Source organism: Geodermatophilus sp. YIM 151500 (genome assembly GCF_025716945.1).
In the GTDB taxonomy this organism is placed as follows: domain Bacteria; phylum Actinomycetota; class Actinomycetes; order Mycobacteriales; family Geodermatophilaceae; genus YIM-151500.
Genome location: NZ_JAOVZT010000001.1, coordinates 113,878 through 171,292 on the forward strand (window position 1 = coordinate 113,878; position 57,415 = coordinate 171,292).

The following is a 57,415-nucleotide window of genomic DNA, read 5'->3' on the forward strand; positions in this document are numbered from 1 at the left end:
GACGCGGAGGTCGGCATGGGTCTGGAGCTGCGCCGTGCGATCGTGCAGGCGCCGATGGCCGGGGGACCGTCCACGCCCGAACTCGTCGCGGCGGTCTCCGAGGCCGGTGGACTCGGTTTCCTCGCTGCCGGCTACAAGAGCCCCGCGGCCGTGCGGGAGGAGATCCGAGCCGTCCGGGCGGTGACCGGGCAGCGGTTCGGGGTCAACGTGTTCGCCCCCGGACCGCCCGGGGACGCGGAGGCCGTGCGCCGCTACGCGAGCGAGCTGCGGGGCGAGGCCGAGCGGTGGGGCGTCGACCTGGGGGAACCCCGGGCCGACGACGACGCCTGGGCGGCGAAGGTCGCCCTTGTCGCGGAGGAACGGGTGCCCGTGGTGTCGTTCACCTTCGGCCTGCCCCACCCGGACATGGTCGCCGCGCTGCACGCGGTCGACGTCACGGTGCAGGTCACCGTCACCACCCCGGAGGAAGCGCTGGCCGCCCGCGACATCGGCGCGGATGCGCTGGTCGTGCAGGGCATCGAGGCCGGTGGGCACCGGGGCGGGTTCCGCGACGACGACGGGGGCGGGGAGTACGGGCTGCTGACGCTGCTGCGCCTGGTCGCCCGGGCGGTGGACCTGCCGCTGGTCGCCGCCGGCGGGATCATGGACGGCCCGTCGGTCGCCGCCGTGCTCGTCGCAGGTGCCGAGGCCGCCCAGCTCGGCACGGCGTTCCTGCGCTGCCCCGAGGCGGGAACCAGCCCGGCACACCGACGGGCGCTCACCGCGTACCAGGAGACGGCGTTGACCCGGGCGTTCAGCGGCCGGCGCGCTCGCGGCCTGGTCAACCGGTTCCTCACCGAGCACACCGCCACCGCCCCGGCGGCCTATCCGCAGGTGCACCACCTGACGACCCCGCTCCGCGCCGCCGCCCGGCAGGCCGGAGACCCCGACGGACTGAACCTGTGGGCCGGGCAGGGCCACCCGCTGGTCGAGGCCCTGCCCGCCGGGGAGTTGGTGCGCCGCCTGGCGGAGGACGCGCAGGCGGCACTGACCCGCGGTTCCGCGTGAGGGCGCCCCTCCCCCGGTCAGTTGAGCGCCAGCAGCCGGATGAACAGCCGGGCGGCGTCCCCGCCCTCCTCCTCGGCGACGGCCCGGGCCCGCGGCACGTCGAGGTCGTCGAGCAGCGCCTCGAGGACGCCGTCCCGGCCGGACGGCGACCGAGCGGGACGCGCGGCCGCGGCGTAGAGCCGGTCGAGCGCCGCTGCGGCCCCGTCGAGCAGGTCGGCGGTGAAGTCCCAGGAGCGCGCCCACGGCCGGTCGAGGGTCATCAGCCGGATCGCCGCGGGTGGACGGGTGGCGAGCAGGTCGGCGATGAGGACCAGGTTGCCCGTCGACTTGGCCATCTTGGCGCCGCCCAGGCCCACCGTGCCCACGTGCATGTCCCGCCGCGCGAACGGGACGACGCCGGTCGCCGCCTCCACCATCGCCGACTGGTAGGCGTGGTGCGGGAAGGTCAGGTCGAGCCCGCCGACGAGCACGTCGACGCTCGCCCCGAGCGCGGCCACCGCCATCGCCGCGCACTCCGCGTGCCAGCCCGGCCGGCCCCAGCCCCACGGGCTGGGCCAGGCCGGGTCCAGCTCGCCCGACGGCAGCCAGACCGGCACGTCGAACGGGTCCTCGCGCCGCGGATCGCCGGGGTCGTCGCCGTACCGGTCGGACAGCTCCCGGGCCTCGGCGCGGGTCAGCCCGACCCGGCCCGGCACGTCCCCGCCCCGGAAGTAGACCGTGCCGTCGCGCTCGTAGGCCGCTCCGGCGCGCAGCAGGGCGGCCGCGAGCTGCCGGACGTGCGGCACGTGGTGGCGCGCCCGCGGGGCGAGGGCGGGCCGGTGCACCCGCAGTGCCTGCATGTCCTGCTCGAACAGGTACTCCTGCGACAGCGCGAACTCGTCGTAGTGCCGGCCGCGGGCGATCGCCGCGCGCGTCAGCACGTCGTCGACGTCGGTCACGTTCCGGCACGTCAGCACGTCGACGCCGACGGTGCCGAGCACCGTGGCGAGGACGTCGGCCCAGACGAAGGTGGCCGCGTGCCCGAGGTGGGTGACGTCGTAGGGCGTGATGCCGCAGATGTAGACCCGCGCGGTGCCCAGGACGGGCAGCGGCCGCCCGCCCAGGCGCAGCCCCGCCGCGGGGACGGCGCCGTCGCGGGGGTCGGCCACCCGCCCCGCGGTGCCCACGACGCCGGAGGAGGCCAGCGGGTGCACGACCATGCCGGCATCCTGCTCCGGGCGGAGCCGCTGCGGCACTCGCCGGGGCAGCGTCATTCCGACGCCGTCGCCGGATCGCCTCCCCGCTGCCCCGAGCTCGACGGGCCGACCCAGACGGTCTTGGCGTTCATGAACTCGTGCATGCCCAGGTCGGTGAGCTCCCGGCCGTAGCCGCTCTGCTTGATCCCGCCGAAGGGCAGCTCCGGGTAGGAGGTGACCATGCCGTTGATGAACGCCATCCCGGCGTGCACGTCGCTGATGAACCGCCGGCGCTCGTCCTCGTCCTCGCTCCACAGGTTGGCGCCGAGCGCGTAGGGGTGGCTGTTGGCGATCTCGAGGGCCTCGTCGAGACCGCCGACGGTGAACAGCGCGGCGACCGGCCCGAAGACCTCCTCCGAGTACACGTCCATCTCCGGCGTGATGCCGGTGAGCAGGGTCGGCTCGTAGAACCAGCCGGGCCCGTCGACCCGCCGTCCGCCGGTGACCACGGTGGCGCCCTTCCGCACGGCGTCGTCGACGTAGCGCTCGACGTCCTCCCGCCCGGCCTCGGTGGCCAGCGGGCCGATCTTCGTGTCGTCGGCCATCGGGTCGCCGACCTTCTGCGCGGCCAGCTGGTCGGCGAACAGCCGGGTGAACTCCTCGGCCACGTCGGCGTGGACGAAGAACCGCTTGGCTGCGATGCAGCTCTGCCCGTTGTTCTGGCAGCGTGCGGTCACGGCGACCTCCGCCGCCTTCTCCAGGTCGGCCGACGGCATGACGATGAACGGGTCGCTGCCACCGAGCTCGAGCACCGTCTTCTTCAGCGCGTCGCCGGCCACCGAGGCGACCGAGGCGCCCGCCGGCGCGCTCCCGGTCAGGGTCGCCGCGGCCACCCGGTCGTCGCGCAGCACCCGCTCGACCGTCGCGGAGCCGATGAGCAGGGTCTGGAAGACGTCGTCCGGGAAGCCGGCCTTGCGGACCAGTTCCTCGAGGTAGAGCGCGGTCTGCGGCACGTTGCTGGCGTGCTTGAGCAGCCCGACGTTGCCGGCCATGAGCGCCGGACCGGCGAAGCGCAGCGCCTGCCAGAGCGGGAAGTTCCACGGCATGACCGCGAGGACCACCCCGATCGGCTGGTACTCGACGAAGGCCTGCGTGGCCCCGACCGCCTCGGCGTCGGCGGGCCGGCGCTCGAGGAACCGCGGCCCGTGCTCGGCGTAGTACCGCAGCGCCTTGGCGCACTTGCCGATCTCGGCCTTCGACGCGGCGAGCGTCTTGCCCATCTCGGTGGTCATCAGCTCGGCGACCGTGCCGACGTCGGCGTCGAGCACGTCGGCGGCCGCGCGCAGCCAGCCGGCGCGCTGCTCGACCGTCGTCCGCCGGTAGGCCTCGAAGGCCGTCGCGGCGCGGGCGATCTTTTCCTCGAGCGCCTCGTCCGACAGGGGCTCGTACGTCTTCAGCGTCTCCCCGGTGGCCGGGTTGATCGTCGCGATGGCCATGGTCGTCCTCCCGACGGGCTCGGCGGTGTCGGAGGTGCCGTGCCCCTCGGGCGTCCGGTGAAACGAGCGGCCGGGAGGGAAGGGCGCCGGCCGCGCGAGCCCGAGGCCGCCGCGTCTACAGCAGCTCGAGGATCGTGGCGTTGGCCTGGCCGCCGCCCTCGCACATCGTCTGCAGGCCGTAGCGGACGCCGGCGTCGCGCATGTGGTGGACCAGCGTGGTCATGATGCGGGCGCCGGACCCGCCCAGCGGGTGGCCGAGGGCGATGGCCCCGCCGTTCGGGTTCAGCCGCGCGGGATCGGCGCCGAACTCGGCCAGCCAGGCCAGCGGTACCGGCGCGAAGGCCTCGTTCACCTCGACGACGCCGATGTCGTCGAGCGCGAGGCCGCTGCGCCGGAGCGCCTTGGCGGTGGCCGGGATCGGCGCGGTCAGCATGATCACCGGGTCGGCGCCGGCGAGGACGGCGGTGTGCACGCGGGCCAGCGGCGTGAGGCCGAGCTCGCGGGCCCGGTCGCTCGTCGTCATCAGCAGCGCGGCGGCGCCGTCGGAGATCTGCGAGGAGTTGCCCGCGGTGATCACCCCGCCCTCGGGCTTGAAGACCGTCTTGAGCCCGGCGAGCACCTCGGGCGTGGTGCCGGGCCGGATGCCCTCGTCGTGCGCGACCGCCGTGCCGTCGGTCAGCGGGACCGGCGCGACCTGGGCGTCGAAGCGCCCCTCCTTCTGCGCGGCGGCGGCCTTCTCGTGCGAACCGACGGAGAAGTCGTCGCAGGCCTCCCGGGAGAAGCCCCACCGCTCGGCGATCATCTCGGCGCCGACGCCCTGGTTCGGGAAGACCCCGCCGTAGCGGTCGGCGAAGGCCGGCGGGAAGGGGTTGGCCTCGCCGACCGAGGAGCCCAGCGGCACCCGGCTCATCGACTCCACGCCGCCGGCGACGACGACGTCGTACTGGCCGGCCACCAGCCCGGCCGCCGCGAAGTGCACCGACTGCTGCGAGGACCCGCACTGCCGGTCGACCGTCACGCCGGTCACCGTCTCCGGCCAGCCCGCGGCGAGCACGGCGGTGCGCCCGATGTCGAACGTCTGCTCCCCCACCTGGCCGACGCAGCCCCAGATGACGTCGTCGACCTGCGCCGGGTCCAGCCCGGCCCGCTCGACCAGCGACCCCAGCACGTGCGCCGACAGCTCGGCCGGGTGCACCCCGGACAGCCCGCCGCCGCGCTTGCCCACCGGCGTGCGCACCGCCTCGACGATCACCGCGTCCCGCATGACCGGCTCCCTCCGCTCGCGTGCCCCCACCCTACGGACCCGCGGCCGGCGATCCGCGGAGCGGCGCTCACAACCCGAGGTCGCGCCCGACGACCTCCTTCATGATCTCCGTGGTGCCGCCGTAGATGCGGGTGACCCGGGCATCCGCCCACGCCCGGGCGATCGGGTACTCCGTCATGTAGCCGTAGCCGCCGTGCAGCTGCAGGCAGGTGTCGACGACCCGGCCCTGCAACTCGCTGGACCACCACTTGGCCTTCGCCGCGTCGACCGCGGTCAGCTCCCCGGCGGCCAGCGCGCGGACGCAGTCGTCGACGTAGTGCTGGGCGACGTCGACCTCGGTGGCGATCTCGGCCAGCCGGAAGCGGGTGTTCTGGAAGGAGCCGACCGGCCGGCCGAACGCGGTCCGGGTCCGCACGTGCTCGAGGGTGAGCGCCAGGGCCCGCCCCGCCCCGGCGACCGCCGCCACCGCGATGCCCAGCCGCTCCTGGGGCAGCCGGTCGACCAGGTGGGCGAAGCCGCGGCCCTCCTCGCCGAGCAGGTTGCCGACCGGCACCCGGACGTCGGCGAAGGACAGCTCGGCCGTGTCCTGGGCGTGCTGCCCGAGCTTGGCCAGGTTCCGACCCCGCGTGAACCCGGGCATGCCGCGCTCGAGGACCAGCAGGCTCATGCCCTCGTGCCGCCGCGCCGGGTCGGTCGTCACCGCCGTGATCACCAGGTCGGCGTTGATGCCGTTGGTGATGAAGGTCTTGGCGCCGTTCACCACGTAGCAGTCGCCGTCCCGGACGGCGGTCGTCGTGATCGCCGCGAGGTCGGACCCGGCACCCGGCTCGGTCATCGCGATCGCCGGCACGAGCTCGCCGGACACGACGCCCGGAAGCCACCGGGCGCGCTGCTCGGCGGTGGCCAGGTCCAGGAGGTACGGCAGGCAGACGTCGTTGACCAGGCACAGCCCGTTGCCGGCGCCGACGACGCCGGCCCGCACCACCTCCTCGGTGAGGACGGCGTTGAAGCGGAAGTCGGGCGTCCCGCCGCCCCCGAACTCCTCGGGCGCCGCCATGCCGAGCAGCCCCTGCGCACCCGCGGCGGCGAACAGCCCGCGCGGCACGATGCCCGCGCGCTCCCACTCGGCGTCGTGCGGCAGCACCTCCTTGGCCACGAAGGTGCGCACCGTCTCGCGGAAGGCCTCGTGGTCGGCCCCGTACAGGGTTCTGCGCATGGTGTCCTCCTCAGCCCCGCTCGCGGTCCTCGCGCAGCCACTCCTCCAGCACCGCCCGGACCTCGCCGCCGCGCGGTCCCGGCGGTTCCGGCGGCCCGGCGGGCGTGCGGGAGAACCGGGGCGCGGGCGCGGCCTGCACGTCGCCGTCGACGGCCAGCAGCGTCCCCCGCGCCGCCAGGTGCGGGTGCCCGGCGACCTCGTCCGGTTCGAGCACCGGCGTCACGCACGCGTCGACGCCGTCGAAGACCGCCGCCCACTCGTCACGCGGCCGGGCGGCGAACGTCGTCGTGAAGGCCTCCCGCAGCCGGGGCCAGCCGGCGCGGTCCTGCTGCTCGGGCAGCTCCGCGGAGGACAGCCCGAGCCCGTCGAGCAGCGCCGCGTAGAACTGCGGTTCCAGGGCGCCCACGGCCACGTACCGGCCGTCCGCGCAGGGGTAGACGTCGTAGAACGGCGCTCCGCCGTCGAGCAGGTTGGTGCCGCGCTCGGCCGACCACGCGCCCTGGGCGCGCAGCGACCACATCGGCTGCGACAGCAGGCTCACCCCGTCGACCATGGCCGCGTCGACGACCTGGCCGCGGCCGGAGCGCTCCCGCTCGACCAGGGCGGCGAGGATGCCGACCAGCACCAGCATCGACCCGCCGCCGTAGTCGGCGACCAGGTTGGCCGGGAAGGTCGGCGGGCCGCCGGCGCGGCCGAGCGCGTGCAGGGTGCCGGTCAGCCCCAGGTAGTTGAGGTCGTGCCCTGCCCGCGTCGCCCAGGGCCCGGTCTGCCCCCAGCCGGTCATCCGCGCGTAGACCAGCCGCGGCTGCCGGGCCAGGCAGGCGTCCGGTCCCAGGCCGAGCCGCTCGGCCACCCCGGGGCGGAAGACCTCCAGCAGCACGTCGGCGCTCGCGACCAGGTCGAGCACCGAGGCGAGGCCGCCGGGCTCCTTGACGTCGGCGGCCACCGAGCGGCGCCCGCGCAGCACGAGGTCGCGGTCGGCCGCCCCGACCTGCAGCCCGCCGGCGGGGCGCTCCACGCGGACGACGTCGGCGCCCAGGTCGGCCAGCACCATGGCGGCGTGCGGACCGGGGCCGATGCCGCCGAGCTCGACCACGCGCAGGCCGGCCAGCGGGCCGGCGGGGCGACGGGGGGCGGGCCGGACGTCCGGACGGCCGGGCACCGCCGGTGCCGTCGACGCCGGTGCCGCTTCGGGCTGACGAGCGTGTGACATGACCGTGACCTTTCCGCGTGGGGCCTCGGCGCCGCACACCGGCCCTGCCAGGGTGGAGACCCGCCGCCACCCGGCGGACACGGACGGGCGCGACGACGGGAGGCACCACCGATGCGCAGGCCGACCCGGGACGCGCCCCCCGCCGTCGTCGTCCCGCTGACCGCCGCGCGGCGTCGCCCGGGCCCGGACCGGCGCCGCCGCCCCCCGGTCCCGCCGCCCGCCGCGGAGGAGGCGGCGGTGCCGAGAGCCGGCGACCGGCCGTTGCTCACCGCGGTGGTCGACACCCGCGGCGGCGGCGTCCGGGCCACGGGCCACCTCACGGTGCAGGGCGCCGACCTGCTGCGCGGCACCGTGGAGACGCTGCGCCGCCTCGGCCACCGGCGGATCGTCCTCGACCTCGCCGGAGTGGGCGGCACCGACCCCGACGGCGTGGCCGCGCTCGACGCGCTGCGTTCCGCACCCGCCGGCGCCGTCGGCGACCTGGTGGTGCGCTCCGCACCGGACCGCCCCGGGCATCCGTGCCCCCGGTGACCGGGGCCCACCGGCACGGGCTGCTGCGCAGCGGGGACGCCGCCACCCGATCGGTGCGGCACCGACGCCGCAGCAGTGGTACGGGAGGTGAGGCATGGGCACACTTCTCGACGTGCCCCAGTCGGTCCTGATCATCGAGGACGACGTCCGCATCCGGCGGATCGTCGCGATGGCGCTGCGCAGCGAGGGCCTCGACGTGCAGGAGGCCGGGTCCGGCGAGGAGGGGCTGGAGCGGCTGGGCGAGCGCCGGTTCGACGTCATCCTGCTCGACCTCATGCTGCCCGGCGTCGACGGCTTCGAGGTGTGCCGGCGGATCCGCCGCACGTCCGACACACCGGTGATCATGGTGACCGCCCGCGCCGACAGCCACGACGTCGTGGCCGGGCTGGAGGCGGGCGCCGACGACTACGTCACCAAGCCCTTCGTCGCCAAGGAGCTCTCGGCCCGGATCCGCGCGCTCGTGCGCCGGTCCCGGGGCACCGGCCTGCGGCAGCGGATCACCGTCGGCGACATCGAGATCGCACCCGAGGAGGGCACCGTGACCCGCGGCGGCGAAGCCGTGGAGCTCACCCGCACGGAGTTCAAGCTGCTGACCGAGCTCGCCCTCGAGTCCGGCCGGGTGCTCAGCCGGGAGGAGCTGCTCGAGCGGGTGTGGGGTTACGACTACTTCGGCGACTCCCGGCTGGTCGACGTCCACGTGCGGCGGCTGCGGAAGAAGGTGGAGGCCGACCCCAGCAACCCCACCGTGGTGACCACCGTCCGGGGGATGGGGTACCGGATACCGGCGTGAGCGGGATCGCGCAGGGGCACGGTGCCCCCGACGGGACCGACGGGCCGGGAGCGGGTCCCGCGCGCGGGGACCGCGAGGAGGCGCCGTGAGCAGCACCGTCCGGCCGCCGGGGGCGCCGCCGGCGGCGGTGTCCGCCCCGGTGGCCCCGCCGCCGGGCGGCGGCGCGCCCGTGCCGGCCCGGGCGGCCCGGGCGGCCGCCCGGCCCGCGCGGGGCGCCCACCGGGTCCGCCGGCGGTTGCGCGGTCTGCGGCCGCACACGCTCCGCGGACGGGCCACGTTCGCCTTCACGGCGGTCATGCTCGCGCTGACCACCGTGCTGGTCACCGGGGTCTGGGTGACGGTGTCCCAGTACCTGCTGGTGCAGCGGGAGCGCGCCACGCTCGTGCAGACCACGGCCAACGCCGCCCAGGTCGAGCGCGGCCTGGCCGGCGGTGTCGCCCCGGCCCAGCTGCTCTCCCAGCTCGCCCGCGAGACGGGGTCGACGTCGCTGCTGCTGTACGGCGGTGAGTGGAGCACCACGTCGCTGCGCATCGGGCGCGACGACCTGCCCGCGGAGCTGCGCGAGCGGGTCGTCGACGGCGGACCGGCCCGCCAGCGCATCACCGCCGACGGCAGCACGATGCTCGCCGTGGGCGTCCCGCTGCCGCAGCCGGGCACCGCGTACTTCGAGATCTACTCGCTGGAGGAGCTCGACAGCACCTACCGGGTGCTGGGCATCGTGCTCACCGCCGCGGCGCTGACGGTGGTCCCGGTCTCGGTGCTGGCCGGCTGGTGGGTGACCCGGCCGGCGCTGCGTCCCCTCGACCGGCTGGCGGGAGCGGCGGCCGCGATCGCCGACGGGGCGCTGGCGACCCGCATCGACCCGCGGGGGGACCCGTCGCTGGAGCCGCTGGCCACCTCGTTCAACCGCACCGCCGACACCCTGGAGGAGCGGCTGCGCAGCGATGCGCGCTTCGCCGCCGACGTCAGCCACGAGCTGCGCACCCCGCTGACCACCATGGTCAACGCGGCCGCCCTCGTCGACGGCTACCGGGACGCGCTGCCGCCCGACGGCCGGGAGAGCCTCGACCTGCTGCGGTCGGAGGTGGAGGCGTTCGAGCGGCTGGTCGCCGACCTGCTGGAGATCTCCCGGGCCGACGCCGGCAGCACCGACGTCGCCCTCGAGGAGGTGTGCCTGGCCGACCTCGTGCGCGCCAGCCTCGCCCGTCGCAACCTGGCGGCGACCAGCCCCGCCGACCTCGACGTCGCTCCGGCGGCCGAGGACCTGCGGGTGCGGATCGACAAGCGACGCCTGGAACGCGTCATCGCCAACCTGATGGACAACGCCGACAAGCACGGCGACGGGCTGGTCCGGGTGTCGGTCGACCGGCTCCGGGAGCACGCCCGCGTGGTGGTGGACGACGCCGGCCCGGGCATCCCCGTCCAGGAGCGGAGCCGGGTCTTCGAGCGGTTCGCCCGCGGCAGCGGCAGCATCCGGGTCAGCTCCGAGGGCAGCGGGCTGGGGCTGTCGCTGGTGCAGCGGCACCTGCAGCTGATGCACGGCGAGGTCGCCGTCGAGGACAGCCCGCAGGGCGGCGCGCGGTTCGTCGTCCGGCTGCTCGTCGTGGAGGCCGACTGATGCGCCGGGCCGGGGGCCGGCGGGTCCTGCTCGCGCTGCTGCTGGCGGCGGCCGGCTGCGGCGTGGACCCCGAGCAGGCCCCGGAGGAGATCCAGGTCAGCGCCGTGCCCGACGCCCGGCCGGCACCCGACGGCGCGGCCGGGGGTTCCGAGGTGACGCTGTTCTTCGTCCGCGGGTCGCGGCTGGAGCCGGTCCAGCGGCCGGCCGACCGGGTCGACCGCGAGACCGCGCTCGAGCTGCTGGCCGACGGCCCGACGCCCGCCGAGGTGGCCGCGGGGCTGCGCACGGCGCTGCTCCCCCAGCCCCTCGTGCCCCAGCCGCCCGCCACCGGCGCGGACGCGGTCACGGTGGTGGTCAGCCGGGAGTTCACCGGGGTCGCGGGCGGCGACCAGATGCGCGCGGTCGCCCAGGTCGTCTTCACGGTCACCGAGCTGTCCGGGCCGGAGCAGGTGCGCTTCGCCACCGCCGACGGGCCCGTGGAGGTGCCCACCGACCAGGGGCTCACCGTCGTCCCCGTCGACCGGGACGACTACGCGTCGGTCGCGCCCGTGCCCGCGGCGGCTGCCGCCCCGGTCCCGGGCGACGCCGCCGACGCCGGCCCCCCGCCGCCGGCCGCCCCGCCGGCTGCGCCGGGGTCGACCGGCGGACGCCGGCCCGCGCGGGTGCACAGCCGGCCCGGCAGCCCGGCGTGACCGGCCGGCCCGGCACCCCGCCGGTCCTGTGGCTCCGGATCCGCAGCGCCCTCTGGCCCATCCCGCTGCTCGCGGTGGCCACGGCGGTGGGCCTGGGCATCCTCCTGCCCGAGCTCGACGGCGTCCTCGTCGGCCCCGACGGCCATCCGCTCGACTTCGTCTTCGGCGGCGGCCCGTCCGCCGCGCGCGACCTGCTGGCCGCGATCGCCGGCTCCCTCATCTCGGTCACCGGCCTGGTCTTCTCGCTGACCGTGGTCAGCCTCCAGCTGGCCAGCAGCCAGTACTCGCCCCGGCTGCTGCAGACCTTCGTCAGCGATCCCGTCGTCCAGGCGACGCTGGCGACGCTGGTGGCGACCTTCGTCTACGCCCTCACGGTGCTCCGCACCGTGCGGACCGAGAGCGCCACCGAGGGCGAGAGCGCCTTCGTCCCGCGCCTGGCGATCACCGTCGCGTACGCGCTGTCGCTGGCCAGCGTCTCGGCGCTCGTGTACTTCCTCGGCCACCTGGCGCGGTCGCTGCGGGTGGAGGACATGCTGCGCGACGTCCACGACGAGGCCCGCGAGGTCCTCGCCCGCGAGCGGCCCGGGGACGACGGTCCCCGGCCCGGCCCGTCGGCGTCCGCGTTGCCGGAGGGTCCCCCGACCGTCGTCTGCAGCACCGGCAGCGGCTTCCTCACCGACGTCGACGAGCCGGACCTCGTCGGCGCGGCCGCCCGGGCCGGTGCCGTCGTGCAGCTGACCGCGCGCATCGGTGACTCGGTGACCGTGGGCGTGCCCGTGGCGCACGTGTGGTGGCCGGGCACCACGGACGGCGCCGCGGGGGGCACCGCCGACGACACCACGGACCACGCCGCCGGCGACGGCGCGCGGGAGCAGGTCGTGCGGGCGGTGCAGCGGGCGGCGCGGCTGGGCTTCGAGCGGTCGACCGACCGCGACGTGGCGTACAGCCTGCGCAAGGTCGTCGACATCGCCGTCCGCGCCCTCTCCCCCGGCATCAACGACCCGACGACCGCGGTGCACGCGCTGTCGCACCTGTCGGCCATGCTCGGCGACCTGCTGGCGGACCCGCTGCGCCCCGTGGAGCGGTACGACGACGACGGCGTGCTGCGCCTGGTCGTCCCCCGCTGGGACGCCGGTGCACTGCTCGATCTGGCGCTGGAGGAACCGCTGCAGTTCGCCCCCGGCCAGCCGGCCGTCCTGCGGCGGCTGGCCGCGCTGCTCCGCGAGCTGGCCTGGCGGGCGCCGCGCGGGTCGGTGGACACCCGGCTGCTGGCGCTCCTCGACCGGGTGTGCGAGACCGCCCGCGACTCGACCGCCCTCCCCCTCGGTGAGCTGGACGGGTGGCGGCACCGCCTGACCGAGGCGCTGGCCGGCCGGTGGGCGCCCGAACCACCGGCGCGGAGGTGAGCCTCCTCGCACACCCCGGACCACCCCGGGAGCGGCGGGGCCGAGGTCACGCCCGCCCCGGGCGGAGGGTCGCCGGGACACGTCCGCGGCCGGTAGCTACTGGCGAGTAGCGGATGTGGCATCGTCCGCGGAGTACGACACCGAGTCGGCGGCGCGTCCCTCCGGACGACGCCGCCGGGGGAAGAGGTCCGATGCGGTTGCAGCTGTCACCGGAGACGGCGGCCTTCCGGGAGGAGATGCGCACCTTCTTCACGACGCAGGTGCCGCAGGAGATCCGCGACACGGTCGCGGCCCGGCGCCACCTCACCCGGGACCAGTACGTCGAGACCCAGCGCGTCCTCAACGCCGCCGGCCTCGCCGTGCCGCACTGGCCGCGGGAGTGGGGCGGCCGTGGCTGGACGCCGCTGCAGCGGCACATCTGGCACGAGGAGATGCAGCTGGCCTGCGTGCCGCCGCCGCTGGCGTTCAACGTCAGCATGGTGGGCCCGGTGATCGCGGCGTTCGGGTCGCAGGAGCAGAAGGAGCGGTTCCTCCCGCCCACGGCCAACCTCGACATCTGGTGGTGCCAGGGCTTCTCCGAGCCCGACGCCGGCTCCGACCTCGCCTCGCTGCGCACCAGCGCCGTCCGCGACGGCGGCGACTGGGTGGTCAACGGGCAGAAGACCTGGACGACGCTGGGGCAGTACGCCGACTGGATCTTCTGCCTGGTCCGCACCGACCCGACGGCCGAGAAGAAGCAGCGCGGCATCTCCTTCCTGCTCGTCCCGATGGACGCCCCCGGCGTCACGCTGAGGCCGATCGAGCTCATCGACGGCGGGCACGAGGTCAACGAGGTCTTCTTCGAGGACGTCCGGGTGCCCGCCGAGAACCTGGTCGGCGAGGAGAACCGGGGCTGGGACTACGCCAAGTTCCTGCTGGGCAACGAGCGGGTCGGGGTGGCACCGGTCGGCTACACCAAGCGGCTGCTGGCCCAGGCCAAGCGGCACGCCGCCGAGGTCGAGGTCGATGGGGAGCCGCTGGCGCGGGACCCGCTGCTGGCCGCCCGCATCGCCGAGCTGGAGAACGAGCTGCTCGCGCTGGAGCTGACCGCGCTGCGGGTGGTGGCGCACTCCGCCGACGGCAAGCCGCACCCCGCGTCGTCGGTGCTCAAGCTGCGCGGCACCGAGCTGCAGCAGGCGGCGACCGAGCTGGTCGTCGACATCGCGGGGCCGCTGGCGGTGGCCTCCGGTGCCGGCGAGGGCTCCGAGGTGCCCGAGTGGGCGCGGGTGGCCACCCCGTCGTACCTCAACTACCGCAAGGCCTCCATCTACGGGGGCTCCAACGAGGTGCAGCGCACCATCATCGCCGGTTCGATCCTGGGGTTGTGAGGAACGCGTGGACTTCGACTACGACGACGAACAGGCCGCGCTGCGCGAGGCCGTGAGCGGCCTGCTCGGCCGGGCCTACACCGGCGAGCACCGGCGCACGGTCACCGCGGCCGAGCCCGGCTTCGACGAGAAGACCTGGGCGCGGCTGGCCGAGATGGGCGTCCTGGGCCTGCCCTTCGCCGAGGACGACGGCGGGATGGGCGCCGGCCCGGTCGAGGTGGCCATCGTGGCCGAGGAGATCGGCCGGGTCCTCGCGCCCGAGCCGTTCGTCGAGGTCGTCGTGCTGGCCGGTGGCCTGGTCGCGGCCGTGGGAACCCCGGCGCAGCGCGGCGAGGTGCTGGCGGCGATCGCCGAGGGCGGCTGCGTGGCCGCCGTCGCGCACGCCGAGCCGGGAACCCGGTGGTCGCCGTCGGCCCGCGACGTGCGGGCCACGCGCGACGGTGACGGGTGGCGGCTCGCCGGCGTCAAGGAGCCGGTCGTGCAGGGGGCGCGCGCCGACCTGCTGGTCGTCAGCGCGGTGCTGCCCGGCGGTGGCACGGGTCTGTTCCTCGTCCGCCCGGACGCCGAGGGGCCGGCCCGCACCGGCTACCGCACCCACGACGGGGGCCGGGCGGCACGGATCGAGCTCACCGGCACGCCGGCCGAGCTGCTGGGCGACGACGCGGACGCCGACCGGACGGCCGCGGTGGAACGGGCGCAGGCCGAGGCCCGGATCGCCTACGGCCACGAGGCGGTCGGGGCGATGGACACCGCGCTGCGGACCACGGCGCAGTACCTGAGGACGCGCAAGCAGTTCGGCGTCCCGCTGGCCCGGTTCCAGTCGCTGACCTTCCGGACCGCCGACATGTACGTGTCGCTGGAGCTGGCCCGCAGCACCGCCTTGTGGGCGACGCTGGTGCAGGACGCCGGGGGCGACGTCGTCCGGGCCGCCGACCGCGCCCGGCTGCAGACGAGCCGGGCGGGCCGGCACATCGGTCACGAGGCGATCCAGCTGCACGGCGGCATCGGCATGACCGCCGAGTACACGATCGGTCACTACACGAGCCGGCTGACGGCCATCGACCACCTGCTGGGCGACGGCGACTTCGCGCTCGCGCGACTGGCGGCCGTCACCGGCGGCTACGAGACCGTCGACCCCCTGGGCGCCCCCTACACCGGCGGGTAGCGAGGCACGACGGCCCACCTGCAGGGTCCCGCCGCGAGCGTGCGAGTGGCGGGGGGCAGGTGGGTCCTTTCTCAGTCGCCGAGGATGGCCCGGCGGAGCTCCTCGGCCTCGGCGCGCACCTGGTAGAGCACCGGCGGGAGATCCTCGTCCCGCAGCCGGCCGCAGGAGAGCGGTCCGATGGGCAGGGGCTCGTAGCCGGGCTGGGTGAGCCGGGCGGCGGCCTCGAAGCACACCCGCAGCAGGCCCCCCTCCACCGAGGCCGGGTCGTCCATGCGCTGCATGGGCGCGACCATGCTGTGCGGGAAGCCCCAGGTCTCCAGGGCCACCGCGGTGAGCCGGACGGCGGAGATGCCGTACCGGCGCACCTCGGCGGCGCGCCGTCCGGCCGCGGTCGGCTGGGCCGCGACCAGCTCGCCGTAACCCTCGGGGTCGTCGTGGTGCAGCAGGGCGGCGCCGAGCTGGGCGAGCAGCCCGAGGCACAGCGCGTCCGCCGGGCGCTCGCCGAACCGGGTGGCCAGGGTGGAGGCGGTCAGCGCCAGGGTGGTGGTGACCGTCCAGAAGTCCTCGGGCAGCCGCGACTCGTCGTCGAGGTCGGTCAGCGCCACCGTGGCCATCGTGCGCACCGTCGTGAAGCCGACGACGGTCACCGCGAACTGCAGCGAGGTCACCCGCCCGCGCATGCCGAAGTAGGCGGAGTTCGCCAGCTTCATGACCCGCCCGGCCAGCGCGACGTCGGAGGCCAGGATCCGCGAGAGCTCCCGGGCGCTGGCGTCGTCGGAGTTGGCGGCCGACACGACCTGCGCGGCGACGGGCTTCTGCGCGGCCATCGTGTCGATGCTGGCCAGGACCCGCTCGATGTCGAACGACGGGGCGCTGGTCACGGGCACGGGAGGTCCTCCGGCGGTGTCGACGGGTGCGGGGAAGGGCGGAGCGGTCATCCCGCCACCAGCCGGTCGGCGAAGAAGATCCCGGCGTCCCCGCCGCCCATCGGGCGGGCGAGGGCGAAGCCCTGCAGGAAGTCCACGCCCAGCCGGTCCAGCTCGGCGGCCTGGGCGTCGGTCTCCACGCCCTCGGCGACGGTGCACAGGTCCAGGCTGCGGGCCAGCGCGATGACCGCGGTGGCGATCTCGGCGTGCCCGTCGGCCAGCTCCGCGACGAACGAGCGGTCGACCTTGAGGCAGTCGACCGGCAGGTGTCGCAGGTAGGCCAGCGACGAGTAGCCGGTGCCGAAGTCGTCGATGGCCAGCTCCGCGCCGAGCGCGCGCAGCTCGTCGAGCACCCGGCGGGCCAGCAGCGGGTCCTTCATGAGCGCCGACTCGGTGATCTCGACCTGCAGCCGGGCGGGAGCGAGCGCGTGCCGGTGCAGCGTCGCGGCGACCGCCTCGGGCAGCTGCTCGTCCAGCTGGAGGGCCGAGACGTTGACGTTGACGCGGGCGGGCGCGGCCGCACCCAGCAGCCGGTCCCACTCGGCCAGCTGGCGGCAGCTCTCGTCGAGCACGAGCGCCCCCAGTCCGCCGATGAGGCCGCTCTCCTCGGCCAGCGCCACGAAGGTCGCCGGGCTGACCGGGCCCCGCTGGGGGTGGGTCCAGCGGGCCAGCGACTCGACCGCCACCGGGCGGCCGCCGCGCACGGCGAAGATGGGCTGGTAGGAGAAGCCGATGTCGCGCCGGTCGATGGCGTCGCGCAGGTCCGCGACCAGGCGCAGCTTGTCGCGCGCCTCGGCCCGCCCCTGCTGGTCCAGCACGGTGATCCGGGCCTTGCCGCCGGCCTTCGCCTGGTACATGGCGATGTCGCAGTCGCGGACGAGCTCCTCCGCGGCCACGTGGTCGGCGGTCTGCACGGTGACCCCGACGCTGGCGTGCGGCCGGATGTCCACCCCGCCGAGCCGCACCGGCCGGGCGAGGTCGCCGACGATCCGCTCGGCCAGCGCGACCGCGTCCGGCTCGGTCACGTCCTCGCAGATCACGACGAACTCGTCGCCGCCGAACCGGGCGACCAGGTCACCGGGGCGCACGGTCGCGCGCAGCCGCGCCGCCACCTCGGTCAGCAGCTCGTCGCCGGCGGCGTGGCCGAGCGAGTCGTTGACGACCTTGAAGTTGTCGAGGTCGAGGAACAGGCAGGCGAGGCCGCTGGCGCCGGGGACGAAGCGGGCGGCGACGTGGTCGGCGAGCCGGGTGCGGTTGGGCAGCCCGGTCAGCGGGTCGTGGGTGGCCTGGTGGGCCAGCCGCTCCTCGAAGGCGAGCCGTTCGGTGACGTCCTCGATGGTTCCGACGAATCCCGCGCCGATGCCGGGGGTGAACACGTGCGCGAAGCGGATGACCGTCGTCCGGACGGTGCCGTCGTCCCGCACGAGCCGGGTGCGGGTCTCGGCGTCGTCCCCCTCGAGCGCGTCGGCGACCCGCTCGATCAGCTCGTCGAGGTCGTCGGGGTGGACGCAGGCCATCCAGCCGGTGCCGAGCAGTTGCTCGGCCTGCAGCCCGACCAGGCCGCAGAACGCGTCGTTGACGTGGGAGAGCCGCATCCCCTGCTCGGAGAGCAGCGTCGGGACCGGCGACCGCTCGGTGAGCGTGGTGAAGCGGCGCTCGTGCGCGTCGGCGGTCGCGCGCAGCGCCCGCTCCGAGGCGTTCGCCTCGGCCGGGGTCACGCGCAGGGTCCACATCCGCCCGGACGGCGACGGGCTGGCGACGACGGCGGACTCGACCAGCGCGCCGCTGGCGGTGCGGACCGGCAGGCTCATCCGCGCCGACCGCGCACGACGGAGCAGCAGGGTGAGCTCACCGCCGCGCAGCGTCGGGAACAGCTGCCGCACCGGCAGCCGGCGCAGGTCCTCGAGGGCGTAGCCGAGCAGGCCTACGGCACCCTCGTTGCCCCAGCACAGCCGGGGGTCCCCGCCGGCGGTCTCGGCCACGAGGATGGCCATCGAGTCGCTCACCGAGGCGCTGTGGAAGACGGAGGAGACGATGTCGGCCGGCACGCACTCCTCGAGCGGTGCTCCGGGCGCTGCGGTCACGGTCCTCCCTCCGCGGCGGATCGGTCGGTGCCCGGGCCTTCACCCGGACGGCTGACGGGATCTTCGGTCGCGCGAGGGGTGACCTGTCCTCCGCCCGGGCGCTCCGTCATCCGAAGGGGGGATCGCCGGAGGCTCCCCGCCTCCGGCGGGAAGTGGTCCCGGTCACCGTCGCGGGGGTTCCAGGCCGCCTCCGTGCTCGATAGGCTGGTCGGACGCCGAGCCGTAGCAGCGCGGTTCGCATCCGACCTCCGCCCGGGCCCGGCGCCGTCCGCGCACCGCCCGCGGCGCTCTTCGCGAGCCTTCCCCGCCACCTCCGGAGCCGCCTCCGATGACCGCACCGGTCGCCGCCCTCCGCCCCACGGACCAGTTCCTGCACGAAGCGTTCCTGTACCGGGACGAATCCGATTTCCTGTCCGGCGTCCTCGCGTTCGTGCGGGAGGGGCTCGAGCGCGACGAGACGGTGATCGTGGTCGAGCCCCCGGTGCAGATCGACCTGCTGCGCGATGCGCTGGGCGACGACGCGGGAGCCGTCAGCTTCCACGACATGGTCGAGATCGGCCGCAACCCGGCGCGCATCATCCCCCTGTGGTCGGAGGCGGTCGCCGAGCACGCCGCCGGCGGCCGCGGGCTGCGCGGGGTCGGCGAGCCGACCTTCGTCGGCCGCCGGTCCCAGGAGCTGGTCGAGTGCCTGCTGCACGAGACCCTGCTCAACAGCACCTTCCAGCCGGGGCCGCCGTGGCAGCTGCTGTGCCCCTACGACGAACGGCTGCTCCCGGCCACCGTCCGGGACGGCGCGCTGCTGACCCACCCGCTCTGGTCGACGCCGACCGACCGCGGGTCCAGCGACACCTTCGCCGCGCCGGTGCACACCGCCGACGGCGGCATCGACGCAGCGGATCCCGGGGGCTTCGGGTCCCGCCTGCCGTTGCCGCCGCCCACCGACGCGGTCATCCGCGGCGAGTTCGGCCCGGACGACGTCGCCGCGGTGCGGCACACCGTCGGCCAGTACGCCCGGTTCTGCGGCCTGCCCGACCGGCAGGTGGAGGACCTGCAGGTGGCGGCGGAGGAGCTGGCCACCAACAGCATCCGCCACGGCGGTGGTCGCGGCTCGATCGCGATGTGGCGGGAGCCCGACGCGGCCGTCGTCGAGTTCACCGACCGCGGGCAGATGACCGACCCGCTGGGCGGACGGCGCCCACCCGGGCCCGGCGCCCCGGCCACCGGCCTCTACCTGGTCAACCGGCTCTGCGACCTGGTGCAGGTCCGCAGCAGCGCCGCGGGCACCACGGTGCGCCTCAACACCTGGCTCTGACGAAGTCTCCTACCGCGGTGGCCGGCGTGCGGTGAAACGAACCGGCCGGCCGGGGGACGACGCACCCATGACGACGACGGTCCCTCCTGAACCGTGATCGCGGCGCTGCTGGCCGTCGGCGCGAGCATCGCCTACGGGGCGAGCGACGTCACCGCCGGCGTGGCGTCCCGGCGCGTCCCGGCCATCGCGATCGCCTGGTGGAGCCACGTCGTCGGCGCCGCCGGCACGGGCGCCCTCGCGCTCGCCGCTGCCGGCCGGCCGCCCGCGGCCGGGTTGGCGCTCGGCTCGGCGGCGGGCGCGATCGCCGGCGCGGGACTGCTGGTCTACTACGGCGCGCTGGCCCGCGGGCAGGTGTCCGTGGTGGCCCCGCTGGCCGCCAGCGGCATCGCGGTACCGGTCGTGGTCGGCGCGGTCACCGGCGCGGCGCCCGGCCCGCTGGGCTGGGCGGGTCTCGCGCTCGCCGCCACCGGCGTCGTCGTGGTGGCCCGTTCGCGGAGCGCGGCCGACGAGCCGAACCCGCCGTGCCCGGGGGGCCGGCCGGGGTGCCCCGAGGAGGAGGGGGCGCGGGCGCCCAGGCTGCCGCCCGTGCTCGGCGCGCTGCTGGCCGCGGCGGCCTTCGGGGTGACGTTCGTGCTCATCGACCTGGCCGGACGGGCGGGCGGGGGCGCAGCGGCCGCGAGCCCGCTCTGGACCGCTGCCGGGCTGCAGGCGGGCGGGTTGCTCGTCCTCGTGCCCGTGCTCCTCGCCGGCCCGGTGCGCCGGGTCGCCGTCCCGCGGGCCGCGCTCCCGCCGCTCGCGCTGACCGCGGTGCTGGTCTCCGCCGGTGACGTCGCCCTCGCGCTGGCCCTGGGCACCGGCGACCTGGCCACGGTCAGCGTCCTCGGCTCGCTCGACAGCGTGGTCAGCGTGCTGCTGGCGCGCCTGGTGCTCACCGAGCGGCTGGGCCGCGTGCAGGGCGTCGGCGTGGCCGCCGCCGTGGGGGGCGCCGTGCTGCTCGCCGCCGCGTGACCCGCGGTTCGCCGCCCCGGCGTCGGGCCCGACCCCGGCGCCCTCCAGCCGGGCGGGCGTGCGGCGGCGGTGGCACCGGGTCGTCCGGTGCCACCGCCGCCGGTGGGTCGCCCGGTCGGGCCGCCGCTCACAGCACCTCGTACGAGACCGAGCCGTTCGCGTCCACGGTCGCGACGACGTCGACGCTGTCCGAGGCGTCCATGGCGTTGGTCACGGTGCAGGTGATCGGCGCGCCGACGCCGTCCACGAGCACGGAGTGGCCCGCCGTGTCGCAGGTGGTGACGACGTCGACGCCGGCCACCTCGGTCCACTCGGAGGTCAGCGCCGCCTCGACGACGGCGACGTCGACGAAGCTGTTGTCACTGGTGACGAAGACGCTGCCGTCGTCGTCGGTCTGCCTGACGGTGAACGAGACCGGCTGGCCCTCCAGCAGCCCCGAACAGGTGAACGTCGCACCCGCCGCCGCCTCGATGTCCGCCGGGCAGGAGACGTCGGTCGGCGCGACACCGGCCTGCTGCTGCGTCAGCCGCGCGATCTCGCGTTCGGCGTCGGCCGTGTCCAGCACCTTGGTGCCGAAGATCAGGACCGCCCCGACGACGAGGCCGCCGAGCACCAGGACGGCGGCGACGGTGGCGCCGATGACGGCCGCGGTGCGCCGGCGCGGCGCCGGCTGCTGTCCGGAGCCGCCTGCCTGGGGGCCGTGGGGAGGGCCGGCCGGGGGGCCGTAGGGAGGGGTGGCCGGGGAACCGTAGGGCGAGGTGGCCGGGGAACCGTAGGGCGAGGTGGCGCCGCGGGGCGGGACCGGGCCGTGGTGCGGGGCGGGCGGGCCGAAGGCCGGCGTGGGGTAGGTCTGCTGTGCCATCGTGGTCCTCCTCGTCGGGTGGGTGAGGACGACGATGGCGCCGACCGCTTCCGGCCGGCTTGGCGCTGACTAGTGGTGCGCTTGAGACCCCGGTCGCGCCGGTCCCGCGGCCACGCCCACCCTCCGACCCGGCGGGTGACGGGCGCTCCCGGCGCGGCCCGACCGGGATGGCGACGGCGGACCGCCCGTGCCCGCTGACGGTCCGTGACGACGGCACGGCTCCCGCGGACGACGCGGACGACGGCAGCTGACAGCCGGGGCGCCCCTGGCCACACTGTGGCGGGTCAGTGCCGCCGTCGCCGGGAGCAGGCGCATGCGCGACCGACCGGAGCAGGAGGGCGCGGCTCCGACCGCCGTCCTGGCCGCGGCCGAGCCCGGGGGCAGTGCTGCGCAGGTGGAGGTGCTGGCACGGCTGGGCAACGGGGACCGCGCCGCCTTCGCCGAGATCGTGGACGCCTGGTCGCCGGTGATGCTGCGGGTGGCGCTGCTGTACGTCTCGACGCAGGCGACGGCCGAGGAGGTCGTCCAGGAGACCTGGCTCGCGGTCATCCGCTCCCTCGGGCGCTTCGAGGGCCGGTCGTCGCTGAAGACGTGGGTCTTCCGCATCCTGGAGAACCGCTCGCGCACGCGCGGCCGGCAGGAGGCGCGCACGGTGCCGTGGTCGTCGGCCTTCCCGTCCGACGACGGCGAGACAGGAGCCGAGCCGACGGTCGATCCGCGGCGGTTCCGCGGCACGGACGACGCCTACCCCTGCCACTGGACGCCGGACGGCATGCCGGTCGCCTGGCAGCCGCCGCCGGAGGACGCCGTCATGGCCGCCGAGGTGCGACGGCAGCTGCGCGCGGCCCTCGACGAGCTGCCCGTGCGGCAGCGCACCGTCGTCGAGCTGCGTGACGTCCACGGCCTGACGTCGGAGGAGGTCTGCGAGCGCCTCGGCATCAGCCCGGCCAACCAGCGGATCCTGCTGCACCGCGGACGCGCCCGGCTGCGGGCCGGCCTGGACGAGGTGTACCGCGGCCGCAGCAGGGAAGGCAGCACAGGTGGTTGAGCAGCCCGACCGGGTCGAGCCCGACGTCGACGGCGCCTGGTTCGAGGTCGCCTGCCAGGAGTTCGTCGAGCTCGTGACCGACTACCTGGAGGGGGCGCTGCCGCCGCCGGTGGAGCGGGCCGTCGCCACGCACCTCGCGCTGTGCGACCCCTGCGTCCGGTACCTCGACCAGATCCGGCGGACCACGGCGGCGCTGGGCACGTTGCCGGCACCGACCCTGGCACCGGCCGTCCGGGCCGAGCTGCTCGACGTGTTCGACCGGCTCCACCCCCGGCCCGGCGACGGCCGTGCCGGCAGCCCGTGACACGCGCCCGGAACGAGGCTCGCTGCTGACCCGGCGCGGCCGAGCAGGCATGATCGCCTCCTGAGCAGCCGTCCTGCCGGGAGGAGAGCGCCGTGCCGTTCGGGTCGTCCTCATCATGGGTCGGGTCGCCGTGCTGATCGGGGTCCCCCGCGAGTCGCGGCCCCGCGAGACGCGCGTCGCCGCCACCCCCGCCACGGTGGAGCGCCTGGCGCGGCTGGGCTACGACGTGGTCGTCGAGTCCGGGGCCGGGGCGCTCAGCAGCTTCCCCGACGCGGCGTACGCCGAGGCCGGCGCGCGCGTCGGCAGCTGCGCGGAGGCGTGGGCCGCCGACGTCGTCCTGCGGGTCAACGGCCCGACGCCGGAGGAGATCGGCCTGCTGCGCGACGGCGCGACGCTGGTCGGGCTGCTCGCGCCGGCGCTCGACCCCGACCTGGTCGCGGCGCTCGCCCGGCGGCCGATCACGGCGCTGGCGATGGACGCCGTCCCCCGCATCTCCCGCGCCCAGTCGCTCGACGTGCTCAGCTCGATGGCCAACATCGCCGGCTACCGGGCGGTGGTCGAGGCGGCGCACACCTTCGGCCGCTTCTTCACCGGCCAGGTCACCGCCGCCGGCAAGGTGCCGCCGGCCAAGGTGCTGGTCGCCGGCGCCGGCGTCGCCGGGCTGGCCGCCATCGGGGCGGCGAGCAGCCTCGGCGCGATCGTGCGGGCCACCGACGTCCGGCCCGAGGTGGCCGAGCAGGTGCGCTCGCTGGGCGGGGAGTACGTCGCCGTCCCGGCGCCCGAGCAGGAGGCGGGCAGCAGCACCGGCTACGCCACCGAGATGAGCGAGGACTTCAACCGGCGGGCCGCCGAGATGTACGCCGAGCAGGTGGCGGACGTCGACATCGTCATCACCACGGCGCTGATCCCGGGCCGGCCCGCGCCGCGGCTGATCACCGAGGAGATGGTCGCGTCGATGCGGTCGGGCAGCGTGGTCGTCGACATGGCGGCCGCGCAGGGCGGCAACGTCGCCGGGTCGGTGCCCGACGAGCTCGTCGTCACCGCCAACGGGGTGTCGATCATCGGCTACACCGACCTGGCCGGGCGGCTGCCGGCGCAGGCCTCGCAGCTGTACGCCACGAACCTGGTCAACCTGCTGACGCTGCTCACCCCGGGCAAGGACGGCGAGCTGGTGCTCGACCTCGACGACGTCGTCCAGCGCTCGATGACCGTCGTCCACCGCGGCGAGGTGCTGTGGCCCCCGCCGCCGGTGGCCGTCTCGGCGGCCCCCGCCCCCGCGGTGCGGCCACCCGCCGAGCCGGCGCCGCCCCCACCACCGCCCCCGCCGGGCCGCCGCGCCGCGCTGGTCGCGGCCGCCGCGGCGGCGCTGTTCCTGGTCACGGCCTTCTCCCCCGGCGAGCTGATCGGGCACGTCACGGTGTTCGCCCTGGCGATCGTCGTCGGCTTCTACGTCATCGGGGCGGTGCACCACGCGCTGCACACCCCGCTGATGTCGGTGACGAACGCGATCAGCGGGATCATCGTGGTCGGCGCGCTGCTGCAGATCGGCACCGGGAGCACGGTGGTGACCGCGCTGGCGTTCGTCGCGGTGCTGGTGGCCAGCATCAACATCTTCGGTGGCTTCGCGGTGACCCGGCGGATGCTGGGCATGTTCGCCAAGGGCCCGGCGCACGCACCCGGGCGGGGGCGGGGCGCGTGACCGTCACCGGCGCTGCGGCCGCGGCCTACATCGTCGCCGCCCTGCTGTTCATCCTCAGCCTGGCCGGCCTGTCGCGGCACGAGAGCGCCAAGGCCGGCAACACGTACGGCATCGCCGGCATGGCGCTCGCGCTGGCCGCGACGATCGCCCTGGCCGCCGACGGCGGCATCGACCCGGCCGGCGCCGGGCTGGTCGCCGTCGCGGTGGTCGCCGGGGCCGGGATCGGGCTGTGGCGGGCGCGGCGGGTGGCCATGACCGGCATGCCCGAGCTCATCGCCATCCTGCACAGCTTCGTCGGCCTGGCCGCCGTCCTGGTCGGCTGGAACGGCTACCTGTCGGTCGAGGCCGCCGAGGGCGGTCCGCTGCTCACCGGCGCGGAGGCGGGCATCCACTCGGCGGAGGTGGCGATCGGCGTCTTCATCGGCGCGGTGACCTTCACCGGCTCGGTCGTCGCCTTCCTGAAGCTGTCGGCCCGGGTGAAGTCCGCGCCGCTGGTGCTGCCCGGGAAGAACGCGCTCAACCTGGGCGCGCTGGTGGCCTTCGCCGCGCTGACCGTGGTGTTCGTCGTCGAGCCGAACCTGCCCGTGCTGGCCGTGCTCACGGCGCTGGCCCTGGCGCTGGGCTGGCACCTGGTGGCCTCGATCGGCGGCGGCGACATGCCGGTGGTCGTCTCGATGCTCAACAGCTACTCCGGCTGGGCGGCGGCGGCCTCGGGCTTCCTCCTCGGCAACGACCTGCTGATCGTCACCGGTGCCCTGGTCGGCTCCTCCGGTGCCTACCTGAGCTACATCATGTGCCGGGCGATGAACCGGTCGTTCCTCTCGGTCATCGCCGGTGGCTTCGGCATCGAGGCCGCCTCCTCCGGCGACACCGACTACGGCGAGCACCGGGAGATCGGCGCCGACGAGGCCGCCGAGCTGCTCGCCGACGCGACCTCGGTGGTCATCACGCCCGGCTACGGCATGGCCGTGGCGCAGGCGCAGTACCCGGTCGCCGAGCTGGCCCGCCACCTGGTCGAGCGGGGCATCGAGGTGCGCTTCGGCATCCACCCGGTCGCCGGCCGGCTGCCCGGGCACATGAACGTGCTGCTGGCCGAGGCGAAGGTGCCCTACGACATCGTGCTGGAGATGGACGAGATCAACGACGACTTCCCCAAGACGTCGGTGGTGCTCGTCATCGGCGCGAACGACACGGTCAACCCGAGCGCCGTCGACGACCCGAGCAGCCCGATCGCCGGGATGCCGGTGCTGCGCGTGTGGGAGGCCGAGCACGTGATCGTCTTCAAGCGGTCGATGGCGGCCGGGTACGCCGGCGTGCAGAACCCGCTGTTCTTCCGGGAGAACAGCCGGATGCTCTTCGGCGACGCCCGGGAGCGGGTCGAGGACATCCTCAAGGCCCTGTAGCCCGGGCCGCCACCCCGGTCAGACGTCCAGCACCCGGGCCAGCGGCACGCCCGGGCGGTAGGCGAGGTACCGGTAGGACGGCGCCTCGAGCACGGTGAGGTGGGCCCGCGCCCCCGGGCGCAGCTGCCCGACGTCGTCGCGCCGCAGCGCCGCCGCGCCCCCGGCGGTCGCCGCGAGCACCGCCTCGGCGGGCGTCATGCCCATCTCCCGGACGGCGACCGCGATGCAGAACGGCATCGACGAGGTGAAGCAGCTGCCCGGGTTGCAGTCGGTCGCCAGCGCCACCGTGACCCCGGCGTCCAGCAGGCGCCGCGCGTCCGGGTACGGCGACCGCGTGGAGAACTCGACGCCCGGCAGCAGGGTCGCCACCGTCGTGCCGCCGGCCAGGGCGTCGACGTCGGCGCCGGTGAGGTGGGTGCAGTGGTCGGCGCTGGCGGCCCCCAGCTCGACGGCGAGCCGGACGCCGGGGCCGGCCGACAGCTGGTTGGCGTGCACGCGCAGGCCCAGCCCGGCCGCCCGGCCGGCCTCCAGGACCGCCCGCGACGCGTCGCCGTCGAAGGCGTGCGGCGACGCGGGCTCGCAGAAGACGTCGATCCAGCGGGCCAGCGGCGCGCAGGCGGCCAGCATCGGGCCGGTGACCAGGCGGAGGTAGTCGTCGCGGCGGCCGGCGTGCTCGGCCGGGACGACGTGGGCGCCGAGGAACGTGGTCTCGCCGGTGACCTCGCCGGCCAGCCGCAGCGCCCGTGCCTCGTCCTCGACCGTCAGGCCGTAGCCGCTCTTGACCTCCAGGCTGGTGGTGCCCTGCGCGCGGGCCTCGGCCACCAGCGCGGCGAGCCGGCCGCGCAGCTGGTCGTCGCCCGCCGCCCGCGTCGCGGCGACCGTGGACCCGATGCCGCCGCCGTCGTAGGCGGTGCCGCTCATCCGGGCCTCGAACTCGGCCGACCGGTCGCCGGCGAACACCAGGTGGGTGTGGCTGTCGACGAACCCCGGCAGCACCGCGCGTCCACCGACGTCGACCCGGCGGTCGGCGTCCGGGGCGGAGCGGGCCGGCCCGAGCCAGGCCACCCGCCCGTCGGCGACGACCAGCGCCGCGTCGGCGAGCACGCCGAGCGGCCCGTCGCCCCGGCCCGGTTCGCCGGTGACCAGCTCGCCGATACCGGTGACCAGCGTGCTCACCGGGCCGCCCACAGCGGTGCCACGGCCTCGGCGAGCAGCCTTCCGACGTCGCCGAGGCGGTGGCGGCCCTGGTCGACGACCACCCGGCCGTCGACGACCACGGTGCGCACGTCGGAGGCGGCCGCGGCGAGGACCGCCTGGTCGGGCGCGGTGCCCGCGGTGCGCGGCGACGCCAGGTCCACGGCGACGAGGTCGGCCCGCGCGCCGACCTCGGTCCGGCCGGCGTCGGGCCAGCCGAGCGCGTCGTGGCCGGTCAGCGCGGCGACGAGCTCGGCCGCGGAGAACCGGCCGCGCTCGCCGCTGCGCAGCCGCTCGTGCCCCTCGAGCAACCGCACCTCGGCGAACGGGTCGACGACGGCGTGCGAGTCGCTGCCGAGCAGCAGCGCGCACCCGGCGTCGGCCAGCTGCCGGAACGGCCCGATGCCGTCGCCGAGGTCGGCCTCGGTGCTCGGGCAGGCGCACACCGCGGTGCCCGACCCGGCCAGCGTGGCGACGTCGTCCGCGGTCAGGTGGATCGCGTGCACCGCCGTCGTGCCGGGCCCGAGCACCCCCTCCTCGGCCAGCACCGTCGTCGGCGTCGCGCCGTGCACCGACCGGCAGGTGTCGTTCTCGGCCGGCTGCTCGGACACGTGCACGTGCAGCGGACGGCCGCGGGCGGCAGCGGCGACCGTCGTGAGGTGCTCGCGCGGGACGGCGCGCACCGAGTGGACGGCGGCGCCGATCCGCAGACCGGGGCGCTCCCGCAGGCGTTCCACCCGTGCCGCCCAGCGGTCGGGGTCGCCGTCGGAGAACCGCTGCTGCACGGGGTCCAGCTCCCCGCCGCCGGGCCCGGCGCTGAGGTAGCAGGTGTCGAGCAGGGTCAGCCGGACGCCGGCCTCCGCCGCGGCCTGCACGAGGGCCTCGCCCATGGCGTTCGGGTCGGCGTAGGGCGTGCCGCCGGCGCCGTGGTGCAGGTAGTGGAACTCGCCGACGCAGGTGGTGCCGGCCAGCGCCATCTCCGCGTACACCGCGCGGGCGAGGGCGAGGTAGTCGTCCGGGGTGAGCCGGCCGGCAAGGGCGTACATCTGCCCGCGCCAGGCCCAGAAGCTCCCTCCGCCGGGGGTGCGGCCGCGCAGCGCGCGGTGGAAGGCGTGCGAGTGCCCGTTCGCCAGGCCGGGCAGCACCAGCCCGCCCAGCCGGACGTCGCCGGGCGCGGGCGCGGCACCGGCCGCCACCCCGCTGATCCGCCCGTCCGCCACGGCCACCCGCACCGACGCCGCCGCCCCGCCCGACAGCCAGGCGTGCTCGCACCAGTACGTGGTCACGCGAGGGCCTCGACCACCGCGGCGAGCGCGGTCACCCCGGCGGCGCAGTCGGCCGGTTCGGCGTGCTCCTCCGGGGAGTGCGAGATCCCGGTCGGGTTGCGGACGAACAGCATCGCGGTCGGCACGCCGGCGGCCGCGAGGATGCCCGCGTCGTGGCCGGCGCCGGTCGCGAGCACCGGCGCGGGGCGCCCGTCCTCGCCGGCGAGGAGCGCGGCGAGCCGGTCGCGCAACGCCGGGTCGAACGGGGTGGCCGGCGTCCACGACTCCTCCGCCGGGTCCGCGCCGGCCGCGGCGGCCACGGCGGCGACGACCGCGCGGACGTCGTCCTCGACCGGGCCGCGGGCGTCCAGCCAGGCGGTGACCTCCGAGGGGATCGCGTTGACCCCGTTCGGCCGCACCCGCAGCCGGCCCACGGTGGCCAGCGCCCGGTGGCGGGTGGCGGCCGCCCGCGCCTCCAGCACCGCCGCGGCCATCGGCAGCGTCGGGTCGGTGCGGTCGGCCAGCCGGGTCGTGCCGGCGTGGTCGGCGCGGCCGCGCAGGTCGAGCCGCCAGCGGCCGTGCGGCCAGATCGCCGAGGCCACCCCGACCCGGGCGCCGCCCCCGGACGCCAGGCCGCGCCCCTGCTCGACGTGCAGTTCGACGAGCGAGCCGACGCGGCGCAGCGCCGCCGGATCGGGGCCCACGGCCGCCGGATCGTGCCCGGCCCGGGCCATCGCGTCGGCCATGGAGGTGCCGGCGTCGTCGGTCAGCCCGCGGGCGCGGTCGGCGTCGAGGGCGCCGGTGAGCAGCCGCGACCCGGCGCAGGCGACCCCGAAGCGCGCCCCCTCCTCGTCGGCGAAGCACACCACGGCGACCGGCCGCGACGGCGCCCGCCCGCGGGCCCGCAGCTCGTCCAGCGCGGCGAAGGCCGACACGATGCCGAGCGGGCCGTCGAAGGCGCCGCCGTCCGGCACGGAGTCCAGGTGGCTGCCCAGCGCCAGGCCCGGCCCGTCGGCGTCCGGGTCGCCGGCCCAGGCCCACAGGTTGCCGGCCCGGTCCGGTTCCAGCGCCATGCCGCGGCGGGCCGCCTCACCGCGGAACCACTCGCGCAGTTCGCCGTCGACCGAGGTCCAGGCGAAGCGGCGGTAGCCGCCGGACGACGGGTCGCGGCCGATGCCGGCGAGGGCGGCCCACATGCCCTCGAACGCGCTCACGCCCCACCCCCCGCCCGGCGCCCACGGCCGGGGGTGCCGGTCACGGGAGCTCGCGCATCGGGACGCGCAGGCCGTGCGCGGCGGCCACCCGGGCCGCCTCGTCGTAGCCCGCGTCGGCGTGCCGCAGGACGCCGGTCGCCGGGTCGTTGCGCAGCACCCGCTCGAGCCTGGCCGCGGCGAGATCGGTGCCGTCGGCGACGGTCACCTGCCCGGCGTGCAGCGAGCGGCCGATGCCGACGCCGCCGCCGTGGTGGATCGACACCCAGGTCGCCCCGGAGGCGGTGCCGACCAGGGCGTTGAGCAGCGGCCAGTCGGCGATGGCGTCCGACCCGTCGGCCATGCCCTCGGTCTCCCGGTACGGGGAGGCCACCGAGCCGGTGTCGAGGTGGTCGCGGCCGATGACGATCGGCGCGCTGATCCCGCCGGCGGCGACCAGCTCGTTGAACCGCAGCCCGGCCCGGTCGCGCTCACCCTGGCCGAGCCAGCAGATCCGGGCGGGCAGACCCTGGAAGGCCACCCGGTCCTGCGCCGCCCGGATCCAGCGCTGCAGGTGGTCGTCGTCGGGGAAGAGCTCGAGCACGGCCCGGTCGGTGGCCGCGATGTCGGCCGGGTCGCCCGACAGCGCCACCCACCGGAACGGGCCCTTCCCCTGGCAGAACAGCGGCCGGATGTAGGCCGGCACGAACCCCGGGAAGGCGAACGCCCGCTCGTAGCCGCCCTGCCGGGCCTCGTCGCGGATGGAGTTGCCGTAGTCGAACACCTCCGCGCCGGCGTCGAGGAAGCCGACCATCGCCTCGACGTGGCGGGCCATCGACTCGCGGGCCCGGGTGGTGAACTCCTCCGGCTTGGCCTCGGCGTAGTCGCGCCAGTCCGCCACCGGCACGCCGAGCGGCAGGTAGCTCAGCGGGTCGTGCGCGGAGGTCTGGTCGGTGACGACGTCCACGTCGACGCCCCGGCGCAGCAGCTCGGGCAGCACCTCCGCGCAGTTGCCGACCAGCCCGACCGACAGCGCCCGCCGCCCCTTCTTCGCGGCCAGGCAGCGGGTCACCGCGTCGGCCAGGTCGCCGGCCACCTCGTCGAGGTACCGGTGCGCGACGCGGCGGTGCAGCCGGTCGGCGTCCACGTCGACGACCAGGCAGACGCCGCCGTTGAGGACGACGGCCAGCGGCTGGGCGCCGCCCATGCCGCCGCACCCGCCGGTCACCGTCAGCGTCCCGGCGAGCGACCCGCCGAACCGCTGCGCGGCGACCGCCGCGAAGGTCTCGTAGGTCCCCTGGAGGATCCCCTGGGTGCCGATGTAGATCCACGACCCGGCGGTCATCTGGCCGTACATGGTCAGGCCGAGCCGCTCGAGCCGGCGGAATTCCGGCCAGGTGGCCCAGTCGCCGACCAGGTTCGAGTTGGCGATGAGCACCCGCGGCGCCCACTCGTGCGTGCGCAGCACGCCGACCGGCCGGCCGGACTGCACGAGCATCGTCTCGTCGTCGGCGAGCGTGGTCAGCGTCGCGACCATGGCGTCGAAACTGGCCCAGTCGCGGGCCGCCCGGCCCGTGCCGCCGTAGACAACCAGGTCGTCGGGGCGCTCGGCCACCTCCGGATCGAGGTTGTTCTGCAGCATCCGCAGCGGCGCCTCGGTCTGCCAGCTGCGGGCGGTCCGCGTGGTGCCGCGCGGGGCGCGCACCGGCCGGGCTCCCTCCATGGCGGCTCCTCCTCGTTCGGGCGACCGGCCCGGATCGGTCCGGTCAGGTCAGGACGTGCCCCGCCAGCGCGGACTGCGCGGCGGCCACGACGGCGCCGCTGCCGACCAGGCCGACGACGGCCTCGATCTCCGGCTCCAGCCGGCGGTCCTCCCCCGGCCCGGGCACGCCCGCGGCGCGGACGGCGTCGCGCACCGCGCCGGTCGCGGGCGCCGGGGTCAGCGGCGCGCGCAGGTCCAGGGCGCGGGCCGCGGTCAGCACCTCGATCGCCAGGACGCGCGCCAGGCCGTCCACCGCCCGGCGCAGCTTGCGCGCCGCCGCCCAGCCCATCGACACGTGGTCCTCCTGCATCGCCGACGAGGGGATCGTGTCGACGCTGGCCGGCACCGCGAGCCGCTTCAGCTCGGCGACGACCGCGGCGGCCGTGTACTGCGCGATCATGTGCCCGGAGTCCACGCCGGCGTCGCCGGCCAGGAACGGCGGGAGGCCGTGGCTGCGGGCGACGTCGAGGAACCGGTCGGTGCGCCGCTCGCTCATGCCGGCGACGTCGGCGGCGGCGATCGCCAGGAAGTCGAGCACGTAGCCGAGCGGCGCGCCGTGGAAGTTGCCGTTGGACTCGACCCGCCCGTCCGGGGTCACCACCGGGTTGTCGATCGCCGCGGCCAGCTCCCGCCCGGCGACCGCGGTCGCGTGCGCCACCGTGTCGCGGGCGGCGCCGTGCACCTGCGGCGCGCAGCGCAGCGAGTAGGCGTCCTGCACGCGGGTGCACTCCGGGCCGCGGTGGCTCGCCATCACCCCGCTGCCGGCGAGGAGGGCGCGCAGGTTCGCGGCCGCATCGGCCTGGCCCGGGTGCGGCCGCAGCGCGTGCAGGTCGGCGGCGAACACCGCGTCGGTGCCCATCAGCGACTCGACGCTCATCGCCGCGGCGACGTCGGCGGTGGTGAGCAGCCGGCGCAGGTCGGCCAGCGCCAGCACGAGCATGCCGAGCATCCCGTCGGTGCCGTTGACCAGCGCCAGGCCCTCTTTCTCGGCCAGCACCACCGGTTCGATGCCGTGCGCGGCCAGGGCGTCCGCGGCGGGCAGCATCCGGCCGTCCCGGTCGCGCACCGCTCCCTCGCCGATCAGGGCGAGCGCGACGTGCGCCAGCGGCGCCAGGTCGCCGGAGCAGCCGAGCGAGCCGTACTCGCGCACCACCGGGGTCAGCCCGGCGGACAGCAGCGCGGCGTACGCCCGCGCCGTCGCCGGTCGGACGCCGGTGCGCCCGGTCGCGAGGGTCGACAGGCGCAGCAGCATCAGCGCCCGGACCACCTCGCCCTCCACCTCCGGTCCGCTGCCGGCGGCGTGCGAGCGGACCAGGCTGCGCTGCAACCGGGCGCGGCGGTCGACCGGGATGTGCCGGGTGGCCAGGGCACCGAACCCGGTCGAGATCCCGTAGTGCGGCCGGTCGTCGGCGGCCAGCGCGTCGACGACCGCCCGGCTGCGCGCGATCTCCGCCAGCGCCTCGTCGGTGAGCCGGACGCCGGCGCCGTGCCGGGCCACCCGGACGACGTCCGCGGGGTCGAGCGGACCGGTGCCCACCGCGACCTGCCCGCGCTCGTTCCGGACCACGACCGCCATGCCACACCGTCCGCGGCCCGGCCACCACGGGGCGGGCGCCGGGACTGTCCGGTATCCCGGACATCGCCCTACGCTGGAGCGGTGGCAGGCCCGCACGCGCCGGTCCCGCAGCCCGCGGGCCGGCGCGCGGGCCCGTCCCCCGGCGTGCCGGCCGCCCGGCAGGCGCTGGCGCTGCTGGCCGCGATGGCCCGGCTGCCCGGGCCGGCACCCGCGGCGGCCCTCGCCCGGGACCTGGGGCTGCCCCGGTCGACCGCGTACGCGCTGCTGGCCGAGCTGGTCGCCGCTGGCCTCGCCGTCCACCTGCCGGAGGAGCGCCGCTACGGCCTCGGCGTCGGCGCGTTCGAGCTCGGCACCGCCTACCTGCGGCAGGAGCCGCTCGCCCGGCTGGCCCGGCCGGTGCTGCGGCGGCTGGCCGACGCGGTCGGGCACACCGCGCACCTGTCGGTGCTCCACGGCCGCGAGGTGCTCTACGTGGTCGAGGAGCGCGGAGCGGGCAGGCCGCCGCTGGTCACCGACGTCGGCGTGCGGCTGCCCGCGCAGCTGACGGCGAGCGGCCGGGCGGTGCTCGCCCACCTCCCGCCGGCGCACGTGCGCGCGCTGTTCCCGGACGCGTCGGCGTTCGTCGACCGGCACGGCGCCGGGCCCGCCTCGCTGTCGGAGCTGCGCCGCGCCCTGTCCACCGTCCGGCAGGCCGGCTGGGCCACCGAGGACGGCGAGGTGACACCCGGCTTCGCCTCGGTGGCCGCGGCGGTCCGGGACCACACCGGCCGGCCGGTCGCCGGCCTGGCCGTGACCTTCCCGTCGCCGGAGGTCGACGCGCCCGGGCGCGGCCGGCTGGCCTCCGCGGCCGGCCGGGCGGCGGCGGAGCTCACCCGGCGGCTGGGCGGCCGGCCGCCCAGCGCGGACGGCGTGCCCCACCCGCAGGTGCAGCAGCTCCGGCACGACGCTCACGGCGTCCCCGCTCCCCCGTCGACCGGGTCGACCGCCACGCCGGGCCGCTCCCGCCAGAACGTCGCGTCGCGGGTGCGCCACCAGAGCATCACCACCAGGCCCACGACGAAGATCGCGACGCCGATGACCAGCGGCGGGCCGACGCCGAGCCAGGCCTGGCCGGTGTAGGAGTTCTCCGGATCGGCGAGGTCGCGCACCGACAGCACCAGCAGCCAGACCAGCAGCAGCGCGCCCACGACCGGCCCGAGACCGACCAGCAGGAAGGTGGAGACGCTCCGGGTGAGCCGCCGCCGGTGGTAGACGGCGCAGGCGATGCCGGTGAGCGCGTAGTAGGACGCGATGAGCAGCGACAGCGCGGTCAGCGAGTCGAACAGCGCGTTCTCGCTGATCAGGCTCACCAGGACGTACCACCCGATGGCGATCCCGGCGACCCACCAGGTGGAGACGTCCGGGGTCCGGAACCGCGGGTGGATGCGCCCGAAGCGACGCGGCAGCGCCGCCCGCCGCGCCATCGACAGCCCGGTCCGCGACGCCGGGATGATCGTCGTCTGCGTCGAGGCGATCGCCGACGTCGCGACGGCGAGCAGCACGATCCAGTCCCAGCCGCCCAGCACGTCGCCGGACAGGATGGCGAAGACCGCCTCCTCCTCGTCGGCGTTCTCGGCGAGGAAATCCGTGCCGGCGTACGCGACGACGGCGTAGGCGACGCCGACGTAGGTGACCAGCAGGACGACGGTCGAGACGATGGCGGCCCGGCCGGGTGCGGAGGCGGGGTCGCGGGTCTCCTCGGTGAGGTTGACCGCCGACTCCCACCCCCAGTAGGCGAACACGCCGAGCAGCAGGCCGTTGGTCAGCGCCGCCCCGCCCTCGCCGAAGGGGTCGAGCCAGCCGAGGGAGGGGGTCAGCCCGCCGAGGGGGCTGTCGCCGGAGACGCCGCGCGCGATCGCGACGACGGCGAACACGAGCAGCGCTGCTGTCTGGGCGATGACCAGGAAGTCCTGCAGCCGCGCGGACAGCTCGGTGCCGAGCACGCACAGCATCGTCATCAGCAGGACGAGCAGCACCGACAGGACGAGGACGACCGGCTTCGAGCCGGTCCAGTCGTCGAGGCCGACGAGGTCGAGGGTGAAGACGACGCCGACCTCGGCCAGCGAGCCGACGACCAGGATGCCGGTCATGGCGATGGCCCAGCCGGCCAGCCAGCCGGCCCACGGGCCCATGGCGCGGGTGACCCAGGAGAACGTGGTGCCGCAGTCCTGGTCGACCTCGTTGAGGAAGTGGAACGCCGAGGCGATGAGCAGCATCGGCACGAAGGAGGCGAGCAGCACCCCCGGCGCATGCACGCCGACCAGCGCGACGACCGCGCCGATGATCGCGGCCAGCGAGTACGCCGGCGAGGTGGCCGCCAGGCCGATGACGAGGGCGTCGAGGAAGCCGATCGCGCCGGGAAGCAGGCGCGGCTCGACGGCCTCCGACGGTGCGGACGCACCGCCACGGTCCCCGCTCATGCGACGGTCAACGTAGCGGACCGGCCGACCGGCGACGTCGGCGCCAGGGCGGCCGGTCGGCGACCGGACCCGACGTCCCGGCGTCACCCCGCGGTCGCGCACGGGCACGCCGCGCAGCCCGGTGCCACGAGACGCACCGCGACCGTGATACTGACCGGACGACGACCGACGACGGAGCGGAGTTGAGCGTGGACAAGGTGGTCCGGAGCACCACGGACGCGGTGGCCGACATCGCCGACGGGATGACCCTCGCGGTGGGCGGCTTCGGGTTGTGCGGGGTGCCGATCAAGCTCATCGACGCGCTCCTGGAGCAGGGCGCGTCGGGGTTGACGACGATCTCGAACAACTGCGGGGTCGACGACCAGGCGTTGGGCGTGCTCCTGTACGCCGGCCGCATCCGGCGCACGGTCAGCTCCTTCGTCGGCGGCAACAAGGAGCTCGCCCGGCTGTACCTGTCCGGCGAGATGGAGGTCGAACTGGTCCCGCAGGGCACGCTGGCCGAGCGGCTGCGCGCCGGCGGTGCCGGCATCCCCGCCTTCTACACCCCCACGGGTGTCGGCACGATGGTCGCCGAGGGCGGCATCCCGGTGCGCTACAACTCCGAGGGCGACGTCGTGGAGGTGAGCCGGCCCAAGGAGGTGCGGGTCTTCGACGACGTGCAGTACGTGCTCGAGACCGCGCTGACCGCCGACTTCGCGCTCGTCCGCGCGGAGGTCGGCGACCGGCACGGCAACCTGCGCTTCCACGAGTCGGCCCGCAACTTCAACCCGCTGGCCGGCATGGCCGGGCGGATCACCGTCGCCGAGGTCGAGCAGCTGGTCGAGCCGGGCGAGATCCGCCCGGAGGACGTGCACCTCCCCGGGATCTTCGTCGACCGCGTCGTGGTGGTCGGCACCGAGGGGAAGAACATCGAGCGGCGCACCACGCGCCCCCGGCAGCAGGCCGGCGCGCCGGCCGCCGCCGGCACCGATGGGGTCGTCGACCCGAACGGAGGGACCCGGTCCTGATGGCGCTCACCCGCGACCAGCTCGCCGCCCGCGTCGCCCAGGACCTGGAGGACGGGCAGTACGTCAACCTGGGCATCGGCATGCCGACGCTGGTGCCGAACTTCGTGCCCGACGACGTCCACGTGGTGCTGCACTCCGAGAACGGGATCCTCGGGGTGGGCCCCTACCCGTTCGAGGGCGAGGAGGACCCGGATCTGATCAACGCCGGCAAGGAGACGGTGACCATCCTGCCCGGGGCCAGCTTCTTCGACTCGTCGATGAGCTTCGGCATGATCCGCGGCCAGCACCTCGACCTCGCCGTCCTCGGGGCGATGCAGGTCAACCCCCGCGGCGACCTGGCCAACTGGCTCATCCCCGGCAAGATGGTCAACGGCATGGGCGGGGCGATGGACCTCGTGCACGGCGCCCGCAAGGTGATCGTGATGATGGAGCACGTCGCCCGCGACGGCTCGCACAAGATCGTCGAGGAGTGCACCCTGCCGCTGACCGGGAAGGCCTGCGTCAACCGGATCATCACCGACCTGGCCGTCGTCGACGTCACCGAGGACGGGCTGGTCCTCCGCGAGGTCGCCCCGGGCGTCAGCCCGGAGGAGGTCGTCGAGAAGACCGGTGCCCCGCTGACCGTGCCGGACGACGTCCCCGAGATGCGGCTGCCCGTCGGCGTCTGACACCGACGACCGCGCACCCCGCCACCGGGCCCGTCCGGGAGCGAGGCGGCGGGGCACACTCGGAGGTGTGCTGGTGCTGGCCTCCGCCGTCGCGGCGCTGCACTTCGCCCTGGTGCTCTTCGTGCTCACCGGGTCGTTGGTGGCGCTGCGGTGGCCGCGGCTGCTGTGCCTGCACGCGCCCGTCGCGCTGGTCGTCCTGGCCGTCAACCTGGCCGGGGAGCCGTGCCCGCTGACGGTGTGGGAGCTCGATCTGCGAGCGGCGGCCGGCGCACCCCTCTACCCGGACGGATTCATCGACCACTACTTCCTCGACCCCTTCGGCGCCGACGTGCACACGACCGCCGCCCAGATCGGCATCTACGCCGTGGCGCTCACCCCGAACCTGGTCGGCTACGCGTTGCACGCCGTCCGTGCCGTCCGCACCGCCCCTCGGAGCGGCGACCCGGAACGCAGCGCCTCCGCGTGAGCGGAGCGCCGCCTGCCCCGGCCGACGGCCGGGGTCAGCCGCCGCGGAGCTCGGCGAGGATCGGGCCGGCGACCTTGAAGGCATGGTTGGCCGCGGGAACTCCGGCGTAGACCGCCGCGTGCTGCAGCACCTCGGCGATCTCGTCGTCGGTCAGGCCGTTGTTCTTGGCGGCGCGCACGTGCAGGGCGAACTCGTCCCAGTGCCGCAGCGCGATGGTGATCGAGAGCGTCATCAGGCTGCGGTCGCGGCGGGACAGGCCCGGCCGCTGCCACAGGTCCCCCCACGCGGTGCGGGTGATGAAGTCCTGGAAGTCGGCGGTGAACGGCGTCGTACCGGCGACGGCCCGGTCGACCCACGCGTCGCCGAGCACCTCGCGGCGCGTGCGCATGCCCGCCTCGCGGCGGGCGTCGTCGGTCGTCGGCCGGTCGGTCACGCCGATCCCTCTGTGGCACCCGTGCGGCCGGGTCCTGCCGCTGTACCGGTGCGGCCGGGTCCTGCCAGGTCGAGGTGGGCGAGCAGCGCGCCGGTCACCTCCAGCGGGCGTTCCAGGTTGGCCAGGTGGGCCCCCGGGCTGACGGTGAGCAGCTCGGCGCCGGGGATCCCGTCGGCGATGGCCTTCTGGTGCTCCGGCGGCAGCGCCGGGTCCTCGGCCCCGGAGATCACCAGGGTAGGCGCGGTGATCCGGCCGAGGTCCTCGCGCAGGTCCATCGCGGCCACGACCTCGCAGCACGCCGCGTAGCCGTCGTCGTCGGCCGCCGCGATCATCCCCTCGAGCCGGGCGACGAGCTCGGGCCGACCGGCGGCGAAGGACGGGGTGAGCCAGCGGCTCACCACCGTCGGGGCCAGGGCGGCCGTGCCGCCGCTGCGCGCGGCGGCCGCGCGGTCGAGGAAGCCCTGCGCATCGGTCTTCGCCGACGTGCAGAGGACTGCGAGCCGGTCGACCCGGCCGGGATCCCGGGCGGCCAGCCGCATCGCGGTCATGCCGCCGAGCGACAGCCCGACCACGTGCGCCCGCCGGGCGCCCACCTCGTCCAGCAGCGCGAGGAGGTCGTCGGTCAGGTCGTCGAGGGTGTACGGCCCGTCCGGCGCCGGCGAGTCGCCGTGCCCCCGGGTGTCGTAGGTGATCACCCGGTACCGCTCGGCCAGCGGCGGGACCTGCGGATCCCACATGCCGCGGGTGGCCCCGAGCGAGTTGGACAGGACGACGACCGGCGCGCCGGCCGGCCCGTCGACGGTGTAGGAGACGGCGACCGCGCTCATGGCTCTCCGTGGACGACTCGGACGTGCTCGGACAGGACGGCGTCGACCTGGGCGGCTGCCTCGCCGAGGTCGGGCGCGACGGGCAGGGACGCCGGGTCGAGGCCGGTGCGCTCCGCGAGGACCGTAACCAGCGGGCGCCCGTCCGACTGCGCCGTCCGCACCGCCTCGGCCACCGCCTCGTGGGCCGGACCGCGTCCCAGCGTCCCGGCCAGCGCCTCGGTCGCGGCCGAGGCGAGCTGCGGCCCGGCCGCGGCGGTGACCGTCGCGGCCATGCGCGCGGGATCCACCCGCAGCGAGTCCAGCGACTCCGCGAGCCAGGCGGCGGCGGAACCGACCGTGCGCAGCAGCTCGGTCAGCGCCGGCCACTCGCTGTGCCACGCACCGGCGGCGCGCTCGTGCTCCTGCTCCATGGCGGTCAGCAGCGTGGCCACCAGTCCCGGGGCGCGGCGGGCGCAGGCCCGCGCGGAGATCGCCGCGACCGGGTTCTGCTTGTGCGGCATCGCCGACGAGCCGCCGCGCCCTCCGCCCACCTCGGCCACCTCGGCGACCTCGGACTGGGCGAGCAGGACGACGTCGACGGCGATGGTCGCCACGACACCGGCGACCGCGCCGAGCAGACCGGCGAGGTCGGCGATCGGCAGCCGCACCGTGTGCCAGGCGACCGGCGTGGTCTCCAGGTCCAGTTCCTCGGCCAGCGCCGCGCGCAGCGCGACCCCGGACCCGCGGCTGCCCGCGAGGGTGCCGACCGCCCCGCCGTACTGCACCGGGAGCGCGGCCCGCACCTCGGCTCCCCGCTCGCGGACGGCGTCCAGCCCCGCCGCCCAGCCGGCGGCCTTGAGACCGAACGTCGTCGGCAGCGCCTGCTGCATGAGCGTGCGCCCCATGACGACGTCGTCGCGGTGCCGCTCGGCCAGGCCGGCCGCGGTGTCCGCGGCGCCGCGGAGCAACGCGTCGAGCCGCTCGAGCGCGGTGCGCGCCACGAGCACGAGCGCGGTGTCGAGCACGTCCTGGCTGGTCGCGCCGACGTGGACGGCGACGGAGTCGCGCGGGCCCACGGCGTCCCGGAGCACCGTGACCAGCGGGGGAACCGGGTTGCCGGCGTCCGCGGCGCGGGCCACGACCGTGGCCAGGTCCAGACCGGCCGGATCGGCGCAGGCGCCGGTGACGGCGTCGGCGGCGGTGGCCGGCACCAGCCCGAGGCGGGCGGCGGCCCGGGCGAGGGCCGCCTCGACCTCCAGCATCGCGCGCAGCCACGCCTCGTCGGTGACGGCCGCGGTCACCGGGCCGCGCGCGAAGGTCCCGTCGAACAGGCCGGTCACCCGCCCGATCCTGCCCGACCCGCTCAGAGCGCGAAGAAGACGGTCTCGCCGTCCCCCTGCAGCCGGATGTCGAGCCGGTAGCCGTCATCCGTGGGCTGCGCGATCAGCGTGCCGCGCCGGTCGGCCGGGACCGAGCGCAGCACCGGGTCCTCCGCGTTGGCCTCGGCCTCGTCGGCGAAGTAGATCCGGGTCACCACCCGGTCGAGCAGACCGCGCGCGAAGACCGAGACGTCGACGTGCGGCGCCTGCAGCCCGCCCTCACCGTCGGGCACCCGGCCCGGCTTGAGCGTGCAGACCGCGTACTCCCCGCTGTCGGTGTGCGACCGGCCGAAGCCGCGGAAGCCGGGGCGCGCCCGGGCCCCCCGCGGGTCGTCGGGGTGGTCGAAGCGCCCGTCCGGGTCGGCCTGCCAGGTCTCGACCATCGCGTCCGGCACGACCTCGCCGGCGCCGTCGAGCACCCGACCCCGCAGCCAGATGGCGCCGGGCGTGCCGGGCTCGACGGCGGAGGGACCGTCGTCCCACGTGAGCCCGATCGCCAGGTACGGGCCGACGGTCGCGCTCGGCGTCGTCCGCGCGCTCACGCGACACCGTCCCGCGTGGTTCCGGCCTCGATCCGCTCCTCGGTCGCTGGCGCTCCCTGCGATGCTCCCTCGGCCGTCATCACGCGACATCCCCGTCGTCGTCGGACTCGAACGGCGTCTGGCCGCTCCCCCGCAGCACGATGTCCCACGAGAACGCCAGCGCCCAGTTGTCCTGGGTCTGCTCGTAGTCGAAGCGGCTGATCGCCAGGTGCCGGGCGCTCCCCGGGATCGCGCCGAAGATCGGGTCCTGGAAGAACAGCGGGTCGTCCGGGAAGTACATCTGGGTGACCAGGCGCTGGGTGAACGCGCGCCCGAACAGCGAGAAGTGGATGTGCGCGGGGCGCCAGGCGTTGTGGTGGTTGCCCCAGGGGTAGGCACCGGGCTTGATCGTGGTGAACCGGTAGCGGCCCTGGCCGTCGGTGATCGTCCGGCCGAGGCCGGTGAAGTTCGGATCCAGCGGCGACGGCCAGTTGTCGACGACGTGGCGGTAGCGGCCGCCGGCGTTGGCCTGCCAGATCTCCACCAGGGTGTCGGGGACCGGGCGGCCGTCGCCGTCGAGGACGCGGCCGTGCACGATGATCCGCTGCCCCTGGGGCTCGCCCTCGTGCTGGCGGGTCAGGTCGGCGTCGGCCGCGGTGACCCGCCCCTCCCCCAGCAGCGGTCCGGTCACCTCGGTCAGCCGCTGGGGCAGGTCGACCGGCGCGAGGAGCGGCGCCCGGGAGGCGGTGCTGCGGTAGTCGGGGAAGCCGACGGGGGTCAGGGCCTCGGCACCCGGGCGGGGATAGCGCGGGAGGACCAGACCGCTCGGGGTCGTCATGCCGGTCATGGCGGCGACGCTAGGGCCGGAGCACGACCTGGACCAAGACCGTCCTTCCGCTGACCGGAAGCCTCGTCGGGACGCCGGGCGTCGGGACGCCGGGCGTCGGGGGGGCAGGGCCGCACGGCGCCGCCGGGTGGGGGGTCAGCCCGCGGTGAGGTAGGCGACGACGAGGTCGCCCAGCATCCGGCGCTGCTGGTCGCGGCGCCCGGGGTCGAGCATGTCCCGGCCGAAGAGCGCGCGCCAGGTGTACCGGTTGGCGGTCCGGTAGATGCAGAAGCCGCTGATCAGCTGGTGCACGTCGAGCGCGTCGACGTCGTCCCGGAAGGTCCCGGCGGCCCGGCCCCGGGCCAGGATGGTCCCGAGGACGTCGAGCGCGGGGGTGTTCAGCGTCGACAGGCGCTCGGAACGCGCGATGTGCTCGGCCCGGTGGATGTTCTCGATGCTGACCAGCCGGATGAAGTCGGGATGGGCCTCGTGGTGGTCGAAGGTCAGCGCGCACACCGCGCGGATGGCCTCCACCGGGTCGAGGTGCTCGACGTCGAGCCGCTGCTCCAGGCCGCGGATCCGGCTGTAGGCCCGTTCCAGGACGGCGACGTAGAGCTGCTCCTTACCGCCGAAGTAGTAGTAGATCATCCGCTTGGTCGTGCTGGTCTTGGCCGCGATCTCGTCGACGCGGGCACCGGCGTACCCGCGGTCGGCGAACTCGCTGGTGGCCACGTCGAGGATCTCGGCGCGGGTGCGCTCGGCGTCGCGGTGGCGCTCCGCGATCGGACCGGCCGCCCGGGCACCCGGGCGTTCGGGGGCCGGCAGCGGTGCCGGCAGGGCGGACGACGACACGACCACGAGCCTCCTCGACGACGGTTGACCGCTCCCGAGCGTAGGGCGCCGCCGGCCGGGCCGACCGGGGTCGGCCCGGCCGGCGGGACCGGGGTGGGCGGCTCGGGCCGCCACGCGGACGCGCCCGGGGGCGGGCGCGGACGCGCTCAGGCGCCGGAGCGGATGCGCTCGTACTCCTCGCGCGGCACCTCGACCGCGTCGTCGCGACCCAGGTCGTTCATGTGCACCCGGTAGGTCTCCCGGGCCGACCAGGCCGACAGCGCGGCGATGATCCCGATGCCGAAGGTGATGCCGCCGACGATCAGCGGCACGTTCGACCCGCCCGGCGCCACGATGGCGTAGAGGGTGGGCAGGAAGGCGGTGATCATCGTGCCCAGGTTCTGCGAGACCGCGAAGGCGGTGACGCGGGTCCGGGTGGGGAACAGCTCCTGGTAGAAGGCGGGGAAGACCGCGTTGTAGCCCTGGTAGACGACGCCCCACATGAGGATGGCCAGGACGAAGGCCAGCCCGACGGAGCCCTGGCTGATGGCCCAGAGGTAGGCGAACGACAGCGCCGTCGACCCCAGCGCCCCGACGATGATGCACGGCCGGCGCCCGATGCGGTCGGACAGGTTGCCCACGAAGGGGATCAGCAGCACGGCGACCGCGTTGCCCACCACGGAGATCCATAGGTAGGTCGCGGTGCTGAAGCCGATGCCGTACTCCTCCTCGTTGGTCGCGTAGGCGGCACCGAAGACGGTGGTCGCCACCGGCACGGCGTTCATCAGCGCCATGAGGACCACGCGGAGCATGTCCCTGCCGCTCTCGCGCACCGCCTGGACGATCGGCGCCTTGGGCACCTCGCCGTGCGCGGCCTCCTCCTGGAACACCGGGGTCTCGTCGACCCGGCGCCGGATCACGTACCCGGCGACCACCACGAGGGCGGACAGCAGGAACGGGATGCGCCAGCCCCACGACTGGAACGCCGCCTCGGGCAGCGCGACCGACAGCGGCAGGAACACCGCGGCCGCGAGGATCTGCCCGGCCTGCACGCCCTGCAGCGTGAAGCTGGCGTAGTAGCCGCGCCGGCCGAAGGGGGCGTGCTCGACGATCATCGCGCTGGCGCCGGAGATCTCCCCGCCGACCGCGAAGCCCTGCACCAGGCGCAGCACCACCAGGAGCGCCGGTGCCAGCAGCCCCACCTGCTGGTAGGTGGGCAGCAACGCGACCAGGAAGGTGGAGACGCCCATCAGCAGCATGCACAGCACGAGCACGTTCTTGCGGCCGTGGGTGTCACCCCAGTGACCCAGCACGAACGCCCCGATCGGCCGGGCGACGTAGCCCACGCCGAAGGTGGCCAGCGACGCGATGATCGCCACCTGCGGGTCGCTCTCCGCGAAGAAGATCGTCGGGAACACCAGCGCGGCGGCCTGCGCGTAGATGAAGAAGTCGTAGTACTCCAGTGCGCTGCCCATCCAGCCGCTGGCCGCGGCCTTCCTGGGTGACTTGCGGAATTCTTCGGGCTCGTGCGAGCCGGAGGGCTCGACCACGGCGTCACGCATGGGTCCTCCTCGGACGGGTGGTGCCCGCTGGGCGCGGACAGCGGTGCGGAGTGCCGTCGACGGAGGGTCGGCGGCGGTTCGACGGGCGCTCGTCGCGCCGGGAAAGCGGTGTCCGGGCCGGCCGGCTGTGACCGGGGACACGACGGGACTGTAGCGGCGATCACTGCGTGGATGAACTAGTTCGTACATTACTGTGACGCACCTCACGGCGTCAACCGGTCGCGAGCGGCGATTCCCCCGCCACCCCTAGCGCGGGCACCGCACCGTGTGGTCTGCTGCACATGAACTCACCAGTTGGTACATACGACGGGAGAGGCCCATGACCTCCGGCTCGCACTCGTTCCTCGTCGGCCTGCTCGGCACCGGCATCGGCCCCTCGCTGACCCCGCCGATGCACGAGCGCGAGGCCGACGAGCTGGGCCTGCGCTACCTGTACCGGCGCCTGGACCTCGACCGGCTCGGCCTCCCGGCCGGCGCGGTCGGCGAGGTCGTGGCCGCGGCCCGGCTGGTCGGGTACGACGGGCTGAACGTCACCCACCCGTGCAAGCAGCTGGTCATCGAGCACCTGGACGAGCTGTCGCCCGACGCGCGGGCGCTGGGCGCGGTCAACACGGTCGTCTTCCGCGACGGGCGGGCGATCGGGCACAACACCGACTGGTCCGGCTTCGCCCGCGCCTTCGACCGCGAGCTGTCCGACGTCCGGCTGGACGGCGTCGTCCTGCTCGGTGCGGGCGGCGCCGGCTCCGCCGTCGGCCACGCGCTGCTGACCCTCGGCGTCCGGCGGCTCACGGTCCTCGACGTCGACGGCGCGCGCGCCGAGGCGCTGGCGGGCTCCCTCGGGGAGCGCTTCGGCACCGATCGCGTCGTCGGCCGCCCGGCGGCCGAGCTGCCCGCCCGCCTCGCGGGAGCCGACGGGCTGGTCCACGCCACCCCGACGGGCATGGCCGAGCACCCCGGTCTCCCGGTGGACGAGGCGCTGCTGCGCCCGGACCTCTGGGTGGCCGACATCGTGTACCGGCCGCTGCAGACGCAGCTGGTCCGCACCGCGCGCGGTCGGGGCTGCCGGGTCATGGACGGCGGCGGCATGGCCGTCTTCCAGGCCGTCGACGCCTTCCGCCTCTTCACCGGCGTGGATCCACGACCCGAGCGGATGCTGGCCCACTTCACGACGCTGGTGGAGGAGACGGGTCGTGGCGTCCGCGTCGGCTGACGAGGCTCCCCGCCCTCCTCGCCCGGGACGGGGTGCGGGCCGGGGCCGCCGGACGATCGCGACCGTCTGCCTCTCGGGCACCCTCGAGGACAAGCTCGCCGCGGCCGCGGGCGCGGGCTTCGACGGCATCGAGCTCTTCGAGCCGGACCTGATCGCCTCGCCCTGGTCACCGGCCGAGGTGGCGGCCCGGTGCGCCGACCTCGGCCTGTCGATCGACCTCTACCAACCCTTCCGCGACCTCGACTCGACCGATCCGGACCGCTTCCGCCGCAACCTGCGGCGGCTGGAGCGCAAGCTCGACGTCATGGCGCGGCTGGGCACGGACACCGTGCTGGTCTGCTCGTCCGTCGCCCCCGACGCCGTCGCCGACCTCGACCGGCTGGCCGAGCAGCTCGCCGCGGCCGCCTCGCCGGCCGCCGACCGGGGCGTGCGCATCGCCTACGAGGCGCTCGCCTGGGGACGGCACGTCTCCACCTGGGACGCGTCGTGGGAGGCGGTCCGGCGGGCCGGCTCCTCCGCCGTGGGCCTGTGCCTGGACAGCTTCCACGTGCTCTCCCGCCGGGGCGACCCGGCCGGTTTCCCGGCCGTCCCGGGCGAGCGCATCTTCTTCCTCCAGCTGGCCGACGCACCCCAGCTGCAGATGGACGTGCTGCAGTGGAGCCGGCACCACCGGCTCTTCCCGGGCCAGGGCGCCTTCGACCTCCCCCGCTTCCTCGACGGCGTGCTCGCCGCCGGGTACACCGGTCCCCTGTCGCTGGAGGTCTTCAACGACGTGTTCCGGCAGTCCGACCCGGCACGGACGGCCGTCGACGCCATGCGCTCGCTGCTGTGGCTCGAGGAGGCGCACGCCCGCACCTCCCCCGGCGCCGGCCACCCGCCGACGGCGCCGGCGCTGACCGGGCACGCCTTCACCGAGCTGGCCGTCGACGGCGTCTCGGGGCCGCGGGTGGCCGGCACGCTGCGGTCGCTGGGGTTCGCGCACACCGGCCAGCACCGCTCCAAGCCGGTGCAGCTCTGGCAGCAGGGCCAGGCCCGGGTCCTGCTCAACGCGGCGGTCGTCGACCCCGGCGGCCCGGACGTCGCCAGCGTCGCCGCGCTCGGGCTGGAGAGCGAGGACCCGGCCAGCTCGGCCGCCCGCGCCGAGGCGTTCCGGGCGCCGGTGCTGCCGCGCACGCGGGGCACGGCGGAGGCCGAGCTGTCCGCGATCGCCGCGCCGGACGGCACCCAGGTGTTCTTCACGCGGACCGGCCCCGGCGGTTGGCCCGCCGACTTCCTGCCCACGGGCGAGGCGGTCTCCCCGGGTGCCGGGTTGCTCGCCGTCGACCACGTCGGGCTCACCCAGCCCTTCGACTCCTTCGACGAGGCCGCGCTCTTCTACCACGCCGTGCTGGGCCTGGAGCTCTCCGCGGTCACCGAGGTGGCCGCCCCGTTCGGGCTGGTCCGGACGCGGGCCGTGACCGGCGCCGACCGCCGGGTGCGGCTGGCCCTGAGCGTCGCCGCGCTGCGCCGGGGCGGCTGGACCCCCGGCGTCCCCGATCCCCAGTACGTCGCCTTCGCCACCGACGACATCGTGGAGTCGGCGCGGCGGCTGCGCGCCGCCGGGGCGCCGCTGCTCGACATCCCCGCCAACTACGCCGACGACGTCGAGGCCCGCTTCGACCTGCCGCCGGACCTCCTCGCCGCGGTCCGCGAGCACGGGCTGATGTACGAGGAGGACGACCGGGGCGGCTACCTCCACCTCGCCACGGAGGTGCTCGGCGGCCGGGTCTTCTTCGAGGTGGTGCAGCGGCTCGGCGGTCACGACGGGTACGGGACGACGGACGCCCCGGTGCGGATGGCGGCGCACCGGCGCGCGCGGCGGCGCGCGGCCACCGGCTGAGCGCCGCGACCCCGGCCCGTACCGGGTCCCGCGACCGCACGAGGAGGACGGTGTGGCAGGAGGCGACGGCACGACCGGCCGGGCGGTGACCGCGCGCGCGCTCGGCGTCCTCGACGCCTTCGACGCCGGGGCGCCCCGGCTGACCCTCACCGAGATCGCCGAGCGCTCCGGCACGCCGCTGACCACCACGCACCGGATCCTCGCCGCGCTCACCGAGTGGGGGGCGCTGGTGCGCCGCTCCGACGGCCGCTACGAGATCGGCCGCAAGCTGTGGGACCTGGGACTGCTGGCGCCGGTCGAGGCCGAGCTGCGGGTGGTGGCCACGCCCTTCCTCATGGACGTGCACACCGCCACCCGCGACACGGTGCACCTCGCCGTCCGCGACGGCCGGTCGGCCCTGTACGTCGAGCGGATCTCCGGCCGCGAGTCGGTGCCCGTGGTCAGCCAGGTGGGCAGCCGACTGCCGCTGCACGCCACCGGGGTCGGGAAGGTGCTGCTGGCGGCCGCGCCGGACGACGTCGTCGAGGAGGTCCTGCGCTCGGCGACCCGGCAGACCCGGCACACCGTCGTCGACCCGGCCCGGCTGCGGCGGGAGATCACCGACGTCCGGCGGCGCGGCTTCGCCCGCACCTCGGAGGAGATGACGCTCGGGGCGTCCTCGGTCGCCGTGCCGGTGCGCGTGCCCCGCCCCTCGGGCACCGACGTCGTGGCCGCCGCGCTGGGCATCGTCGTCCCGAGCTCGCGGCGCGACACCGCCCGGCTCGTGCCGGTGCTCGAGGTGGCCGCCCGGAGCATCGGCCGCGAGCTCGCCCGCACCCGCGACTTCCGCTGACCGGGAGCGAGCGGTTCGTCCCCGCCGTGATCGGGGGCACACTCCCCCCGTGCGTACCCAGGTGGGCATCATCGGCGCCGGCCCGGCCGGCCTCCTGCTCTCGCGGTTGCTGTGGCTGCAGGGCATCGACTCGGTCGTGCTGGAGAACCGCTCCCGCGACTACGTGGAGGCGCGGATCCGCGCCGGCATCCTCGAACAGCACACCGTCGACACCCTGACCGCCGCCGGGGTCGGCGACCGGCTGCGCCGGGAGGGGCTGGAGCACTCCGGCATCTACCTGCAGCACCCGGGCACGCGGCACAAGCTGGACTTCCCGTCGCTGTGCGGCCGCTCCGTGTGGGTGTACGGCCAGACCGAGGTGACCAAGGACCTGATCCGGGCCCAGCTGGACGGCGGTCCGCCGCTGCTGTTCGAGGTCTCGGACGTGGTGCCGGAGGACGTCGACGGCGACAGCCCGCGCGTCCGGTTCACCGGCGCCGACGGCACGCCGCAGGTGCTCGAGTGCGAGGTGGTCGCCGGCACCGACGGCTTCCACGGCGTCTCGCGGCCCACGGTCGTCGCCGGGACCGACAGCCGCACGTGGGAGCGGGTCTACCCCTTCGCCTGGCTCGGCATCCTGGCCGAGGCGCCCCCGGCGACCGACGAGCTGATCTACGCGTGGCACCCCGAGGGCTTCGCGCTGCACTCGATGCGCTCGCCGTCGATCTCGCGGCTGTACCTGCAGGTCTCGCCCGACGAACGGATCGACGACTGGTCCGACGACCGCATCTGGGCGAACCTGGCGACCCGCTTCGCGCTGGAGGGCTGGTCGCTGAACACCGGCCGGGTGATCGAGAAGTCGGTGCTGCCGATGCGCTCGTTCGTCAGCGCGCCGATGCGCCGCGGGCGGCTGTTCCTCGCCGGCGACGCCGCGCACATCGTGCCGCCGACCGGCGCGAAGGGGCTGAACCTGGCGGTGGCCGACGTGACCCTGCTGGCGACGGCGCTGGTGCGGCTGCTGCAGGAGAAGGAGAGCGACCTGGTCGACGCCTACTCCGACACCGCGCTGCGCCGGGTCTGGCGGTGCACGCACTTCTCCTGGTGGATGACGTCGATGCTGCACCGCCACGGCGACGACTTCGACGCCCGGCTGCAGCTCTCGCAGCTGGAGCGGGTGTGCGCGTCCGAGCCCGCGCAGCGCGAGCTGGCGGAGAACTACACCGGGCTGCCGATCGGGTCGTGACGGTGGCGACCGGCGCCTCCGGGGTCGACGTCGTCCCGGCGACGGCGGACCGCTGGGCCGACGTGGTCGCGGTGTTCGCGGGGCCCGGCGACCCCGGCCGGTGCTGGTGCCAGTGGTTCCTCCGCGGGGCGGTCGCCGACCGCGCGCACGCCGACGCCAACCGGGCGGCGCTGCGGACGCAGCTCGACGCCGGGTCCCCCGGGGTGCTCGGCTACCTGGACGGCGTCCCGAGCGGGTGGTGCGCCGTCGCGCCGCGTCCGGGGTACACGCGGCTGACCCGCTCGCCGCTGCTCACGGAGGACTCCGGGCTCGCCGATCCCGCCGTCTGGTCGGTGACCTGCTTCGTCGTCCGCCGTCCCGCGCGCCGGCAGGGCCTGTCGGCGGAGCTGCTCGCCGGCGCGGTCGACCTGGCACGGCGGGGCGGGGCGGCGGTGGTCGAGGGCTATCCGGTCGACCCCGCCGTCCGCCGTCCGGCATCGGCGGCCGAGCTGTACCACGGGGTGCTGCCGGTGTTCCTGCGCGCCGGCTTCACCGAGGTGGCCCGGCCGCAGCCCGCGCGGCCCGTCGTCCGGCTGGCGGTGGGCTAGAGGCAGTCGTGGACGGCGGCCCAGAACGCGTCGGGGCCGTCGTCCGGGCCGCCCATGAGGCGCTGGGTGAGCAGGACGCCGACGAGGCCGTGCGCCGGGTCGACCCAGGCCGAGGTACCGGTGCCGCCGTCCCAGCCCCAGCGGCCGGGCGTCGCCCAGGGCCGCCGCCCCTCGCCGTCGGCCTCGACGGTGACGCCGACCTGGAGACCCCAGGAGATGCCGGGGCCGAGGAAGTCCTGCGCCGGCGCGCGCTGCTCGGGTGCCAGAGCGTCGGTGGTCATCAGCGCCACCGACGACGGGCCCAGCACGGGTGACCCGCCGTCGGCGAGGGCGCACAGAAAGGCGAGGACGTCGGGGGCGGTGGAGACGAGCCCGGCGGCCAGCCCGGCGAACGCCGGCGGGCGGGCGAACCGCCCGCCGGGCGGGTCGAGGAGGGCGAGACCGTCGTCGGTGGGCGCGTACTGGGTGGCGAGCCGGGCGGGATCGGCGGTGAAGCCGGTGCCGTGCAGCTGCAGCGGCCCGGTGACGCGCTCGGCCAGCAGGTCGGGCAGCGGCCGCCCGGTGGCCCGGGCCAGCAGGACGGACAGGACGTCGGTGCTGGTGTGGTAGAGCCACCGCTCGCCGGGCCGGGCGGCGAGCGGCAGCCCGCCGAGGCGGCGCAGGTACTCGTCGGGCGGCACGGTCGGGGGGAAGGGACCGGGGCTCAGCCCTCGCTCGTCCATGGCGACGGCGAGCGGCGAGTCGTCCCAGAGGCCGCCGAAGCCGGCCGTGCTCGTCAACAGGTGGCGCACGGTGATCGGCTCGTCGACGGGGCGCGTGTCGGTGAGGTCGGCGCCCGGGGCGGAGAGCACGCGTGCATCGGCCAGCTCGGGCAGCCAGCGGTCGACCGGGTCGTCGAGGCCGAGTGCGCCGTGCTCGACGAGGGACAGCGTCAGCGCACCGGCGAACGGCTTGGACACCGAGGCGAGGCGGAACTGCGTGCCCGCCCGCATCGGCGCGTCGGCGTCGAGGTGCGGTCGGCCGCCGGTGAGCACCTCGGCGCGGCCGGCGTAACGGACGGCGGCCACGAAGCCGGGCACCCGGCCCTCGTCGACCTGCCGCTGGAGGGCGGCCTGCACGGGCGCGAAACGGTCGGTGGTCGTGCGGGACTCCATGTCGCTCAGACGCCCGCGGCCGTCCGGACTCATCGCCGGCCCCCTCCGGGCGCCCGGCCCTGCCGTACGGCTGGACCTGTTCGGCTGGGCTCCGCCTCGGCGGAGAACCGTCGGCGACGAGGATCCGGCCTCGTCGGTCCAGGAATTGTCAGAGCCCTGGTGTTCACTCGTACACGTGTTCGACGGCGGTGGGTTCGGGGTCGGTCTGGCCGTCGCCGAGCTGCGCCCGGTCGAGTGGAACGTGCCCGCCGGGTACGGCCCCGACGCGCTGCCGGCAGGCGTGGTGGCGCGGCCGTCCCGACTGGCGGAGATCCTGCCCCCGGCCGCGCGCAGCGATGCCGGTATCGCCGCCGAGCTGGGCCGGCTGGTCGAGCTGGAGGCGCGGCTGGCCGCGTACCGGGTGGAGCTGATCGCCGAGCTGGCCACCCGCCGCCCGGCCGACCTGGACCCTCCACCGGGCACGCCCGGCGCGGCCAGCCCGGCGAGCAGGTCCGACGGGCCGGCCGCGCCGGCCGGGGTCAGCGAGTTCTTCGCCGACGAGCTGGCTCTCGCGCTGTCCTGCTCCCGCACCGCGGCGACCGTGGCCGCCGGGCAGGCGCTGCTGCTGGCCGACGCGCTGCCGGCCACGAAGGCCGCGCTGGCGGACGGGACGCTGGACTGGCCGCGGGCCCGCGGCATCGCCGAGGAGCTCCGACTGGCCACGGTGCACACCACGCCGGGGGTGCTGGCCGGGATCGAGGCCGCCGTGCTGCCCACGGCGGCCGACCGTTCGGTGCGCAGCCTGCGGGCCGCGGTGCGGGCCGAGCTGCTGCGCTCCGACGCGGCCGCCGCCGACGCCCGCCGGGCCGCCGCGCAGCGCCACGACACCGACGTGCGGGTGGAGCAGCTGCCCGACGGGATGGCCGAGCTGTCCGCCGTCCTCCCGCTGGAGGCCGCCCAGGCCTGCCGGGAGGTGCTGGACACGCACGCGAGGTGGGTCCGCGACGACGGTGACGAGCGACCGCTCGGAACGCTCCGCGCCGCCGCGCTGTGCGACCTGCTCCTGCGCCCTTGGGACACGAGCCGCCCGCCGGTCACCGCCGCGCTGACCGTGCTCGCTCCGCTGGACACCTTGGCGGCCGCTGCCGTGGCCCCTGACGCGGCCGGGGGCACCGGCACCGGCTTCTTCCCCGCCGTCCGGCTCGCGTCGGCCCTGGGGCCCGCCGGCCTGGCGTCCGACGGAGGGCTCGCCGGGTGGGGCTACCGGGTGCCCGAGCCTGCCCGGCCGGGCGGGCAGCCGATCACCGCCGCCCACCTGCGCACCCTTCTCGAACGGATCGAGGCGCTGTGCCCCGGCGGGTTGCAGGCCCCGCCCGGCGGCACCCTGCACATCGGCATCACCGACCCGGCCACCGGCGAGTTGCGCGCGGTGCTCACCCGCGCCCAGCTCCAGCTGCTGGCCGCCCGCGGTTGCCCGGCGCATCCCGGCACCACCGGCTACGACGGCCCCAGCCCCGACGGCGGCGAGCCGGTCGCCTGCCGCTGCCCGCTCGTCGACCGGCCGCCGGCCGTCGACCGCTACCGGCCCTCCGCGGCCCAGCGCCGCTTCGTGACTACGCGCGACCGGCACTGCCGCCATCCCGGCTGCGCCAACCGCGCCGGCTGGGCCGACATCGACCACGTCGTCCCGCACGCCGAGGGCGGGGCGACCGACTGCGCCAACCTGTGCTGCCTGTGCCGGCGGCACCACCGGCTCAAGACCCACGCCCGCGGCTGGACCTACACCCTCACCGCCGAGGGCCTGTTGACCGTCACCAGCCCCTCGGGGGTCACCCGCACCACCCGACCCCCGGGCTGGCGCCACCTCCCCCACGCCGAGCTGGACGTGCCGCCCGACCTGGGGCCGGCCGCCGCACCGGCTCGCACGGCGGCCGCGCCCGTCGATGATCCGCCGCCCTTCTGACCCGCTCCCCGGACCAGCCCCTCTCCCGCCCGGTTGCGCCCCGGGCCGGTTGCACCCCAGACCAGGAGCTCGGTCGCCAGGCCCGCCCCGCCCGCCCCGACCCAGGTGGGCGGTCCGGGCCTGCCCGGGTGCCGCCGCGTCGGCAGAGGGGCGACCCGCTGCTGCGGTGCCTCACGGGCACGGTCAGGTGTGCAGCACCGCGGCTCCGCTGAAGCGACCGGAGGCCAGGTCGGCCAGCGCGGCGGGAGCCTCGTCCATGGGATAGGGCACCGTCCGTGCCCGCACGCCGAGGCGGGCCGCCAGGCGGAGGAACTCCTCGCCGTCCTGCCGGGTGTTCGCGGTGACGCTGCGCAGCCGCCGCTCGCCGAACAGCTCGCCGGCGTAGTCCAGCGACGGGATGGCCGACAGCCAGATGCCGGCCACCGCGAGCGTGGCGCCGCGATCCAGGGCCCGCAGCGCCAGGGGCACCAGACCACCCGCGGGCGCGAACAGGATGGCCCCGTCGAGCGGCTCCGGAGGCAGGTCCTCCGCGCTCCCCACCGAGTCCGCGCCGAGCTCCGCGGCCAGCCGCCGGTTCGCCTCCCCGCGGGTCAGCACGTGCACCCGCAGGCCCTGCGCGAGGGCGACCTGCGCGGTGAGGTGCGCGCTCCCGCCGAAGCCGTAGATGCCCAGCGCTCCGCCCGGTGGCACCGCGGCGCACCGCAGCGCGCGGTACCCGATGATCCCCGCGCACAGCAGCGGCGCGGCCTCCTCGTCTTCCACGCCGTCCGGCAGGCGATAGGCGTACCGCTCGTCGACGAGGCAGGCCTCGGCGTACCCGCCGTCGACGTCCCAGCCGGTGAACACCGGCCGCTCGCACAGGTTCTCCTCACCGCGCCGGCAGAACCGGCAGCTGCCGTCGGTGCCGCCGAGCCACGCGACGCCGACCCGGTCGCCGACGGCGAACCGGCCGACGCCCGACCCGACGGCCTGCACGACACCGACGACCTCGTGCCCCGGCACCACGGCCGCCCGACGGGGCGGCAGATCACCCTCGGCGAGGTGCAGGTCGGTGCGGCACACCCCGCAGCAGCTCACCCGCACCAGCAGCGCCCGCGGGCCGGGCACCGGCTCGGGACGCTCGACCCGCCGCAGCGGCCCGTCGCCGATCGGGCCGGGCACCTCGACCACCCAGGCACGCATCCGACGGCTCCCGGGGAGGCCGGTCAGGCGCGTGCGGCGGCCGACCCGGCCCGCTCCGCCGGGACGCCCCGGTCCGCCGACGAGTGCAGCACCATGACCGGGCAGGGGGCGTGGACGACGCACAGCAGCGCCACCGAGCCGAGCAGCAGCCCCGGCAACGTCCCGTGCCCGCGGTTGCCCACGACGAGCAGCGCCGCGTCCGCCGCCTCGTCGACCAGGACCGCGGCCGGGCGGCCCTCCACCGCCGTGAAGTCGACGCGCGGTCCCGTCTCGCCGCCCTCCCCGAGCAGCCGCTCGCCCAGCACCTCGGCCGCCGCCTCGCGCGCCTGCCGCAGCGCCACGTCCCGCACCCGGGCCGTCGACTCGGCAGTGGCGGTGCCGAGGTCGGTCCAGTGCTCCGCCGGCTCCAGGACCACCACCACCCGCAGGTCGGTGCCGAGCAGCGTCGCCTCGTCGACCGCGGCGAGGAGCGCGGACCGGGCCGCCGCCGAGCCGTCGAACCCGATCACGACGGCGCGCCGCCCGCCGGGCAGCACGGCGCGGTCCGGGTGGACGACGACCACCCGGCCGCGGGAATGCATGACGCAGCGCAGCGACACCGAGCCGAGCACGGCGCCCCGGACGGCCCCCCGCCCGCGGCTGCCCACGACCAGCACGTCGTCCGGTCCGGCGGCCGCGACGAGGTGGTCTGCCGGTGCGCCACCGACGACGACGACGTCGACCGGGACGACCGGCACGCCGGGCACGCCGGCCAGGGCGGGGTCGCCGCGGACCTCGTCGACCAGGGCCCGCGCCTGCGTCGTCGCCAGGTCGCGGACGGCGTCCAGCCGGTGCCGATCGGCCAGGTAGGCGTCCGTCCAGTAGAAGTCGACGGGGTAGGCGGTGACGACGTCGAGGGGGACGCCGCGGTGGGCGGCCTCCGCCAGCGCCCACACCAGCGCGGCCCGCGCGCCGTCGGAGGCGTCGACGCCCACGACGACGCGACCGCGCCCGGCCCCGTACGGACGGCCCGCGACTCCGTCGAGCGTCGTGGTCGGCGTGCCCATGATGCGTCCTCCGCCCTCCAGGCCGGCCTGCCGCCGGTACCGGAGCCGAGCCTGCCGGGGGCGATCCCTCTCCGCGGCGGCACGACGTCCCGGGCGCCCGGGCACTTGGTCACGTCCTGCGCGGCGCAACCGGTGACCTTCGCCCCGCGGACAGGGACCGTCGGCGGGCGCGGCGGCGGGGTCCTCCGGGAGACGCTCGACCGGACGACCCGTACGAGGAGGACCGATGTCACCGGCCACGTCCCCCGCGCACTCCGACGAGATGCGCACCCATGCCCTCGAGCATTCCATCGACCGGGCCCTGCTCGCGCCGTCCGTGCACAACACCCAACCGTGGATCGTGGAACTGGCCCGCGACTCGGTCGCCCTGCGGGCGGACCGGAGCCGTCAGCTCACCGTCATCGACCCGCACGGCCGCGAGTTGCTGATCAGCGGAGGCGCCGCCCTGCTGAACCTGCGCGCGGCGCTGGCCGACCGGAATTGGGCGATACAGGTCGACCGGCTGCCCGACCCGGACGACCCGGACCTGCTCGCCGTCGTCCGGCCGGTGGAGGGCTCCGCGGACGGTGAGCTCGCGGTGCTCGCCCCCGCGATCGACCGGCGGCGCACCAACCGACGCCGCTTCTGCTCAGATCCCGTGCCGGACGAGGTCGTGGACCGCCTGAGCCGGGTGGCGGCCGCGGAGGACGCCGACCTCGTGCCCGTGGTGCGCGAGGAGGACCGCCGGCTGGTCGCCCGGCTGACACAGCAGGCCGACGAGGCGCAGAACGCCGATCCGGCCTACCGGGCCGAGATCCGCCGCTGGACCAACCGCTCCCCGGAGGACCGGGACGGCGTGCAGGCGGCGGCGGTGCCGCACGTCGACGGCAGCGCGCACGACGACCTGCCGCTGCGCGACTTCGACAGCGCCGGCGCGGGGATGCTGCCGCCCGACACCCACTCGACGTCCGACCAGACGCTGCTCCTCCTCGCGACCCGCACCGACGACCCGCTCGCCTGGTTGCGCACCGGCGAGGCGATGGAGCGCCTGCTGCTCGAGCTGACCCGGCTCGACTGGGCCGCCAGCCCCATCACCCAGGCCGTCGAGGTGCCGCTGACGCGCTCGCAGCTGCGGTCGGCGCTGACCTGGGGCGCCCACCCGCAGGTGCTGCTCCGCATCGGCCGGGCCGCGGCCACGACACCCAGTCCCCGCCGCCGCCGCGACGACATGGTGACGGGCAGCACCCGCCCGCCGGAGCCGATGACCCGGCACGTCCGGCCGTCACCGGTGGGCTGGCCCCCGTCGTCCCGGGAGCGGAACGAACCCCGGCCCGTCCCGGACGGGCGCGGGGGCACCGTCTGGATCTGAGCGCTGTGGACGGCGACCCGCCCGCCGCGGGGTCGGCACGCCGCCGCCCGGAGTCCGGCGCCCGCGCCTCGAGCCGCAGCACCGACCGCATCCAGCGAGTCTCCCGGGTGATCGCCGTGCTGCTGGCGATGGTGGCCGTCCCTGTCGGGGTGTCGGCGAGCAGCACCACGGCCGAGCGGCTCACCACGGCGGCCGAGGAGTACCGGGCCGAGCACGAACGGCGCCCCGCCGTCCTGCTCGAGCCTGCCGTCGGGAAGGTCACCGCCGCCAACGGGTGGGTGCCCGCCACCGCGACGTGGACGGTCGGGTTCGGACCGCCCCGGGAGGGCACCGTGTACGCCCCCGTCGGCAGCCGGCCCGGCGACACCGTGGAGGTGTGGATGACCCGCTCGGGCGAGCCCGTCGCCCCGCCGCCCCGGCCGCGTGACATCACCGGCCGCGCCGTCGTCCAGGGCGTCTTCACCGCGCTCGGCGTGATGGCCGCGGCCGTGGTCGCACACCTGCTGGTCTGCCTGCTCCTCGACCGGATCCGCATGCTGCAGTGGGGCGGCGAGTGGTCGACGGTCGAACCCCGGTGGTCCGACCGCCGCCCCTGACGACTCCCGACCGACGGTCGCGTCCCTTCCCCCACGCCGGCCGTCCGTCGGGTCACACGCTGGCCGTCACCGCCCCGCCGGACCGGGCCGCCTCCGCCGCTCGCAGGCCCGCGTGCACGGTGAGCACCGGGCACGGCGCGTGCATCACGCAGTTCAGCGCCACCGACCCGAGGGCGGCGCTGCGCAGGGCACCGCGGCCGCGGCTGCCGACCACCAGCAGATCGGCCCCCTCGGCGCGGTCGAGGAGGGCCTGCACCGCCGGGCCGGCGGTGACGACGACGTCCACCCGCGGCCCGCTGCGACCGTCGCCGGGGACCTCCCGGACGACCCCGTCAACGAGCCGCCGGGTCCGTTCCTCGGTCAGGGCGCGCAGCTGGTCGACCGGGGGGTTGACGACCGGGTAGACGCCCATCCAGTACAGCTGGACGTCGTAGGCGGCGACCACCTCCAGATCCGCTCCGCGCGAGTGCGCGGTCCGCAGGGCGTGGGCCAGGGCCGCACGCGAGCCGGCGGATCCGTCCACGCCGACCACGATCCTGGGTCGCCGGCTCCCGGTCGCGGGTTCCCGCCGGCCGCCCTGCGGTTCGTCCCCGACGGCCATGGCGCCTCCTCCTCCGTGCGCCGCTCCGGTGGCGGCACCTGCACCCGAGCCTGGCGGCCGTCGCGCCCCGCCGTCACCGGCCGAGCGGCTCCCTCGGGGGGGACGGAGGTCCCGAGCTCGGGCCGGGGTGTCAGGTGCGTCGCACCTCTCCCTGCGGCGGTGTCCTCCCGTGCGGGAGGGCCTCCTGCCGCACCACGGTGACCGGGCAGTGGGCGTGCCGCACGCACTGCTCGCTGACCGAGCCC

General features: G+C 76.0%; 51 protein-coding genes and 1 pseudogene (1 of these 52 cut by a window edge). 26 read left to right on the forward strand and 26 right to left on the reverse strand.

Going from position 1 to position 57,415, the window contains the following annotated elements; genetic code table 11:
• Positions 1–15: 15 nt before the first annotated feature.
• A complete protein-coding gene (locus OF117_RS00515; protein ID WP_263550825.1) occupies positions 16–1,047 on the forward strand; it encodes a nitronate monooxygenase in 1,032 nt (343 codons plus the stop codon).
• Between the two features lie 17 nt (positions 1,048–1,064).
• Here OF117_RS00515 and OF117_RS00520 read toward each other — a convergent pair whose 3' ends face one another.
• The 5 genes from OF117_RS00520 to OF117_RS00540 form a co-directional block, all read right to left on the reverse strand.
• Positions 1,065–2,246 carry a cysteine--tRNA ligase gene (locus OF117_RS00520; protein WP_263550826.1) on the reverse strand — a complete coding sequence of 394 codons (1,182 nt, stop codon included), beginning with the start codon at positions 2,244–2,246 and terminating at the stop codon, positions 1,065–1,067.
• A 50-nt stretch (positions 2,247–2,296) separates the two neighbouring features.
• Positions 2,297–3,718 carry an NADP-dependent succinic semialdehyde dehydrogenase gene (locus OF117_RS00525; protein ID WP_263550827.1) on the reverse strand — a complete coding sequence of 474 codons (1,422 nt, stop codon included), beginning with the start codon at positions 3,716–3,718 and terminating at the stop codon, positions 2,297–2,299.
• 115 nt (positions 3,719–3,833) lie between these two features.
• A complete protein-coding gene (locus OF117_RS00530) occupies positions 3,834–4,982 on the reverse strand; it encodes a thiolase family protein (RefSeq protein WP_263550828.1) in 1,149 nt (382 codons plus the stop codon).
• A gap of 67 nt (positions 4,983–5,049) precedes the next feature.
• On the reverse strand, positions 5,050–6,198 hold the full coding sequence (locus OF117_RS00535; protein WP_263550829.1) for an acyl-CoA dehydrogenase family protein: 1,149 nt from the start codon (positions 6,196–6,198) through the stop codon (positions 5,050–5,052).
• A gap of 10 nt (positions 6,199–6,208) precedes the next feature.
• Positions 6,209–7,411 carry a CaiB/BaiF CoA transferase family protein gene (locus tag OF117_RS00540; protein ID WP_263550830.1) on the reverse strand — a complete coding sequence of 401 codons (1,203 nt, stop codon included), beginning with the start codon at positions 7,409–7,411 and terminating at the stop codon, positions 6,209–6,211.
• 237 nt (positions 7,412–7,648) lie between these two features.
• Here OF117_RS00540 and OF117_RS00545 point away from each other — a divergent pair, with 237 nt between their 5' ends.
• The 7 genes from OF117_RS00545 to OF117_RS00575 all read left to right on the forward strand — a co-directional run bounded on the left by OF117_RS00545 (position 7,649) and on the right by OF117_RS00575 (position 14,980).
• Complete coding sequence (locus OF117_RS00545) at positions 7,649–7,942, forward strand: hypothetical protein (RefSeq protein WP_263550831.1); 294 nt, start codon at positions 7,649–7,651, stop codon at positions 7,940–7,942.
• A gap of 112 nt (positions 7,943–8,054) precedes the next feature.
• Complete coding sequence (locus tag OF117_RS00550) at positions 8,055–8,732, forward strand: response regulator transcription factor (protein ID WP_318014202.1); 678 nt, start codon at positions 8,055–8,057, stop codon at positions 8,730–8,732.
• An 85-nt stretch (positions 8,733–8,817) separates the two neighbouring features.
• On the forward strand, positions 8,818–10,350 hold the full coding sequence (locus tag OF117_RS00555) for a sensor histidine kinase (protein WP_263550833.1): 1,533 nt from the start codon (positions 8,818–8,820) through the stop codon (positions 10,348–10,350).
• Positions 10,350–11,042 (forward strand): GerMN domain-containing protein, encoded by a 693-nt coding sequence (locus tag OF117_RS00560; RefSeq protein ID WP_263550834.1) that lies wholly within the window; start codon positions 10,350–10,352, stop codon positions 11,040–11,042. The genes OF117_RS00555 and OF117_RS00560 overlap by 1 nt, the downstream gene beginning before the upstream one ends.
• Positions 11,039–12,448, forward strand: coding sequence for a DUF2254 domain-containing protein (locus tag OF117_RS00565; protein WP_263550835.1), 1,410 nt, complete (start codon positions 11,039–11,041; stop codon positions 12,446–12,448). Before OF117_RS00560 ends, OF117_RS00565 begins: the two co-directional genes overlap by 4 nt.
• Before the next feature lie 191 nt (positions 12,449–12,639).
• Complete coding sequence (locus OF117_RS00570) at positions 12,640–13,815, forward strand: acyl-CoA dehydrogenase family protein (RefSeq protein WP_263550836.1); 1,176 nt, start codon at positions 12,640–12,642, stop codon at positions 13,813–13,815.
• A 7-nt stretch (positions 13,816–13,822) separates the two neighbouring features.
• On the forward strand, positions 13,823–14,980 hold the full coding sequence (locus OF117_RS00575; protein ID WP_263550837.1) for an acyl-CoA dehydrogenase family protein: 1,158 nt from the start codon (positions 13,823–13,825) through the stop codon (positions 14,978–14,980).
• 71 nt (positions 14,981–15,051) lie between these two features.
• Here OF117_RS00575 and OF117_RS00580 read toward each other — a convergent pair whose 3' ends face one another.
• Both OF117_RS00580 and OF117_RS00585 read right to left on the reverse strand, forming a co-directional pair.
• A complete protein-coding gene (locus OF117_RS00580) occupies positions 15,052–15,867 on the reverse strand; it encodes an HDOD domain-containing protein (RefSeq protein WP_263550838.1) in 816 nt (271 codons plus the stop codon).
• 47 nt (positions 15,868–15,914) lie between these two features.
• Entirely contained in the window at positions 15,915–17,990 is a 2,076-nt protein-coding gene (locus OF117_RS00585; protein WP_263550839.1) for a putative bifunctional diguanylate cyclase/phosphodiesterase, read from the reverse strand.
• Positions 17,991–18,318: 328 nt separating this feature from the next.
• Between OF117_RS00585 and OF117_RS00590 the strand changes: the two genes are divergently transcribed.
• Together OF117_RS00590 and OF117_RS00595 are read left to right on the forward strand one after the other, a co-directional pair.
• Positions 18,319–19,302: a sensor histidine kinase gene (locus tag OF117_RS00590; protein WP_263550840.1), complete on the forward strand. Its 984-nt coding sequence runs from the start codon at positions 18,319–18,321 to the stop codon at positions 19,300–19,302.
• A 93-nt stretch (positions 19,303–19,395) separates the two neighbouring features.
• Positions 19,396–20,310 (forward strand): EamA family transporter, encoded by a 915-nt coding sequence (locus OF117_RS00595; RefSeq protein WP_263550841.1) that lies wholly within the window; start codon positions 19,396–19,398, stop codon positions 20,308–20,310.
• Positions 20,311–20,437: 127 nt separating this feature from the next.
• Here the strand turns inward: OF117_RS00595 and OF117_RS00600 are convergent, their stop codons facing one another.
• On the reverse strand, positions 20,438–21,172 hold the full coding sequence (locus tag OF117_RS00600) for a DUF4333 domain-containing protein (protein WP_263550842.1): 735 nt from the start codon (positions 21,170–21,172) through the stop codon (positions 20,438–20,440).
• A gap of 313 nt (positions 21,173–21,485) precedes the next feature.
• On the opposite strand from OF117_RS00600, the gene OF117_RS00605 reads away from it, so the two are divergent.
• From OF117_RS00605 to pntB, 4 genes are all read left to right on the forward strand, one after another.
• On the forward strand, positions 21,486–22,220 hold the full coding sequence (locus tag OF117_RS00605; protein ID WP_263550843.1) for an RNA polymerase sigma factor: 735 nt from the start codon (positions 21,486–21,488) through the stop codon (positions 22,218–22,220).
• Complete coding sequence (locus tag OF117_RS00610; RefSeq protein ID WP_263550844.1) at positions 22,213–22,524, forward strand: anti-sigma factor family protein; 312 nt, start codon at positions 22,213–22,215, stop codon at positions 22,522–22,524. The genes OF117_RS00605 and OF117_RS00610 overlap by 8 nt, the downstream gene beginning before the upstream one ends.
• Before the next feature lie 130 nt (positions 22,525–22,654).
• Entirely contained in the window at positions 22,655–24,223 is a 1,569-nt protein-coding gene (locus OF117_RS00615; RefSeq protein ID WP_263550845.1) for a Re/Si-specific NAD(P)(+) transhydrogenase subunit alpha, read from the forward strand.
• Positions 24,220–25,626: a Re/Si-specific NAD(P)(+) transhydrogenase subunit beta gene (gene pntB, locus OF117_RS00620; protein ID WP_263550846.1), complete on the forward strand. Its 1,407-nt coding sequence runs from the start codon at positions 24,220–24,222 to the stop codon at positions 25,624–25,626. Before OF117_RS00615 ends, pntB begins: the two co-directional genes overlap by 4 nt.
• A gap of 18 nt (positions 25,627–25,644) precedes the next feature.
• Here the strand turns inward: pntB and hutI are convergent, their stop codons facing one another.
• The 5 genes from hutI to hutH are packed head-to-tail and all read right to left on the reverse strand — an operon-like array spanning position 25,645 to position 32,613.
• Positions 25,645–26,802: an imidazolonepropionase gene (hutI, locus tag OF117_RS00625; protein WP_263550847.1), complete on the reverse strand. Its 1,158-nt coding sequence runs from the start codon at positions 26,800–26,802 to the stop codon at positions 25,645–25,647.
• Positions 26,799–28,106, reverse strand: a complete 1,308-nt coding sequence (locus tag OF117_RS00630; protein WP_263550848.1) for a formimidoylglutamate deiminase — start codon at positions 28,104–28,106, stop codon at positions 26,799–26,801. Before OF117_RS00630 ends, hutI begins: the two co-directional genes overlap by 4 nt.
• Positions 28,103–29,299: an allantoate amidohydrolase gene (locus tag OF117_RS00635; RefSeq protein WP_263550849.1), complete on the reverse strand. Its 1,197-nt coding sequence runs from the start codon at positions 29,297–29,299 to the stop codon at positions 28,103–28,105. Before OF117_RS00635 ends, OF117_RS00630 begins: the two co-directional genes overlap by 4 nt.
• Positions 29,300–29,339: 40 nt before the next feature.
• Positions 29,340–30,998 (reverse strand): urocanate hydratase, encoded by a 1,659-nt coding sequence (gene hutU, locus OF117_RS00640; protein ID WP_263550850.1) that lies wholly within the window; start codon positions 30,996–30,998, stop codon positions 29,340–29,342.
• A 43-nt stretch (positions 30,999–31,041) separates the two neighbouring features.
• Positions 31,042–32,613, reverse strand: coding sequence for a histidine ammonia-lyase (gene hutH, locus OF117_RS00645; RefSeq protein WP_263550851.1), 1,572 nt, complete (start codon positions 32,611–32,613; stop codon positions 31,042–31,044).
• A gap of 144 nt (positions 32,614–32,757) precedes the next feature.
• Between hutH and OF117_RS00650 the strand changes: the two are divergent.
• Positions 32,758–33,474 (forward strand): annotated as a pseudogene (locus tag OF117_RS00650) (IclR family transcriptional regulator); the annotation flags it as partial.
• Between the two features lie 86 nt (positions 33,475–33,560).
• Here OF117_RS00650 and OF117_RS00655 read toward each other — a convergent pair.
• Complete coding sequence (locus OF117_RS00655) at positions 33,561–35,072, reverse strand: APC family permease (protein WP_263550852.1); 1,512 nt, start codon at positions 35,070–35,072, stop codon at positions 33,561–33,563.
• 188 nt (positions 35,073–35,260) lie between these two features.
• Here OF117_RS00655 and OF117_RS00660 point away from each other — a divergent pair, with 188 nt between their 5' ends.
• The 3 genes from OF117_RS00660 (at position 35,261) to OF117_RS00670 (ending at position 37,213) form a co-directional block, all read left to right on the forward strand.
• Positions 35,261–36,079: a CoA transferase subunit A gene (locus OF117_RS00660; protein ID WP_263550853.1), complete on the forward strand. Its 819-nt coding sequence runs from the start codon at positions 35,261–35,263 to the stop codon at positions 36,077–36,079.
• Positions 36,079–36,747, forward strand: coding sequence for a CoA transferase subunit B (locus OF117_RS00665; protein WP_263550854.1), 669 nt, complete (start codon positions 36,079–36,081; stop codon positions 36,745–36,747). Before OF117_RS00660 ends, OF117_RS00665 begins: the two co-directional genes overlap by 1 nt.
• A gap of 67 nt (positions 36,748–36,814) precedes the next feature.
• Complete coding sequence (locus OF117_RS00670) at positions 36,815–37,213, forward strand: DUF2784 domain-containing protein (protein WP_263550855.1); 399 nt, start codon at positions 36,815–36,817, stop codon at positions 37,211–37,213.
• Between the two features lie 34 nt (positions 37,214–37,247).
• On the opposite strand, the gene pcaC is transcribed toward OF117_RS00670, so the two are convergent.
• From pcaC to OF117_RS00705, 7 genes are all read right to left on the reverse strand, one after another.
• Positions 37,248–37,646, reverse strand: coding sequence for a 4-carboxymuconolactone decarboxylase (gene pcaC, locus OF117_RS00675; RefSeq protein WP_263550856.1), 399 nt, complete (start codon positions 37,644–37,646; stop codon positions 37,248–37,250).
• Entirely contained in the window at positions 37,643–38,473 is an 831-nt protein-coding gene (gene pcaD, locus OF117_RS00680; protein ID WP_263550857.1) for a 3-oxoadipate enol-lactonase, read from the reverse strand. Before pcaD ends, pcaC begins: the two co-directional genes overlap by 4 nt.
• Positions 38,470–39,792: a 3-carboxy-cis,cis-muconate cycloisomerase gene (pcaB, locus tag OF117_RS00685; RefSeq protein WP_263550858.1), complete on the reverse strand. Its 1,323-nt coding sequence runs from the start codon at positions 39,790–39,792 to the stop codon at positions 38,470–38,472. The genes pcaD and pcaB overlap by 4 nt, the downstream gene beginning before the upstream one ends.
• Positions 39,793–39,815: 23 nt before the next feature.
• Complete coding sequence (gene pcaG, locus OF117_RS00690; RefSeq protein WP_263550859.1) at positions 39,816–40,373, reverse strand: protocatechuate 3,4-dioxygenase subunit alpha; 558 nt, start codon at positions 40,371–40,373, stop codon at positions 39,816–39,818.
• Positions 40,374–40,452: 79 nt separating this feature from the next.
• The gene (pcaH, locus tag OF117_RS00695; protein WP_263550860.1) at positions 40,453–41,199 is read right to left on the reverse strand and encodes a protocatechuate 3,4-dioxygenase subunit beta; all 747 of its coding nucleotides are present in this window, start codon (positions 41,197–41,199) and stop codon (positions 40,453–40,455) included.
• Between the two features lie 135 nt (positions 41,200–41,334).
• Positions 41,335–42,036 (reverse strand): TetR/AcrR family transcriptional regulator, encoded by a 702-nt coding sequence (locus OF117_RS00700; protein ID WP_263550861.1) that lies wholly within the window; start codon positions 42,034–42,036, stop codon positions 41,335–41,337.
• A gap of 140 nt (positions 42,037–42,176) precedes the next feature.
• Entirely contained in the window at positions 42,177–43,571 is a 1,395-nt protein-coding gene (locus OF117_RS00705) for an MFS transporter (RefSeq protein ID WP_263550862.1), read from the reverse strand.
• Positions 43,572–43,890: 319 nt separating this feature from the next.
• Here OF117_RS00705 and OF117_RS00710 point away from each other — a divergent pair, with 319 nt between their 5' ends.
• From OF117_RS00710 to OF117_RS00730, 5 genes are read left to right on the forward strand one after another with little or no spacing between them, the layout of a single operon-like run.
• A complete protein-coding gene (locus tag OF117_RS00710) occupies positions 43,891–44,781 on the forward strand; it encodes a shikimate dehydrogenase (protein ID WP_263550863.1) in 891 nt (296 codons plus the stop codon).
• Complete coding sequence (locus tag OF117_RS00715) at positions 44,762–46,660, forward strand: bifunctional sugar phosphate isomerase/epimerase/4-hydroxyphenylpyruvate dioxygenase family protein (protein ID WP_263550864.1); 1,899 nt, start codon at positions 44,762–44,764, stop codon at positions 46,658–46,660. Before OF117_RS00710 ends, OF117_RS00715 begins: the two co-directional genes overlap by 20 nt.
• 52 nt (positions 46,661–46,712) lie before the next feature.
• On the forward strand, positions 46,713–47,492 hold the full coding sequence (locus OF117_RS00720; protein ID WP_263550865.1) for an IclR family transcriptional regulator: 780 nt from the start codon (positions 46,713–46,715) through the stop codon (positions 47,490–47,492).
• A gap of 49 nt (positions 47,493–47,541) precedes the next feature.
• On the forward strand, positions 47,542–48,714 hold the full coding sequence (locus OF117_RS00725) for a 4-hydroxybenzoate 3-monooxygenase (protein WP_263550866.1): 1,173 nt from the start codon (positions 47,542–47,544) through the stop codon (positions 48,712–48,714).
• Positions 48,711–49,301, forward strand: coding sequence for a GNAT family N-acetyltransferase (locus OF117_RS00730; RefSeq protein ID WP_263550867.1), 591 nt, complete (start codon positions 48,711–48,713; stop codon positions 49,299–49,301). Before OF117_RS00725 ends, OF117_RS00730 begins: the two co-directional genes overlap by 4 nt.
• Here the strand turns inward: OF117_RS00730 and OF117_RS00735 are convergent.
• Positions 49,298–50,488 (reverse strand): serine hydrolase domain-containing protein, encoded by a 1,191-nt coding sequence (locus tag OF117_RS00735; protein ID WP_263550868.1) that lies wholly within the window; start codon positions 50,486–50,488, stop codon positions 49,298–49,300. The genes OF117_RS00730 and OF117_RS00735 overlap by 4 nt on opposite strands.
• A gap of 142 nt (positions 50,489–50,630) precedes the next feature.
• Here OF117_RS00735 and OF117_RS00740 point away from each other — a divergent pair, with 142 nt between their 5' ends.
• Entirely contained in the window at positions 50,631–52,397 is a 1,767-nt protein-coding gene (locus tag OF117_RS00740) for an HNH endonuclease signature motif containing protein (RefSeq protein ID WP_263550869.1), read from the forward strand.
• A 183-nt stretch (positions 52,398–52,580) separates the two neighbouring features.
• Here OF117_RS00740 and OF117_RS00745 read toward each other — a convergent pair whose 3' ends face one another.
• Together OF117_RS00745 and OF117_RS00750 are read right to left on the reverse strand one after the other, a co-directional pair.
• Positions 52,581–53,579: a zinc-dependent alcohol dehydrogenase family protein gene (locus OF117_RS00745; RefSeq protein ID WP_263550870.1), complete on the reverse strand. Its 999-nt coding sequence runs from the start codon at positions 53,577–53,579 to the stop codon at positions 52,581–52,583.
• 23 nt (positions 53,580–53,602) lie between these two features.
• A complete protein-coding gene (locus OF117_RS00750; protein ID WP_263550871.1) occupies positions 53,603–54,625 on the reverse strand; it encodes a universal stress protein in 1,023 nt (340 codons plus the stop codon).
• Between the two features lie 226 nt (positions 54,626–54,851).
• On the opposite strand from OF117_RS00750, the gene OF117_RS00755 reads away from it, so the two are divergent.
• Both OF117_RS00755 and OF117_RS00760 read left to right on the forward strand, forming a co-directional pair.
• Positions 54,852–55,973 (forward strand): Acg family FMN-binding oxidoreductase, encoded by a 1,122-nt coding sequence (locus tag OF117_RS00755; protein ID WP_263550872.1) that lies wholly within the window; start codon positions 54,852–54,854, stop codon positions 55,971–55,973.
• Between the two features lie 107 nt (positions 55,974–56,080).
• A complete protein-coding gene (locus OF117_RS00760) occupies positions 56,081–56,569 on the forward strand; it encodes a hypothetical protein (RefSeq protein WP_263550873.1) in 489 nt (162 codons plus the stop codon).
• Positions 56,570–56,621: 52 nt separating this feature from the next.
• Here OF117_RS00760 and OF117_RS00765 read toward each other — a convergent pair whose 3' ends face one another.
• Complete coding sequence (locus tag OF117_RS00765) at positions 56,622–57,170, reverse strand: universal stress protein (RefSeq protein ID WP_263550874.1); 549 nt, start codon at positions 57,168–57,170, stop codon at positions 56,622–56,624.
• A 130-nt stretch (positions 57,171–57,300) separates the two neighbouring features.
• Positions 57,301–57,415 carry the final stretch of a universal stress protein gene (locus OF117_RS00770; protein WP_263550875.1) on the reverse strand. 419 nt of this gene lie beyond the right edge of the window, so the window shows 115 of its 534 coding nt (coding positions 420–534); its start codon lies beyond the right edge, outside the window — the gene reads right to left on this strand; its stop codon occupies positions 57,301–57,303.

Excerpts from the sequence above, each read along its gene's own strand:
- OF117_RS00515 (WP_263550825.1), top strand. The coding sequence starts at position 16 with ATGGGTCTGGAGCTGCGCCGTGCGATCGTGCAGGCGCCGATGGCCGGG.
- OF117_RS00520 (WP_263550826.1), bottom strand. The coding sequence starts at position 2,246 with ATGGTCGTGCACCCGCTGGCCTCCTCCGGCGTCGTGGGCACCGCGGGG.
- OF117_RS00525 (WP_263550827.1), bottom strand. The coding sequence starts at position 3,718 with ATGGCCATCGCGACGATCAACCCGGCCACCGGGGAGACGCTGAAGACG.
- OF117_RS00530 (WP_263550828.1), bottom strand. The coding sequence starts at position 4,982 with ATGCGGGACGCGGTGATCGTCGAGGCGGTGCGCACGCCGGTGGGCAAG.
- OF117_RS00535 (WP_263550829.1), bottom strand. The coding sequence starts at position 6,198 with ATGCGCAGAACCCTGTACGGGGCCGACCACGAGGCCTTCCGCGAGACG.
- OF117_RS00540 (WP_263550830.1), bottom strand. The coding sequence starts at position 7,411 with ATGTCACACGCTCGTCAGCCCGAAGCGGCACCGGCGTCGACGGCACCG.
- OF117_RS00560 (WP_263550834.1), top strand. The coding sequence starts at position 10,350 with ATGCGCCGGGCCGGGGGCCGGCGGGTCCTGCTCGCGCTGCTGCTGGCG.
- OF117_RS00570 (WP_263550836.1), top strand. The coding sequence starts at position 12,640 with ATGCGGTTGCAGCTGTCACCGGAGACGGCGGCCTTCCGGGAGGAGATG.
- OF117_RS00590 (WP_263550840.1), top strand. The coding sequence starts at position 18,319 with ATGACCGCACCGGTCGCCGCCCTCCGCCCCACGGACCAGTTCCTGCAC.
- OF117_RS00600 (WP_263550842.1), bottom strand. The coding sequence starts at position 21,172 with ATGGCACAGCAGACCTACCCCACGCCGGCCTTCGGCCCGCCCGCCCCG.
- OF117_RS00605 (WP_263550843.1), top strand. The coding sequence starts at position 21,486 with ATGCGCGACCGACCGGAGCAGGAGGGCGCGGCTCCGACCGCCGTCCTG.
- hutU (WP_263550850.1), bottom strand. The coding sequence starts at position 30,998 with ATGGAGGGAGCCCGGCCGGTGCGCGCCCCGCGCGGCACCACGCGGACC.
- hutH (WP_263550851.1), bottom strand. The coding sequence starts at position 32,613 with ATGGCGGTCGTGGTCCGGAACGAGCGCGGGCAGGTCGCGGTGGGCACC.
- OF117_RS00655 (WP_263550852.1), bottom strand. The coding sequence starts at position 35,072 with ATGAGCGGGGACCGTGGCGGTGCGTCCGCACCGTCGGAGGCCGTCGAG.
- OF117_RS00665 (WP_263550854.1), top strand. The coding sequence starts at position 36,079 with ATGGCGCTCACCCGCGACCAGCTCGCCGCCCGCGTCGCCCAGGACCTG.
- pcaD (WP_263550857.1), bottom strand. The coding sequence starts at position 38,473 with ATGAGCGCGGTCGCCGTCTCCTACACCGTCGACGGGCCGGCCGGCGCG.
- pcaH (WP_263550860.1), bottom strand. The coding sequence starts at position 41,199 with ATGACCGGCATGACGACCCCGAGCGGTCTGGTCCTCCCGCGCTATCCC.
- OF117_RS00705 (WP_263550862.1), bottom strand. The coding sequence starts at position 43,571 with ATGCGTGACGCCGTGGTCGAGCCCTCCGGCTCGCACGAGCCCGAAGAA.
- OF117_RS00710 (WP_263550863.1), top strand. The coding sequence starts at position 43,891 with ATGACCTCCGGCTCGCACTCGTTCCTCGTCGGCCTGCTCGGCACCGGC.
- OF117_RS00735 (WP_263550868.1), bottom strand. The coding sequence starts at position 50,488 with ATGAGTCCGGACGGCCGCGGGCGTCTGAGCGACATGGAGTCCCGCACG.
- OF117_RS00745 (WP_263550870.1), bottom strand. The coding sequence starts at position 53,579 with ATGCGTGCCTGGGTGGTCGAGGTGCCCGGCCCGATCGGCGACGGGCCG.
- OF117_RS00750 (WP_263550871.1), bottom strand. The coding sequence starts at position 54,625 with ATGGGCACGCCGACCACGACGCTCGACGGAGTCGCGGGCCGTCCGTAC.
- OF117_RS00755 (WP_263550872.1), top strand. The coding sequence starts at position 54,852 with ATGTCACCGGCCACGTCCCCCGCGCACTCCGACGAGATGCGCACCCAT.
- OF117_RS00765 (WP_263550874.1), bottom strand. The coding sequence starts at position 57,170 with ATGGCCGTCGGGGACGAACCGCAGGGCGGCCGGCGGGAACCCGCGACC.